This is a genomic window from Pseudoduganella violaceinigra DSM 15887, assembly GCF_000425385.1.
Taxonomy (GTDB): Bacteria; Pseudomonadota; Gammaproteobacteria; order Burkholderiales; family Burkholderiaceae_D; genus Rugamonas; species Rugamonas violaceinigra.
Genome location: NZ_KE384359.1, coordinates 168239 through 223863 on the forward strand (window position 1 = coordinate 168239; position 55625 = coordinate 223863).

The 55625-nt window shown below is 62.8% G+C and carries 55 protein-coding genes and 2 pseudogenes (2 of these 57 running past the window's edge); 38 read left to right on the top strand and 19 right to left on the bottom strand.

The genetic code is table 11. The features are described 5' to 3' along the window. Window positions 1-480 carry the final stretch of a carbonic anhydrase gene (locus H597_RS0125695; protein ID WP_028104634.1) on the top strand. Its footprint begins 612 nt before the window's first position, so only the last 480 of its 1092 coding nucleotides appear in the window; its start codon lies beyond the left edge, outside the window; its stop codon occupies window positions 478-480. On the opposite strand, the gene H597_RS0125700 is transcribed toward H597_RS0125695, so the two are convergent. The 3 genes from H597_RS0125700 to tsaE are packed head-to-tail and all read right to left on the bottom strand — an operon-like array spanning window position 464 to window position 3111. Further along, window positions 464-1204 carry a D-hexose-6-phosphate mutarotase gene (locus H597_RS0125700; protein WP_028104635.1) on the bottom strand — a complete coding sequence of 247 codons (741 nt, stop codon included), beginning with the start codon at window positions 1202-1204 and terminating at the stop codon, window positions 464-466. The genes H597_RS0125695 and H597_RS0125700 overlap by 17 nt on opposite strands. Window positions 1205-1213: 9 nt before the next feature. Further along, entirely contained in the window at window positions 1214-2662 is a 1449-nt protein-coding gene (locus H597_RS0125705; protein ID WP_028104636.1) for an N-acetylmuramoyl-L-alanine amidase, read from the bottom strand. After that, window positions 2626-3111 (bottom strand): tRNA (adenosine(37)-N6)-threonylcarbamoyltransferase complex ATPase subunit type 1 TsaE, encoded by a 486-nt coding sequence (tsaE, locus tag H597_RS0125710; protein ID WP_028104637.1) that lies wholly within the window; start codon window positions 3109-3111, stop codon window positions 2626-2628. The genes H597_RS0125705 and tsaE overlap by 37 nt, the downstream gene beginning before the upstream one ends. 41 nt (window positions 3112-3152) lie before the next feature. On the opposite strand from tsaE, the gene queG reads away from it, so the two are divergent. Both queG and H597_RS0125720 read left to right on the top strand, forming a co-directional pair. Continuing rightward, a complete protein-coding gene (queG, locus tag H597_RS0125715; protein ID WP_028104638.1) occupies window positions 3153-4238 on the top strand; it encodes a tRNA epoxyqueuosine(34) reductase QueG in 1086 nt (361 codons plus the stop codon). Window positions 4239-4279: 41 nt separating this feature from the next. After that, a complete protein-coding gene (locus tag H597_RS0125720) occupies window positions 4280-5704 on the top strand; it encodes a sensor domain-containing diguanylate cyclase (protein WP_035375269.1) in 1425 nt (474 codons plus the stop codon). Here H597_RS0125720 and H597_RS0125725 read toward each other — a convergent pair. The 4 genes from H597_RS0125725 to H597_RS0125740 all read right to left on the bottom strand — a co-directional run bounded on the left by H597_RS0125725 (window position 5691) and on the right by H597_RS0125740 (window position 9649). Then, window positions 5691-6527 carry a CPBP family intramembrane glutamic endopeptidase gene (locus H597_RS0125725; RefSeq protein WP_035375270.1) on the bottom strand — a complete coding sequence of 279 codons (837 nt, stop codon included), beginning with the start codon at window positions 6525-6527 and terminating at the stop codon, window positions 5691-5693. The genes H597_RS0125720 and H597_RS0125725 overlap by 14 nt on opposite strands. Window positions 6528-6531: 4 nt before the next feature. Continuing rightward, on the bottom strand, window positions 6532-6987 hold the full coding sequence (locus tag H597_RS0125730; RefSeq protein WP_028104641.1) for a MarR family winged helix-turn-helix transcriptional regulator: 456 nt from the start codon (window positions 6985-6987) through the stop codon (window positions 6532-6534). An 85-nt stretch (window positions 6988-7072) separates the two neighbouring features. Next, a complete protein-coding gene (locus H597_RS0125735) occupies window positions 7073-7660 on the bottom strand; it encodes a response regulator transcription factor (protein ID WP_028104642.1) in 588 nt (195 codons plus the stop codon). A 24-nt stretch (window positions 7661-7684) separates the two neighbouring features. Further along, entirely contained in the window at window positions 7685-9649 is a 1965-nt protein-coding gene (locus H597_RS0125740) for a sensor histidine kinase (protein WP_028104643.1), read from the bottom strand. Between the two features lie 132 nt (window positions 9650-9781). On the opposite strand from H597_RS0125740, the gene H597_RS0125745 reads away from it, so the two are divergent. The 5 genes from H597_RS0125745 (at window position 9782) to H597_RS0125765 (ending at window position 14061) form a co-directional block, all read left to right on the top strand. After that, window positions 9782-10774 (top strand): TRAP transporter substrate-binding protein, encoded by a 993-nt coding sequence (locus H597_RS0125745; RefSeq protein ID WP_028104644.1) that lies wholly within the window; start codon window positions 9782-9784, stop codon window positions 10772-10774. 323 nt (window positions 10775-11097) lie between these two features. Next, complete coding sequence (locus H597_RS32515; protein ID WP_035375271.1) at window positions 11098-11622, top strand: methylated-DNA--[protein]-cysteine S-methyltransferase; 525 nt, start codon at window positions 11098-11100, stop codon at window positions 11620-11622. Next, on the top strand, window positions 11598-12500 hold the full coding sequence (gene xerD, locus H597_RS0125755; protein WP_028104645.1) for a site-specific tyrosine recombinase XerD: 903 nt from the start codon (window positions 11598-11600) through the stop codon (window positions 12498-12500). The genes H597_RS32515 and xerD overlap by 25 nt, the downstream gene beginning before the upstream one ends. A gap of 56 nt (window positions 12501-12556) precedes the next feature. Beyond that, window positions 12557-12730, top strand: coding sequence for a hypothetical protein (locus H597_RS35550; RefSeq protein ID WP_154668284.1), 174 nt, complete (start codon window positions 12557-12559; stop codon window positions 12728-12730). Continuing rightward, window positions 12730-14061: an SH3 domain-containing protein gene (locus tag H597_RS0125765; RefSeq protein ID WP_154668285.1), complete on the top strand. Its 1332-nt coding sequence runs from the start codon at window positions 12730-12732 to the stop codon at window positions 14059-14061. Before H597_RS35550 ends, H597_RS0125765 begins: the two co-directional genes overlap by 1 nt. A 51-nt stretch (window positions 14062-14112) precedes the next feature. Here H597_RS0125765 and H597_RS0125770 read toward each other — a convergent pair whose 3' ends face one another. Both H597_RS0125770 and H597_RS0125775 read right to left on the bottom strand, forming a co-directional pair. Beyond that, window positions 14113-17235 carry an efflux RND transporter permease subunit gene (locus H597_RS0125770; protein WP_028104647.1) on the bottom strand — a complete coding sequence of 1041 codons (3123 nt, stop codon included), beginning with the start codon at window positions 17233-17235 and terminating at the stop codon, window positions 14113-14115. Between the two features lie 12 nt (window positions 17236-17247). Beyond that, on the bottom strand, window positions 17248-18447 hold the full coding sequence (locus H597_RS0125775; RefSeq protein WP_028104648.1) for an efflux RND transporter periplasmic adaptor subunit: 1200 nt from the start codon (window positions 18445-18447) through the stop codon (window positions 17248-17250). Between the two features lie 190 nt (window positions 18448-18637). Here H597_RS0125775 and H597_RS0125780 point away from each other — a divergent pair, with 190 nt between their 5' ends. Further along, window positions 18638-21085 carry a sensor domain-containing protein gene (locus H597_RS0125780; protein WP_035375273.1) on the top strand — a complete coding sequence of 816 codons (2448 nt, stop codon included), beginning with the start codon at window positions 18638-18640 and terminating at the stop codon, window positions 21083-21085. A 25-nt stretch (window positions 21086-21110) separates the two neighbouring features. Here the strand turns inward: H597_RS0125780 and H597_RS0125785 are convergent, their stop codons facing one another. After that, on the bottom strand, window positions 21111-22070 hold the full coding sequence (locus H597_RS0125785) for an endonuclease/exonuclease/phosphatase family protein (protein ID WP_028104650.1): 960 nt from the start codon (window positions 22068-22070) through the stop codon (window positions 21111-21113). Between the two features lie 37 nt (window positions 22071-22107). On the opposite strand from H597_RS0125785, the gene ybaK reads away from it, so the two are divergent. The 6 genes and pseudogenes from ybaK to H597_RS0125815 all read left to right on the top strand — a co-directional run bounded on the left by ybaK (window position 22108) and on the right by H597_RS0125815 (window position 25873). Beyond that, a complete protein-coding gene (ybaK, locus tag H597_RS0125790) occupies window positions 22108-22599 on the top strand; it encodes a Cys-tRNA(Pro) deacylase (RefSeq protein ID WP_028104651.1) in 492 nt (163 codons plus the stop codon). Window positions 22600-22687: 88 nt separating this feature from the next. Then, window positions 22688-23311, top strand: a complete 624-nt coding sequence (gene plsY, locus H597_RS0125795) for a glycerol-3-phosphate 1-O-acyltransferase PlsY (protein ID WP_028104652.1) — start codon at window positions 22688-22690, stop codon at window positions 23309-23311. 6 nt (window positions 23312-23317) lie between these two features. Further along, window positions 23318-23968, top strand: a complete 651-nt coding sequence (locus tag H597_RS0125800) for a DsbA family oxidoreductase (RefSeq protein ID WP_028104653.1) — start codon at window positions 23318-23320, stop codon at window positions 23966-23968. Window positions 23969-24006: 38 nt separating this feature from the next. Continuing rightward, window positions 24007-24144, top strand: a pseudogene (locus tag H597_RS36035) (diguanylate cyclase); the annotation flags it as partial. 114 nt (window positions 24145-24258) lie between these two features. Next, window positions 24259-24549: a DUF427 domain-containing protein gene (locus H597_RS35560; RefSeq protein ID WP_028104655.1), complete on the top strand. Its 291-nt coding sequence runs from the start codon at window positions 24259-24261 to the stop codon at window positions 24547-24549. A gap of 88 nt (window positions 24550-24637) precedes the next feature. Beyond that, a complete protein-coding gene (locus H597_RS0125815; protein WP_028104656.1) occupies window positions 24638-25873 on the top strand; it encodes a metal-dependent hydrolase in 1236 nt (411 codons plus the stop codon). On the opposite strand, the gene H597_RS0125820 is transcribed toward H597_RS0125815, so the two are convergent. Continuing rightward, window positions 25870-26727 carry an oxidoreductase gene (locus H597_RS0125820; protein WP_211232084.1) on the bottom strand — a complete coding sequence of 286 codons (858 nt, stop codon included), beginning with the start codon at window positions 26725-26727 and terminating at the stop codon, window positions 25870-25872. The genes H597_RS0125815 and H597_RS0125820 overlap by 4 nt on opposite strands. 106 nt (window positions 26728-26833) lie before the next feature. Between H597_RS0125820 and H597_RS0125825 the strand changes: the two genes are divergently transcribed. From H597_RS0125825 to H597_RS35210, 3 genes are all read left to right on the top strand, one after another. After that, window positions 26834-27733: a LysR family transcriptional regulator gene (locus tag H597_RS0125825; RefSeq protein WP_028104658.1), complete on the top strand. Its 900-nt coding sequence runs from the start codon at window positions 26834-26836 to the stop codon at window positions 27731-27733. Then, window positions 27715-28620 (top strand): LysR family transcriptional regulator, encoded by a 906-nt coding sequence (locus H597_RS0125830; protein ID WP_028104659.1) that lies wholly within the window; start codon window positions 27715-27717, stop codon window positions 28618-28620. The genes H597_RS0125825 and H597_RS0125830 overlap by 19 nt, the downstream gene beginning before the upstream one ends. 71 nt (window positions 28621-28691) lie before the next feature. Next, window positions 28692-28865, top strand: coding sequence for a hypothetical protein (locus H597_RS35210; protein WP_154668286.1), 174 nt, complete (start codon window positions 28692-28694; stop codon window positions 28863-28865). Here H597_RS35210 and tsaD read toward each other — a convergent pair. Next, window positions 28862-29896, bottom strand: coding sequence for a tRNA (adenosine(37)-N6)-threonylcarbamoyltransferase complex transferase subunit TsaD (tsaD, locus tag H597_RS0125840; RefSeq protein ID WP_028104660.1), 1035 nt, complete (start codon window positions 29894-29896; stop codon window positions 28862-28864). The genes H597_RS35210 and tsaD overlap by 4 nt on opposite strands. A gap of 90 nt (window positions 29897-29986) precedes the next feature. Here tsaD and H597_RS0125845 point away from each other — a divergent pair, with 90 nt between their 5' ends. Continuing rightward, on the top strand, window positions 29987-30442 hold the full coding sequence (locus H597_RS0125845; RefSeq protein WP_028104661.1) for an OsmC family protein: 456 nt from the start codon (window positions 29987-29989) through the stop codon (window positions 30440-30442). A gap of 50 nt (window positions 30443-30492) precedes the next feature. Here H597_RS0125845 and H597_RS0125850 read toward each other — a convergent pair whose 3' ends face one another. Then, complete coding sequence (locus H597_RS0125850) at window positions 30493-31551, bottom strand: 3-deoxy-7-phosphoheptulonate synthase (RefSeq protein WP_028104662.1); 1059 nt, start codon at window positions 31549-31551, stop codon at window positions 30493-30495. A 73-nt stretch (window positions 31552-31624) separates the two neighbouring features. On the opposite strand from H597_RS0125850, the gene ybiB reads away from it, so the two are divergent. From ybiB to H597_RS32525, 7 genes and pseudogenes are all read left to right on the top strand, one after another. After that, complete coding sequence (gene ybiB / locus H597_RS0125855; protein WP_028104663.1) at window positions 31625-32596, top strand: DNA-binding protein YbiB; 972 nt, start codon at window positions 31625-31627, stop codon at window positions 32594-32596. A gap of 23 nt (window positions 32597-32619) precedes the next feature. Further along, window positions 32620-33828 carry a BaiN/RdsA family NAD(P)/FAD-dependent oxidoreductase gene (locus H597_RS0125860; protein WP_028104664.1) on the top strand — a complete coding sequence of 403 codons (1209 nt, stop codon included), beginning with the start codon at window positions 32620-32622 and terminating at the stop codon, window positions 33826-33828. 198 nt (window positions 33829-34026) lie between these two features. Further along, entirely contained in the window at window positions 34027-34239 is a 213-nt protein-coding gene (gene rpsU / locus H597_RS0125865; RefSeq protein ID WP_005665410.1) for a 30S ribosomal protein S21, read from the top strand. 126 nt (window positions 34240-34365) lie between these two features. Continuing rightward, window positions 34366-34815 carry a GatB/YqeY domain-containing protein gene (locus H597_RS0125870; RefSeq protein WP_028104665.1) on the top strand — a complete coding sequence of 150 codons (450 nt, stop codon included), beginning with the start codon at window positions 34366-34368 and terminating at the stop codon, window positions 34813-34815. Between the two features lie 134 nt (window positions 34816-34949). Beyond that, window positions 34950-36755 carry a DNA primase gene (dnaG, locus tag H597_RS0125875; protein ID WP_028104666.1) on the top strand — a complete coding sequence of 602 codons (1806 nt, stop codon included), beginning with the start codon at window positions 34950-34952 and terminating at the stop codon, window positions 36753-36755. Window positions 36756-36972: 217 nt separating this feature from the next. Further along, window positions 36973-39171, top strand: coding sequence for an RNA polymerase sigma factor RpoD (rpoD, locus tag H597_RS0125880; RefSeq protein WP_371850745.1), 2199 nt, complete (start codon window positions 36973-36975; stop codon window positions 39169-39171). A gap of 240 nt (window positions 39172-39411) precedes the next feature. After that, window positions 39412-39663, top strand: a pseudogene (locus H597_RS32525) (site-specific integrase); the annotation flags it as partial. A gap of 116 nt (window positions 39664-39779) precedes the next feature. Here H597_RS32525 and H597_RS0125890 read toward each other — a convergent pair. Both H597_RS0125890 and H597_RS33580 read right to left on the bottom strand, forming a co-directional pair. Further along, window positions 39780-40451, bottom strand: coding sequence for a YEATS-associated helix-containing protein (locus tag H597_RS0125890; RefSeq protein WP_154668287.1), 672 nt, complete (start codon window positions 40449-40451; stop codon window positions 39780-39782). Window positions 40452-40478: 27 nt separating this feature from the next. After that, window positions 40479-41432, bottom strand: a complete 954-nt coding sequence (locus tag H597_RS33580) for a FitA-like ribbon-helix-helix domain-containing protein (RefSeq protein ID WP_051294112.1) — start codon at window positions 41430-41432, stop codon at window positions 40479-40481. 1812 nt (window positions 41433-43244) lie between these two features. Here H597_RS33580 and H597_RS0125910 point away from each other — a divergent pair. The 3 genes from H597_RS0125910 to H597_RS0125920 all read left to right on the top strand — a co-directional run bounded on the left by H597_RS0125910 (window position 43245) and on the right by H597_RS0125920 (window position 47342). Continuing rightward, entirely contained in the window at window positions 43245-44627 is a 1383-nt protein-coding gene (locus H597_RS0125910; RefSeq protein ID WP_154668288.1) for a hypothetical protein, read from the top strand. Further along, window positions 44624-45745 (top strand): hypothetical protein, encoded by a 1122-nt coding sequence (locus H597_RS0125915; protein WP_028104670.1) that lies wholly within the window; start codon window positions 44624-44626, stop codon window positions 45743-45745. Before H597_RS0125910 ends, H597_RS0125915 begins: the two co-directional genes overlap by 4 nt. A 103-nt stretch (window positions 45746-45848) precedes the next feature. Then, complete coding sequence (locus tag H597_RS0125920) at window positions 45849-47342, top strand: hypothetical protein (RefSeq protein ID WP_154668289.1); 1494 nt, start codon at window positions 45849-45851, stop codon at window positions 47340-47342. Here the strand turns inward: H597_RS0125920 and H597_RS0125925 are convergent. Both H597_RS0125925 and H597_RS0125930 read right to left on the bottom strand, forming a co-directional pair. Beyond that, the gene (locus H597_RS0125925) at window positions 47317-48630 is read right to left on the bottom strand and encodes a M20/M25/M40 family metallo-hydrolase (protein ID WP_154668290.1); all 1314 of its coding nucleotides are present in this window, start codon (window positions 48628-48630) and stop codon (window positions 47317-47319) included. The genes H597_RS0125920 and H597_RS0125925 overlap by 26 nt on opposite strands. Before the next feature lie 5 nt (window positions 48631-48635). Next, the gene (locus tag H597_RS0125930) at window positions 48636-49172 is read right to left on the bottom strand and encodes a hypothetical protein (protein WP_028104673.1); all 537 of its coding nucleotides are present in this window, start codon (window positions 49170-49172) and stop codon (window positions 48636-48638) included. A gap of 304 nt (window positions 49173-49476) precedes the next feature. On the opposite strand from H597_RS0125930, the gene H597_RS0125935 reads away from it, so the two are divergent. Then, window positions 49477-50529, top strand: coding sequence for a DUF5694 domain-containing protein (locus H597_RS0125935; protein WP_211232085.1), 1053 nt, complete (start codon window positions 49477-49479; stop codon window positions 50527-50529). Window positions 50530-50634: 105 nt separating this feature from the next. Next, on the top strand, window positions 50635-51216 hold the full coding sequence (locus H597_RS0125940) for a DJ-1/PfpI family protein (RefSeq protein ID WP_028104675.1): 582 nt from the start codon (window positions 50635-50637) through the stop codon (window positions 51214-51216). A gap of 13 nt (window positions 51217-51229) precedes the next feature. Here H597_RS0125940 and H597_RS0125945 read toward each other — a convergent pair whose 3' ends face one another. Beyond that, window positions 51230-51811 carry a TetR/AcrR family transcriptional regulator gene (locus H597_RS0125945; protein WP_028104676.1) on the bottom strand — a complete coding sequence of 194 codons (582 nt, stop codon included), beginning with the start codon at window positions 51809-51811 and terminating at the stop codon, window positions 51230-51232. A 116-nt stretch (window positions 51812-51927) separates the two neighbouring features. On the opposite strand from H597_RS0125945, the gene H597_RS0125950 reads away from it, so the two are divergent. Then, window positions 51928-52575: a glutathione S-transferase family protein gene (locus tag H597_RS0125950; RefSeq protein WP_028104677.1), complete on the top strand. Its 648-nt coding sequence runs from the start codon at window positions 51928-51930 to the stop codon at window positions 52573-52575. 2 nt (window positions 52576-52577) lie between these two features. On the opposite strand, the gene H597_RS0125955 is transcribed toward H597_RS0125950, so the two are convergent. Then, window positions 52578-53060, bottom strand: a complete 483-nt coding sequence (locus tag H597_RS0125955) for a GNAT family N-acetyltransferase (RefSeq protein ID WP_035375275.1) — start codon at window positions 53058-53060, stop codon at window positions 52578-52580. Window positions 53061-53364: 304 nt separating this feature from the next. Between H597_RS0125955 and H597_RS32540 the strand changes: the two genes are divergently transcribed. From H597_RS32540 to H597_RS0125985, 6 genes are all read left to right on the top strand, one after another. Beyond that, complete coding sequence (locus H597_RS32540; RefSeq protein ID WP_083941288.1) at window positions 53365-53670, top strand: c-type cytochrome; 306 nt, start codon at window positions 53365-53367, stop codon at window positions 53668-53670. Between the two features lie 25 nt (window positions 53671-53695). Continuing rightward, window positions 53696-53848: a hypothetical protein gene (locus H597_RS35215; RefSeq protein WP_154668291.1), complete on the top strand. Its 153-nt coding sequence runs from the start codon at window positions 53696-53698 to the stop codon at window positions 53846-53848. A gap of 109 nt (window positions 53849-53957) precedes the next feature. Further along, window positions 53958-54269: a cupin domain-containing protein gene (locus tag H597_RS0125970; RefSeq protein ID WP_035375276.1), complete on the top strand. Its 312-nt coding sequence runs from the start codon at window positions 53958-53960 to the stop codon at window positions 54267-54269. 67 nt (window positions 54270-54336) lie between these two features. Further along, window positions 54337-54912 (top strand): MEDS domain-containing protein, encoded by a 576-nt coding sequence (locus tag H597_RS0125975; RefSeq protein WP_028104680.1) that lies wholly within the window; start codon window positions 54337-54339, stop codon window positions 54910-54912. A gap of 7 nt (window positions 54913-54919) precedes the next feature. Then, on the top strand, window positions 54920-55288 hold the full coding sequence (locus H597_RS0125980) for a YbaN family protein (RefSeq protein ID WP_028104681.1): 369 nt from the start codon (window positions 54920-54922) through the stop codon (window positions 55286-55288). Next, window positions 55281-55625, top strand: the start of a protein-coding gene (locus tag H597_RS0125985; RefSeq protein ID WP_028104682.1) for an NHL repeat-containing protein. 1551 nt of this gene lie beyond the right edge of the window; only the first 345 of its 1896 coding nucleotides appear in the window; it begins with the start codon at window positions 55281-55283; the stop codon falls past the right edge of the window. The genes H597_RS0125980 and H597_RS0125985 overlap by 8 nt, the downstream gene beginning before the upstream one ends.

Below are 55625 nucleotides of genomic sequence, written 5' to 3' on the forward strand. Positions count from 1 at the left end.
CAGGTGATGGTCGGCCCGGGCAACTACCTGAGCGTGGCGGGCCGCACGTACGAGCTGCAGCAATTCCACTTCCACCGCCCGGCCGAGGAGCGCGTCAACGGCAAGGGTTTCGAAATGGTGGTGCACCTGGTGCACAAGGATCCGGAGGGCAAGCTGGCGGTGCTGGCGCTGCTGCTGGAGCGCGGCAAGCCGCAGCCGACCATCCAGACCGTGTGGAACAACCTGCCGCTGGAGAAGGGCGATACGGCCACGCCGACCATCGTGCTCGATCCGAACGATCTGCTGCCGCAGCGCCGCGACTACTATACGTTCATGGGGTCGCTGACCACGCCGCCCTGCACCGAGGGCGTGCTGTGGCTGGTGATGAAGGAGCCGGTCCAGGCATCGCCCGCGCAACTGGCCTTGTTCAGCCGCCTCTATCCGTTCAACGCCCGCCCGATCCAGGCCAGTTCCGGCCGCATGATCAAGGAATCCAACTGATGGTGTGACGGCCGGTCCATTCGGCGCCCGCCGGCAGCACCTGCTGGTCGACCCGGGCCGGCTCGATGCAGACGAAGCGGCGGTAGTCGCCGTCCGCCATGTCGGCGCTGGCGGCAGCGCCTTGCGCGCCAGGATTCCAGACCACCCATTCGGTAAAGCCCTGCTGTTCCAGCTGCAGCATGCCGGCGCCGGTATCGAGGCGCAGCGGCGCCGTGGCCGGGCGGATATCGTCCAGGGCGCCGCCGAAGGGCATGCCGTCCAGCGTGGCCTGGTCGAATGCCGCGAGCGCGAAGTAGGTGTGCAGGGCGCCGGCCCAGCTGAAATCCTGCTGCCCCGGGTTGCGCACCGTGTAGCGCATGTCCAGGGCGTTGCCGCGCAGCGCGAAGCGCAGGCGCAGCTCGAAGGGGTGCGGCCAGGAGGGAACGCGGTTGCGCTGCAGGTCGGTCTGGGCCAGCGCGAATTCGGCCCAATCCCCGGCCTGACCGGCGATGCGCCAGGTGGCGGTGCGGGCGAAGCCGTGCCGCGGGCCGTCGCCGCGGGTGGCGAACTGGGGGAAGATGACCGGTATGCCGCCGCGGATGGCGGCGCTGCCGTCCAGGGCTGAACGCTGGCTCAGGAACAATCGCTCCTTGCCGTCCGCAGTCTTCCACGACATCAGATGTGCACCGAACAGGGAAATGGTGGCTTCGGCGCCTTCGGCGGTGGCGATGCGAACTTCGTTCATGCCTGGTCCTTATGTGAGCCGGTTCTTGGAGAGCGGCGGGTTCTTGGCGAAGTAGCGGCGGATGCCCTTGACGATGGCGTCCGCGATTTTGTCCTGGTAGGCGTCGTCCAGCAGGCGCGCTTCCTCTTCCGGGTTGGAGATGAAGGCGGTCTCGATCAGGATCGAGGGAATGTCGGGCGCCTTCAGCACGGCGAAGCCGGCCTGCTCCACCGCGCCTTTGTGCAGCTGGTTGATGCCGCCGATTTCGCCCAGCACGGCCTTGCCGACTTTCATGCTGTCATTGATCTGGGCGGTGGTGGACAGGTCGAACAGCACGCTGGCCAACTGCGGGTCGCGGCCGTTGGCGTTGGCGCCGCCGATCAGGTCGGCCTGGTTTTCCTTGTCGGCCAGCCAGCGCGCCGCGCTCGACGAGGCGCCTTTTTCCGACAGCACGAACACGGACGAGCCGCGCGCGCTGGTTTTCACGAAGGCGTCGGCGTGGATCGAGACGAACAGGTCGGCGTCGACCTTGCGCGCCTTTTCCACGCGCTTGCCGAGCGGGACGAAGTAGTCGCCGTCGCGCGTGAGCATGACGCGCATATTCGGGTGGTCCTCGATCTTGTCCTTCAGGCGCTTGGCGATGGCCAGCACAATGTCTTTTTCGCGGCTGCCGCGCGCACCCATGGCGCCGGGATCCTCGCCGCCGTGGCCGGGGTCGAGGGCGATGGTGATCATGCGCACCATCTTTTCCTGCCCCGCCTTCTGTCCCGGCTTATGGTGCGCCGGCGCGGTCTCCTGCTCGCCAGCACCGGTGCCGGTGCCGGGCTTGCCGGCCAGGGCCGGCGTGGCCGCGTCGCCTTCAGGCTGGACCTGGGCAGCCTGGCCGGAAGCGGGGGACGTCGGCGCGGACGCGGATGCGGATGCGGCGGCCTGGCTGGACGCGCCTTGGGCTGGCGCGGCCGGCTGGCCGGCAGGCTTGTCGTCCGGCGTCCAGTCGCCTTTTTCGATCAGGGCGGCGATCGGGTCGGCGGCCTTGACCGGATACAGGTCGAAGATCAGGCGGTGCTTGTAGGCGCCGACCGGATCGAGCGTGAATACCTGGGGTTTGACTTTTTCTTTCAGGTCGAACACCAGGCGCACCACGTTCGGGCGGTTCTGGCCGACCCGCACTTCCTTGATGTACGGGTCGTTCGACTCGATCTTGGCGACCAGGCTTTTCAGCGTGGCATTCAACGCCAGGCCTTCAATGTCGACCACCAGCCGGTCCGGATCGGGCACCAGGAAGTGCTTGACCTTGAGCTCGCTGTCGTTTTCCAGGGTGACGCGGGTGTAGTCATCGGCCGGCCAGACGCGCACGGCCAGGATCTGCGCCGCTTGCGCGGTCATCGGAGCGAGCACGGACAGCAGCAGGGTGCCGCCGGCCTTGAGCACGGTGCGGCGGCTTAAAGGTTTGGAGCGAACTGGAGGCGTTGAAGGCATGACGAACCAAGAGCGGAGGACGGCTGCAATTCTACATCACGGCCAGCGCCGGCCACAGAGAGGAAAACATGCAGGTCGGGCGGCGGCAGCACGCCTTCGGCCTTCTCCGGCCATTCGACGATGCAGACGTTCTCGCGGTTGAATTCCTCGCGGAAGCCGGCGTCCAGGAATTCCTCCGGACTGCCCATGCGGTACAGGTCGAAATGCACCACGTTGGCCGGCTTGCCGTCGACCTGCACGCGGTACGGCTCGGACAAGGTGTAGGTCGGGCTTTTCACCGGCCCCACATGGCCGGCCGCATGCAGCAGCGCGCGCGTGAGCGCAGTCTTGCCGGCGCCCAGGTCGCCGTGCAGATAGATCGCCATGCCGGGCAGCAGGGCGCGCGACAGCGCTGCGCCCAGGGCCGCCGTGCCGGCTTCGTCGTGGAGATGGGATTTAAAGTGCTGCATCGAATAAAATGATGGTTTGAATTTCCCCGCATTGTAAGGCCGTGTCCCTGTCCCCAGCCAATTTAGACGAATTAGCCAGCCGTATCAAGGCATGGGGGCTGGAACTCGGCTTCGCGGAGGTGCGCATCGCCGACATCGACCTGTCCGCCGCCGAAGCGGGCCTGCAAGCCTGGCTGGACGCCGGCATGCACGGCGATATGGACTATATGGCAAGCCACGGCATGAAACGGGCGCGCCCGGCGGAGCTGGTGCCGGGCACGGTGCGGGTGATCACGGCGCGCATGAACTACCTGCCCGGCGCGGCCGACGAGCACTGGCGCGCACGCGAAACGGCGCGCCTGGCCGATCCCACCCAGGCCGTGATTTCGGTGTATGCCCGCGGCCGCGACTACCACAAGGTGCTGCGCGCGCGCCTGCAGCAGCTGGCCGACAAGGTCAGCGCCGCCGTCGGCCAGTTCGGCTACCGCGTGTTCACCGATTCCGCGCCCGTGATGGAGCTGCCGCTGGCGGAAAAATCGGGCCTGGGCTGGCGCGGCAAGCACACCTTGCTGATCAACCGCAGCGCCGGTTCCCTGTTCTTCATGGGCGAAATCCTGGTCGACCTGCCGCTGCCGGTCGATCCGCCGACCGGCGCCCATTGCGGCCAATGCACGGCCTGCATCGACGTCTGCCCGACCCAGGCCATCCTCGGCCCGGGCCGGCTGGATGCGCGGCGCTGCATCTCCTACCTGACCATCGAGCTGAAAAGCGCCATCCCGGAAGACCTGCGCCCGCTGCTGGGCAACCGCGTCTACGGCTGCGACGACTGCCAGACCGCCTGCCCCTGGAACAAATTCGCCCAGCGCGCCACGCTGCCCGATTTCGACGAGCGCCACGCGCTGGGCAGCGCGGGCATGCTCGAGCTGTTCGCCTGGAGCGAAGAGGAATTCAACCGCCGCATGGAGGGCAGCCCGATCCGCCGCATCGGCCATGAGCGCTGGCTGCGCAACCTGGCGGTGGGCCTGGGCAATGCGGCGCGCATGGGGGCCAAGGGCGACCCCGCCATCCTGGCGGCGTTGCAGGCGCGCCGCGACCATCCGTCGGAGCTGGTGCGCGAGCACGTGGAATGGGCCATCGGCCAGCACTAGGGCATAATTGACGGCCCTGGTCAATTTTCGCGAGCGATAAATTGTCCCCCTTTGCGGAAGCCGTACAGAGTTATTGCGAGCTGTCGCCGATTCGCGTCTGGCGGCATGGCAGCACTGCGCAACGGCGCGCCATCTTCGGCGGCTGGCTGCTGTTGCTCCTGCTTTGCGTGGGCCTGGGCGTGGCGACCGTCGAATGGAGCTGGTCCGGGATGCCCGTCGACATGGGCGGCGTCACCGCCTATATCACCCTGTATCCGCCGCTGCCCATCTGCCTGTTGCTGACGCTGACCCTGGGCTGGTGGTGGGGCGCCATCCCGGCCTATTGTTCGACCCTGGTGCTGGCGCTGTACGCCGGCATGCCCCTGCCATGGGCCCTGCTGTTCGCCTGCGCCGATCCGCTGGGCTTGGGCATCATGGCGATCGGCTACCGTGGCATGGTCATGCGGCGCGACCTGCGCCAGCTCTCTGCGCTGCTGTACTTCGTCCAGCTATGTTTCGTGGCCAGCATCTTCAGCTCGGCCGGCGCCTTGATCTGGAGCTATACCAACCACGTGGCGCCGGGCGCGCAGCTGCCGGACTGGCAGGGCTGGTGGCTGGGTTCCTTCCTGCAAAGCGCGCTGATGGGCGGCCCGGCGCTGGCACTGCTCTGGCCGCGCGTTCACCTGTGGCAGCTGCAGCACCAGACGCTGATGCGCAAGCGGCGCGGCGGCTCGCGCCGTTCGGTGCTGCGCATGCTGGCGACCGTGGCGGCGGGTGTGCTGCTGTACGGCTTTGTCACGATCCGGCTGGCGGAAGCCGACGCCAGCGCCGCGCCCGACGTGTTCCGCCAGACGGTGTGGATCTTCTATTGGGTGTTCGCAACGATCATCCTCTTCAGCGCCTTCTTCGGCTACCAGCTGTTTTCGCACTGGCAGGAGTCGACCGACGGCCTGCTGAACGAGATGCAGCGCATGAATATCGACCTGGAGCGCCTGGCCACGACCGACGCCCTGACCGGCTTGCTGAACCGCCGCGCCGCCGACCGCCACCTGGACGCGGAATGGCACCGCGCGCGCCGTACCGGCCATACGTCGGCCCTGGTGCTGCTCGATATCGACCATTTCAAACAGGTCAACGACCGATACGGCCATCCCGGCGGCGACGCGGCCTTGCGCATGCTGGCCAGTTGCATCCGTTCCGTGATGCGTGAAGTGGACTTGTCGGCGCGCTATGGCGGCGAGGAATTCCTGATCGTGCTGCCGGAGACCGCGCGCGAGGGCGCCTACGTATTCGCCGAGCGCCTGCGCGAGCGCGTGGCGGCGACCGATATCTGCCATGAGGGGCATGTTTTCCGCTGCCATATCAGTCTTGGCATCGCCATCAGCGACAAATACGAGGCGAGCTATGAATCGTGGGTACGGCGCGCCGACCAGGCGCTGTACCGCGCCAAGCAGGGCGGCCGCAACCAGGTGGTCATGGGCGTTTAGGGCGCAGGCGCAGCATCAGCGCCGCGGCGATGCCCCACACGACCAGCGTCGCCAGCGAGCCTTCCACGCCGTAGGCTCCGCCGCTCAGCCATTCGGGTCCGGACAGCTGCACATGCAGCCAGCCGCGCGCCGCGTGCCCGGAGACGGGAACGCCCAGCACCCCGTCGAACAGGTAATTCCATGCGAAGTGCACGCCGACCGGCAGCCACAGGCTGCGCGTGAGCATCCAGGCGGCGCACAGCGCCAGCCCGGCCACGCCCGTATTCAGTACCGCCAGCGCGGTAACGTGCTGGTTCGGCAAATGGGCCAGGGCAAACAGCAGCACGTTGACCAGCAGGGAGGCGCGGGTGCCCCAGCGCGCCTCGACGATGCGGAACAGCAGCGCGCGGAACAGCAGTTCCTCCATCACCGCCACCATGGCCTGTTCGGACAGCGGCTTGAGGGCAGCGCTCCAGTGCGCGCCGGCAGCGATCGACAGCGCGCCCGCCGCCGCCAGCAGGCCGACCACCACGACGCTGATCGCGGCGCCGATGCCCAGGCCCTGCAGCAATGGGGACAGGACGCCCCCGAGCGCCGCTTCGCCGGCGGCGCGCTGTTCGAAACGGCGCACGTAAAAGCGGTAGCCGGCCAGGCACAGGATCGCCGCCAGCAGATGGTGCCAGACGAGGCGGAATTCTTTCGGCACCAGGTTCTGGACCAGCATCATGGTCGCGAGGAAGGGAATAGCAATGCAGGCGATGCCGGCCAGGATACGGACCACGGGGTTGCGCGCCAGGCGCGCGCGGAAGGGCAGGGACAGCGGGGCATGGATGGCTTGTTGCATCGTTCTACTCCTTTGCGTTGCGAATACGTTCACTGAAGGGACGCTGCTCCAGCGCCGCAATGGCGCTGGCCAGCGTGTCGGACAGCGGCTGGGGCAGATCGGCGTCGAGCGAGGCGGCGGCGGCGGCGGTGGCGCGCCAGCACGCCTGCAGCTGCGGCAGCAGGCGCTCGCCCTGTGCGCTCAGGCGCAGCAGCTTTTGCCGCGCATCGGTGGGGCTGGCCTGGGCCACCAGCCAGCCTTCCTTCAGCATCAGGGCGATGGTCTGGGTGGCCGCGGGCTGGGTGATGCCGGCGCTTTCGGCGATCTGGCTCACGCTGCACGACTGGCCCCCGGCCAGGGCGCGCATGACGGGGGTATAGCGGGGGCGGTAATCGAGGCCGGCTTCGGCGTACGCGGCCTGCACGGCCCCGTCCAGCAGTTCGATCAAATGGCGCAATTGGGTTCCGAGTCCTTGTTTCATGGCCCCATGCTAACATAACACATAAGCGCTTATGTATTATTTTTGCGGCAATGGACGGGGGGCCGGCCAGCTCCCCCCGTCTAGATCACTTCAGCAGGCCGGCCAGTTCGACCGCGGTCTTGACCTGCATCTTGTCGAAGATATGGGCGCGGTGCACTTCGACGGTGCGCATGGAGATGCCCAGTTCGTCCGCCACCACCTTGTTCATCTTGCCGGCCAGGATCAGGTCCAGCACTTCCCGTTCGCGGGTCGACAGGGTGGCCAGGCGCGCCTGCACGGCGGCCTTGCCGCTGGCCTGGCGCGAGGCGGCCAGGCCTTCCTGCACGCGGTCCATCAGCTGGTTGTCGTTGAAGGGCTTCTCGAAGAAGTCGAAGGCGCCGCGCTTGAGCGTGTCGACCGCCATCGGCACGTCGCCGTGGCCGGTCAGGAAGATGACGGGCAGGCGCGCGGTCAGCCCGCGCGCGGCCAGCTGGTCGAACACCGCCACGCCGTTAATGTCGGGCATGCGCACGTCGAGCAGCACGCAATCGCCGTCCGGGTCGAAGGCCTCGCCTTGGGTGAAGGCGAGGAAGGCCGCCGCGCTGGCGTAGGCGGTAGCGGCGATGCCGCGCGAGGCGGCGAGCCAGGACAGGGCATCGCGCACCACGGCTTCATCGTCGACGATATGTAGCATTTCTGTAATTCTCCGGGTACTTGCTCAACTATGGCCGCCGGCCACCGGCAGCGTAAAGGTGAATATGGTACCTCCTGGCGGGTGCGGATGGTGGGTCAATGTGCCGCCGTGGAATTCGATGGCCGTGCGGCAGATGTTCAGTCCCATGCCCATGCCTTCGGCCTTGGTCGAGAAAAACGGCGAAAACAGGCGCTCGGCGACGTCCTGCGAGATGCCGTGGCCGCAGTCGATCACCTGCACCACCACCATCGCCGCCAGCGGGTCCCGGTGCGCCACCACGCGCAGCACGCGCCGGGCCTGCGGCGTGTCGGCCATGGCTTCGATGCCGTTGCGCGTCAGGTTCAGCAGCACCTGCTCGACCAGCATGCGGTCGGCGCGCACCAGCGGCAGCGCGGCCGGGATCTCGACCTGCAGCGAGACATGGTAGGCGCGCGCCTGCAGCTCGATCAGGGCCAGAATACTGTCCAGCATGGCCTGCAGCGCCACATCCTGGCGCTCCGATTCGCGCTTCTTCACGAATTCGTGCACGCTGCGGATGATCTGGCCGGCGCGCTGGGCCTGGGCGCTGGCCTGTTCCAGCGCCGGCTTCAGCGTCGCCGTGTCACCGCCGCGCGCCAGGATGTTCAGCGCCCCGGTCGTATAGCTGGAGATGGCGGCCAGCGGCTGGTTCAGTTCATGCGCCAGCATGGAGGCGATTTCGCCCATGGTGGCCAGGCGCGCGCTGGCCTGCAGCTTTTCCTGGTGCTGGCGGTTCATCTCCTCCATGCGCTTGCGGTCGGAAATATCGAGGATGGAGCCCATATAGCCGGTATGGCGGCCTTCCTTGTCGACCAGGGGCGCCTCGAACACCAGCACCGGGATGCGGGTGCCGTCAGGGCGCTGGAACGAGGTTTCGTACTCGGGGGTGATGGAGCCGGCCAGCACACTGGCCAGGCGGTGCTGGTATTCCTGCATGGCGTCCGGCGCCCAGTAGGGCATGGGCGGCAGCCGCCCCACCAGTTCCTCCGCCGGATAGCCGACCATCTGGCAGAACGCCGGATTGACGTACGTGATGCGGCCTTCCAGGTCGCGCGCGCGCAAGCCGGTCACCAGCGAGTTTTCCATCGCCGTGCGGAAGGACATCTGCTGGCGCAGCTCGCCCTCGGTGGCCAGGCGGCGCGAAATATGGCCCCACAGTGCGAACAGGCTCCATAACAGGGCCAGCGAGAGCGCAATCACCGAGCCGACCAGCAGGTTGGGCAGCAGCTTCGGTTCGCTCTTCACGCTGTCGGTCATCAGGATGATGCTGGCGCCCGGCAGGTCGAGCGCGCGCTTATGCGTGTAGACGCCGTGGCCCGGGCCGGCGGCGCTGCGGCGCGCCAGCACCTTGTCGTCGCGGTCGAGCAGGCTGACCTGGTTATCCTGGGCAAACCACCAGGGCACCATCTCATCGAGCAGGCTGCCGAGCTGGAACGTCGCCACCAGGCTGCCCAGCCACTGGTTGCCGTGGTAGACGGGCACCAGCAAGTCCATCTTCAGCGCGCCGGCGGCAAAATCGCCGGCCGCCGGTTCGGGCTCGGCATACACCGGCGCGTGGCTGCGGCGCGCGCGGTCCTGCGCGGCCAGGGCGGCCTGGCCGAGTACGGTATGCGCCGCCGCCGGATCGCTGGAGGCCAGCGTGCGGCCTTCCGGGTCGACCTGGATCACGCCTTTCAGTTCGGCGCCGTTCTTCAGCATGCGCGCCATGCGCTGCTGGACGTCGGCCGGCGCCAGGCGGCCGATGGCGATCTCGTTGGCCAGGCCGCGCAGGCTTTCCTCATGGCGGCCAAGCTGGAAGCGGATCGACTGCTCGACCCACAGGGTGTCGGCGATCAGCTGCTCCTGCCGCTCATTGCTTTCCAGCTGGCGCGCCTGCCAGGGCAGCCAGAATACGATGGCAAGAAACAGCAGTACCAGCACCACCGGCAGCAGCCAGCGCATGGAATAGGAGAGGAAAAAGCGTTTTGACATGGGTCGAGGGTAGCGAATCCGCTTGCTGCTTGTATTGTGGGTTTCCACAGTTGTGTGCCAAGATGCCGGCAAACACAATGCAATGTGAATAACAAGGTGGGTAATAATGCATCAGAATCGCCGGGAGACGCCATGCTGTTGAAGTCCCTGCTGACCGCTTTCGGCGCGGCACTCCTCTTCGCGTCCCAGGCCTGGGCGCAGGCGCCCATCGTCATCAAATTCAGCCACGTGGTGGCGCCGGACACGCCCAAGGGCCAGGCCGCGGAGCGCTTCAAGCTGCTGGCGGAGAAGGCCACGAGCGGCCGCGTCAAGGTGCAGATCTACCCGAACAGCCAGCTGTACAAGGACAAGGAAGAACTGGAAGCGCTGCAACTGGGCGCGGTGCAGATGCTGGCGCCATCGCTGGCGAAATTCGGCCCGCTCGGCGTGAAGGAATTCGAAGTCTTCGACCTGCCCTACATCTTCCCCAACAAGACCGCGCTGTACAACGTGACCGAAGGCCCGATCGGCAAGGGCCTGCTGCGCAAGCTCGAGAGCAAGGGCATCACCGGCCTGGCGTACTGGGACAACGGCTTCAAGGTGATGTCGGCCAACCGGCAGCTGCGCCTGCCGTCCGACTTCAAGGGGCTGAAGATGCGCATCCAGGCCTCCAAGGTGCTCGATGCGCAGATGCGCGCCCTGGGCGCGATTCCGCAGTCGCTGGCCTTCTCCGAAGCGAGCATGGCGCTGCAGACGGGCGTGGTGGACGGCACCGAGAATCCGCCGTCGAATATGTACACGCAGAAGATGCACGAAGTGCAGAAGCATATGACGGTGTCCAACCACGGCTACCTGGGCTATGCGGTCATCGTCAACAAGAAGTTCTGGGATGGGCTGCCGGACGACATCCGCAGCAAGCTCGAAGCGGCGATGAAAGAAGCCACCACCTACGAAAAAGCCATCGCCCAGCGCGACAACGATATGGCACTGGAAGCGATCCGCAAATCGGGCAAGACCCAGATCTACAACCTCAGCGCGCAGGAGCAGGCAATGTGGCGCAATGTCCTGCTGCCGGTGCAAAAACAGATGGAAGACCGGATCGGCAAGGACCTGATCCAGGCCATCAACCGCGAAACTGCAAAGTAGCCCCACGGTCAAGTTGCCAAAAATAAATAACGATATCTGGAAAAAGATCGGTTACTATGGCGTCGCCCCCGAACGGTGCAGCTTGCACCATGATGGTTATGGGCCCGGAATTTAGTGGGGAGTGCAGAAGAACAATAGCGGCCTGGCCGCGGATATAGAGGAGACACGGCGCCTGACAGTATGCTGTTGGCCACCGCCACAAGCGGGGTTAAATAGCCGGGGCGGCGAAAAAATGGCTCAAGACGCACCTACGGGTGCGTTTTTTTTTGCCCTATCCTAGCGCAGTGGTGTAGCATCAATGCCACAGTTTTAATGGAGCAAGCGTGACCGAATTACAACATGCTGGCAAAGACTTCGCCGCCATCGTCCACCTCCCGTTCGGCGCCATGGGCGTCGGCACGGCCGGCGGGTGCGTGACGGAAATGTTCTACCTGCCCGGTGACACGCCGGAGCTGGCGCCCAGCAACGCCCTGGCGGAAAAAGCCGTGCAGCAGTTGCTGGCCTATTGCGCCGATGCCGATCACCGCTTCGACCTGCCGCTGGCCATGCGCGGCAGCGCATTCCAGCGCCGCGTCTGGCAAGCCCTGCGCGAAATCCCGCGCGGCCAGGTGCGCACCTATGGCGAGCTGGCCAGGCATCTCGATTCCGTGGCGCGCGCCGTGGGCCAAGCTTGCCGCAGCAACCCCTTCCCGCCCCTGGTGCCCTGCCACCGCGTGATGGGCGCCAACAGCCTGGGCGGCTTTGCCGGCAGCGACGACCAGAACGGCTACACCCTCGGCGTGAAACGCTGGCTGCTGGCCCACGAAGGCCATCAAGAGTATCAATGGCAGCAGGCAACCTTGCTCTGATCGACGAATTCTGCGACAGCCTGTGGCTGGAAGACGGCCTGTCGAAGAATTCCCTGGACGCCTACCGGCGCGACCTGGCTGCCTTCGCCAAATGGCTGGAAACGGCGCGGCCGTCGGTGGCCAGCCTGCACGCGGCCGGCACGGCCGACCTGCAAGCGTATTTCGCGGCGCGCCATACAGACACCAAGGCCAGCTCGGCCAACCGGCGCCTGTCGGCCCTGAAGCGCTTCTATCAGCTGGCGCTGCGCCAGCGCCACATCGCGGAAGACCCCTGCCTGCGCATGGCCTCGGCCAAGCAGCCGCTGCGCTTTGTCCACACCCTGAGCGAAGGGCAGGTGGAGGCGCTGCTGGCGGCGCCCGACCTGCGCACCCCGCTCGGCATCCGCGACCGCACCATGCTGGAGCTGATGTATGCCAGCGGCCTGCGGGTGTCGGAACTGGTGGCGCTGAAAACGCTGGAACTGAGCATGAACGATGGGGTGCTGCGCGTCACCGGCAAGGGCGCCAAGACGCGCCTGGTGCCCTTTGGCGAGCAGGCGCGCCTGTGGCTCGAGCGCTACCTGCGCGAGGCGCGCGGCGTCATCCTCGACGGCCAGCAGGACGACGCCCTGTTCATCACCGGCCGCGGCGGCCCGATGACGCGGCAAATGTTCTGGGTGGTGGTCAAGAAGCATGCCTTGAAAGCCGGCATCACCACGCCCTTGTCGCCGCACACCCTGCGGCATGCATTTGCCACCCACTTGCTGAACCATGGAGCGGACTTGCGGGTGGTGCAGTTGCTTTTAGGCCACTCCGATATTTCGACGACGCAGATCTATACCCACGTCGCCCGGGAGCGTTTGAAGCAAATTCATGCGCTACATCATCCGCGCGGATAATTTCGTTTGCGCGGCAGCGCCAATCGGCTTACCTTGAGCCCAGGAGGATGAACACCATGGCAAAAACCAATTTCCAGTACGAAAAACGGCAGCGCGAGTTGGAGAAGAAGCGCAAGGCGGAAGAAAAGGCCCAGCGCAAGCTGGAAACCAAGACCCGGCCGCCGTCTGAGCAGTCAGCCGATGAGGCTGGCTTTGAATCCACCGAGACGGACTTGACCACACCGGAATAATGAGACGACACGCACTCGCCCCCCTCGTATTGACCACCGCATTCCTCAGTTTCCCGACAGCGTACGCCGCCGAGGGCACGTCGAGCGCAGCGCAATGCTCCGCGCCCGGCGAACAGAGTTCCGTCACACACTACATCATCGCCAGCGCGGCCGCCGTGCGCGCCGCGCCGTCGGCCTCGGCCGAACTGATGGGCTATGCGCCGATTGCCACCCAGCTTGAAGTTGCCTGTCAGCAGGACGGCTGGCTCAAGGTGCGGGCCGACGGCATGGCGTATCTGGCCGGCTGGGTGCGCGCCGACCTGGCGGGGCCGGAGCAGCCAACCCGCGCGGCAACGCTGGACGCCTTGCGCGGCGTGCCTGTAGGAAATGCCGCTGCCTTGCGCACGCAGGCCGAACGCGTGCTGGCCTTCGATCCGCTGGATGAAACAAATGTCGAAACGGTGCTGCAGGTGGTGCGCAGCGTCGGCGATGCCGACTTGACGCAAAAGCTGGAGCGCCGCCTGGCGGGGCTGCATGCGCCCACGGTCGCGCGGGCGCAGAACGAAGACAAGATGCTGTTCGCCGTCAGCGACAATTCGTTGACGCCGATTGCCACCTTCGCCGATGGCAAATGGTCTGGCTACTCCTGGAGCGATGGCGATGAGGAGACGCGCAAGGCAGGCGTCCGTTTTGCCACCCGCTACCTGGCGAGCGGCCATGCCTACCATTTCTATACCCGCGGCGGGCTGGATGGGGCGGTGCTGGCGGCCGGCAGGCAGGAGGTGGGATGCTCGTCGATGTCGGCCAAATACAAGCGGGCCGGCGGCAAGCCGGACACCGCCGGCGTGGCGGCGAACTTCCCGCTGACGGAACGTTTGGCTGATCCCGATACCGCGCTGAGCGATGCCCAGAAACGCACCGCACTGGAGGTGGCCGGGGCGCAACTGAAGTCGTACGGCGTGCCTGCCGCCAGCATGGCGCGCCTGCTGCGCGCGCCGAAAGAAGGGGAGGCGGGCCTTGCCATGTCGGCCATTCCATCTGCCGGGCAGACCGGGCTGGTCATATCGTCGCTGAATTTTTCCGAGGACGCAAAGGGCGGCTATTCTTTCCTGTTCGTGATGGAACCGGACAAGAGCGGAAAATATGCGATTACCCACCGCTTCTTCAAAAAGATGAAGAGCGACGAGGATTACAACGCCTACCGCCTGCTGGCCTACGCCGACGTGGACGGCGACGGGGAGCCGGAGCTGGTGCTGCTATACAACGGCTACGAGTTATGGCGCTACGAGATATTCAAGCGCGACGGCAAGGGCTGGAAGAAACTGGTGGAAGGCGGCGACGGCGGTTGCTGACACGCCGCCGTATCGTCCCCGCCAGCGCGGGGACGGGTAAGGCGATCTTTGCTAGGCGGCTTCGGCAACCCCGGGCTCCGCGGTGGCGGGAGCCTCGTCGTGCTGGCCGCGGCGCAGCCAGCGCTTGGCGCGTTGGCCGAAGTTATCGAGATAGGTGTAGGCGACCGGGACCACGACCAAGGTCAGCAGGGTGGAGGTGATCACCCCGCCGATCACCGCGCGCCCCATCGGCGCCTGCGTCTCGCCGCCTTCGCCCAGGCCGATCGCCATCGGCAGCATGCCGAAGATCATGGCCAGGGTCGTCATCAGGATAGGGCGCAGGCGCACCTGGCCGGCGTCCATGATGGCCTGGTATTGCGGCTTGCCTTCGCGCTGGCCATGGTTGGTGAAGTCGACCAGCAGGATGGCGTTCTTGGTCACAAGGCCCATCAGCATGATCACGCCGATCACCGAGAAGACGTTGAGGGTGGAACCGGTCGCCAGAAGCGCCACCAGCACGCCGATCAGCGACATCGGCAGCGACACCATGATCGCGATCGGCTGCAGGAAGCTGCTGAACTGCGAGGCCAGCACGATATAGATAAACACCACCGCGATGCCGAGCGCGGTCATGGCGCCGTTCATGGTTTCCTGCATTTGCTGCGCGTTGCCGGCGACGTCGAAGCGCACGCCGTCCGGCAGCGTCATGGAATCCATGGCTTTCTTGACGTCGGCGTCGACGTCGCCGGCAGGCCTGCCTTCGGTGCCCGCGTAGATCGCCACGCGGCGCTGCAATGCCTGGCGTTTCAGTACTTGCGGGCTGAAGCCTGGCACGAACTCCACCACCTGGCGCAGCGGCACCATCAGCGGGTTGCCATCCGCGCCCACCTTGCTCGACGTGAGCGACAGGTCGGCCAGGTCGGCAATGCGCTGGCGGCCCGATTTCGGCAGCTGCACATTCACCTCATAGTTCTGGCCATCGGCCGCCAGCCAGTAGCTGGCCGTGTCGCCCGCGACGAATGGGCGCATGGCGCTGCCGATCTGCTGCACGCTGAGACCCAGGTCGCTGGCCAGTTCGTTGTTGATCTTGATCAGGGTCGAAGGGTTGGCGCCTTCCTGGCTGTATTCCAGGTCGGCCACGCCCTTGATCTTGCGCATCTTGGCCATCAGCGTTTGCGCCGTCTGCTCCAGCTTCGCTTCATCGGTGCCCAGGATGGCGATGAAGATCGGCTTCTGGCCCACCGACAGCGTGATGCCGGCAATGCGTTCGATGCGCTTGCGGATGGCGCCTTCCAGTTTTTGCTGCGACTGGCGGTGGGTCTTCTTGATATCGGTCAGCTTGATGCGGATGAACGAGATGTGGCGGCCGGCGGGATCGCCCACGTTGGCCGTGATGGCGTCGACTTCGGGAAATTCCTTGAGCGCCGCTTCCACCTGCTTGACCTTGGCGTCGTTGTATTCCAGGCTGGAGCCGACCGGCACTTTAAGCTGCAGGACGATCTGGCCCTGGTCGGTTTCCGGGAACATCTCGCCACCGATCATCGGCACCAGCAGCAGGCTGCCGGCGAACAGCGCAAAGGCGCATGACAATGTCAGTTTGCGCCACTTCAGCGCGAACGCCAGTATGCCGGCATACAGCTGGTGCACTTTCTCCACGCCGTGCTCGACCTTCTCCATGGTGCTGCCCAGCCACGGCAGGTACTTGAAGCGATCCTTGACCGGATCGTGCCAGACTGACGACAGCATGGGGTCGAGGGTGAACGAGACGAACAGCGACACCAGCACGGCCATGGTCACGGTGACGCCGAACTGCAGGAAGAAGCGGCCGATAATGCCGTTCATGAAGGCTACCGGCACGAACACGGCGACAATGGCGAAGGTGGTCGCCATCACGGCGATGCCGATTTCATTGGTGCCGTCTTCCGCCGCTTTGCGGTGGTGCTTGCCGAAGCCGAGGTGGCGCACGATGTTCTCGCGCACCACGATGGCGTCGTCGATCAGCAGGCCGATGCACAGCGACAGCGCCATCAGCGTCAGGAAGTTCAGCGTAAAGCCGAAGGCTTTCATGGCGATGAAGGAGGCCAGCACGGAGATCGGCAGCGTCAGGCCGGTGATGATGGTCGAGCGCCAGGAATGCAGGAAGAAGAAGACGATCACCATGGTCAGCAGCGCGCCTTCGACGATCGTGCGCTTGACGTTGTCGAGCTGTGCCTGCACGCGCTCGGACTGCGAATTGAGCACCTTGATCTTGATATCTTCCGGCAGCGTCTTGCGCAGGTTCTCCACCACTTTCAGGATGCCGTTGCCGACTTCGACCACATTCGCGTCCTGCACCTTGGTGATGTCCAGCGAAACGGCGCGCTTGCCGTCGACGCGCGAGATCGATTGTTCGTCCGCTTCGCCGTCGACCACGTCCGCCACCTGGTCCAGATAGACCGGGCCGCTGGCGCGGCGCGCCACGATGATCCGGTTGAATTCATGCGCTGCCTTCAGCTTGCCCTCCACGCGCACCAGGGTTTCCGTGACATCGGCGCTCAGGCGGCCCGCCGGCAGGTTGGTGTTGGTGCTCTGGATGGCGCGCATCACTTCGTCCACGCCGACGCCTTGCGCTCGCATGTCGGAGGGGCGCAGGCTGACCAGCATCTGGCGCTTGGTGGTGCCGAATACGCGCACCTGGCCCACGCCGGGAACGCCCTGGAAGCGTTTGGCCAGGATCTGGTCGGTCATGGTGGACAGCTCGCGCAGGCTGCGCTTGTCCGATGCCAGCGACAGGCTGACGATCGCCTGGTCATTTTCCCCTTCCGCGCGGGCGATGAAGGGTTCCTTTGCCTCGCGCGGGAATTTCGGCCGCACCAGCGCAATCTTGTCGCGCATGTCCTGCATCGCCTTGTCCATATTGGTGGACAGTTCGAATTCGACGTACACCCCGGCCTTGCCTTCCCACGAATTGGCGCGGATGGTCTTGACGCCCGAGACGGTGTTGACGATGTCCTCGATCGGGCGCGTGATGTCGTTTTCCACCGCTTCCGGCGAAGCGCCCGGATACGCCACTTCAATGGCGGCGAAGGGGAAGGAAACGTTGGGCATGGATTCCACGCCCAGGCCCTTGTACGAGAAGATGCCAAGCACCATCAGGGCCACCATCACCATGGTGGCGAAGACAGGCTGGCGGATCGAAATTTTGGTGATCCACATGGCCGGTCCTCCTCAGCCCTTGGCCAGCATGGCCGGTTTCGCCGCCGGCAGCGCCGCGCCCGGCGGAAGCTTGACCTTGGCGCCCGGCTTCACGCCGTCCAGCTTGGCGACCAGCACCAGCGCGCCCGCATCCAGGCCTTCGGAAACTTCCACCACGCCTTCATCCTCGTTGCGCAGGCCCAGCTTGACCGGCTGCGCCACCACGACGCCGTTGGCGACCGCGTACACCACTTGCCTGCCCGTTTCCTCGCGCAAGGCCGCCAGCGGCACGACCGGCGCTTCCTTGCCTTTCTCGGTGGTGATGCTGCCCTTGGCGAACATGCCGCCGCGCAGCGCGCCGTCACTGTTGGCCACGCTCACATAGACCAGCATGGCGCGCGCGCCGGCCTCGGTGGTAGGGTTGATGCGCGCCACCTTGCCGCTGAATGCGCGCTTGGCGAAACCGTCGACCTGGAAACTGACTTCCTGGCCGACCTTCACGCGCGGGATGTCGGTGGCGGGCACTTGCGCCTCCAGCGTCAGCTCCTGCAGGCCGACGATGGTGTAGACGGGCATGTCAGGCGCGACTTTATCGCCCGCCTGCACATGACGTTTGGAGATGATCCCGCCGATCGGGGCCCGGATCATGCTGTCGTTCAGCGCGATGCGGGCCAGGTCGACCTGGGCGGAAGCGGATTTGACGTTGGCAAGCGCCAGCTCGACGGCATTGGCCGTGGTATCGAAGCTGGTTTGCGAAATGAATTTCTGCGACAGCAGGGCTTTCGCGTTGTATTCGTTCTTCTGGGCCATGGACAGCCGGGCCTGGGCTTCCTCCAGCATGGCTTGTTGCTGCTGCAGGCGGGCTTTCAGGTCGGCCTGGTCGAGGCGGGCCAGCAACTGGCCTGCCTGTACCGAGACGCCTTCGCGCAGCGCCGCCTCCTGCACCTGGCCCGACACCTTGGACTTGATGGTGGCCTGGCTGACCGGGATCAGGGAGCCCGACAAAGGCAGGCCGACCGCCAGCCGGCGCGCGGCGATCGGCGCCACGTCGGCGCTGGCCAGTTCCAGTACCGGCGCCTTGGCCGGGCCAGCGGCCGCCTTGCCCGCTTCCGTCGGCCTGGCCTGCGATGTCATGACGGCCCAGCCGCCCCCGGCCAGACCCGCCAGCAGCAGGCCGATCAGGGGAAGACGCCAGCGCTTGGGAGATGCCAGGTGCACGGGTTGTGGGCTCATTGTTATCTCTTTGAAAATATTGTCCGCTGGCGCGGGAGGCGATGGTCTCACTCTAGGATGAAGCCCGTCGAGCGGCCACGGAAATGCGATAAAGCGTCCAAACGGCGCGCTGAAATGCAAAAAGCGGGGAAGGAGCCGCACCTTTGATGCAGCGCAACCGGCGCGCCGCGCGGCATGGCAAAAATGCGGTATGCCTACCTCCACGCCAATGGCGCCCAGCGCCCTGACGCCTGCCCTTGCCGCCCTCGACCTGATCGCGCGCATGGTGGCCGCGCTCGAGCTGACGCCGCTCGTTGCGGTGTGCAGTTTCGACCGAGACGGCGTGGTGCAATTCTGCAACCAGGCCTGCGCCGAGATGCTCGGTGTCAAGGTCGGCGAGGTCATCGGCCAGCGCATCGGGACGCTGCGTTCGCACGGCGAGCGGCAGGCGGAACACGATGCGCTGGTGGCCGATATCTGGCGCAATGGCCATGCGAGCCAGGCCGGCGACTGGCGGGTGCGCACCGGCGACGGCCGCGATTTATGGCTGTATTCGACCCACATCCCGGTGTGGCACGGTGGCGAACTGGCGCAGATCTTTTGCATGGAAGTCGATATCACGCAGCGCCAGCGCGAATTCGACGCCCTGCAGGCGGCGGGCGAGAACTTCGACCACCTGTTCGAGCGTTCCAGCGACGCGATTTTCCTGCTGCGCGACGGCGTGGTGGAGGACGCCAACCCGGCCGCGGTCCGCCTGTTCAAATGCGCGGGGCCGGAACGCCTGGTCGGGCGCAGCCTGCACGATTTCTCGCCGATGACCCAGCCGTCAGGCGTGCTCTCGGAAGACGCGCAAGAACGCATGGCCGGGGAGGCGCGCCGCAGCGGCAACGCCCGCGGCGAGTGGCATTATGTCGATTGCGAGGGCGGATTGTTCTGGGCGGAAGTGCTGCTGACGGCGGTCTCCCTCGATGGCAGCAACCTGTATTACGCCGTGGTGCGCGATATTTCGGAACGCAAGAACGCTGAGCGCATGCTGCACCTGGCGGCGCAGGTGTTCGAAAACAGCCGGGACGCGATTGTGCTGACCGACCGCGGGCGGCGCGTCATTGCGCTCAACCGTTCATTTACCGTGATCACCGGCTTTGGCCCGCAGGAGATGCTGGGCAAGCCGGTCAGCCTGTTCCGCTCGGGCGTGCACGAGGCATCGTTCTACCGCGAAGTCTGGTCGCAAGTGGACGCCGGCGATCACTGGGAAGGCGAATCCTGGGGCCGGCGCCGCGACGGCGGCCTGTTTCCCTGCTGGACCAGCATCAGCGCCATCCGCGACACGGCGGGCCGGGTCAGCAACTATATGGGCATCGTTACCGATATCACGGAGCGCAAGAAGACCGAGGAACATACGCGCCACCTGGCCGAGCACGACTTCCTGACCGACTTGCCGAACCGGGTGCTGCTGCTGGACCGGCTGCGCCTGGCGCTGGCGGCGGCGCGGCGCAACCAGGCCATGCTGGCGGTGCTGTTCGTCGACCTGGACCGCTTCAAGCTTGTCAACGACACGCTGGGGCACGCCATGGGCGACCGCCTGCTGAAGGAAGTCGCCAGCCGCCTGGTGCATTGCGTGCGCGAGGCGGACACGGTGAGCCGGCAGGGCGGGGACGAGTTCGTCATCCTGCTGTCGGATGTGGCCGGACCGGCCGGCGCGGCGCACGCGGCGGAAACCGTGCTGCGTGCACTGGAGCAGGAATTTGTGCTGGGCGAGCATCTGGCGCATATTTCGGGATCGGTCGGCATTGTCATGTTTCCCGCCGACGGGGACGACATCGAGGCGCTGCTGAAACACGCCGATATCGCGATGTACCACGCCAAGCAGGAGGGGCGCAACGGCTACCAGTTCTTCAGCGGCGAGATGAACGCGCGCATCGTTGAGCGTTCGGGGCTGGAGCAGGGCTTGCGGCGCGCCCTGTCCGAGCGGCAGTTCGAACTGGCCTTCGAGCCGGAGGTGGACATCGCCAGCGGCGCCGTGGTGGGCATGGAAGCGCTGCTGCGCTGGCGCCATCCCGAGCTGGGGCTGCTGCTGCCGGAGCGCTTTATCGATGTCGCGACCGAGGCGGGCATGATGGTGGCCATCGGCAGCTGGGTGCTGCAGGAAGCGTGCGGCCACGCACGCGGCTGGCAGGACGCGGGGCGGGAGCGGGTGGTGTCGGTCAATCTGGCCCCGGCCCAGTTCGTGCACAAGGACCTGGCCGACTGCGTCGGCGCCGCGTTGCGCACGGCCGGGCTGCCGGCGCGGCTGCTTGAATTGCAATTGACGGAGGCCATGCTGATGCAGGCCAATACCCACGCGCAAGCAATACTGGGCAAGCTGCGCGCGCTGGGGGTTCGGCTGTCGATTGACGACTTCGGCACCGGCTACTCGCGGCTGGCGCAGTTGAAGGATAGCCCGATCGACAAGCTGAAGATTGCGCAATCGTTCTTTGGCAATGGTACGGATGCCACCGCCATTCGCACCATCATTGCCATGGCGCGCAGCCTGGCCATGACCGTCGTCGCGGAAGGGGTGGAAACGGAAGCCCAGCTCCAGCTGCTGCGCGAGCTTGGCTGCGACCAGTACCAGGGACAGCTGGCCGGCAGCAGCCTGGACGGTGACGCCGCGCGGTGACGCCTTGCCGCCCGCTGCGCGGCGGTCAACGCAGGCGCAAACGGACCAGGACCTGGCCGTGGTCGGACACTTCCGGCCGTTCCTGGCGCAGGTGGTCGTTGAAGTAGCTGACATCGAGCACTTCGCCGATGGCGCGCGGCGAGGCCGGGTTGAACTCTTCCGACACCAGCACATGGTCGATGGTGGAATAGTGGCCTTCGTGGATGCTGGTGTAGGCGACGTGGCGCAGGTGGTCCTGCCGCAGCTGGATCTGGTTGGCGTCGTACATGCGGCCGCGCCGTTCGTCGCCGGGCAGCATGCCGCCGCCATTGCCCAGCACAATGGTGGTGGTGACGGCATCGGCCGTGTCGTTGAAATCCCCCAGCACGATGCAGGGACGGCGCGTTTCGCGCATCATCTTGCTTAGCAGAACCCGCAGCGCCACCGCCTCGGTGCCGCGCCAGACCAGCGAGCGCAGGCTGGCCATGGCCAGGTGCAGGGGATCTTCCGACGTGTCGCCGCTGCGGTAATCGGGGCGGCGCGACTTCAGGTGCACCACAATGACGTCGACGATCGCCTCGTTCGGCAGCACGATCTGCGCATGCAGGGGCGCCCGGGCAAAGCGGTCCGATTCGGCCAGGCCGGAATCGGCCGGCACGCCTTCCGGGAAATTGGCATAGACTTCCGGCGCCGCCGCCAGCGGCAGGCGCGACACCAGCGCCACATTGGGCGTCAGGCGCGCCGCATGGGGATCGGGGTCGAAGCCGACATGCACCGCCTCGCGGTATTTGCGGGTACGCGACAGCACGTCGCGCAAGGCTTCCTGGGAGAAGATTTCCTGGAAGCCGATGACGTCGGCATCCAGCTGGTCCAGCTGCTGCGCAGTCCACTCCGCCTTGGCCTCGTACTCCACCGCCGTGAGCGGCGGCAGGTTGTCGTACAGTCTTGCCCCCGGCGGGGCAAGGTTGCAGACATTGAAGGTGGCAAAGCGGATTTCTTGCTGCATAATGAGGAACTCCTCTCTGGCATTAGCGTATCACGGCATGGCAAAAAAAGAGCACATTTCCGAAACACCCGCGACAGCATTGCTGCGCAAGCACAAAGTCGCATTTTCCGAACATCCATATGAGTACGAAGAGCATGGCGGCACCGCGGTCTCGTCGCGCGCGCTGGGCGTCGAAGAACACCATGTGGTGAAGACCCTGGTGATGCAGGACGAAGCGGCCAAGCCGCTGATCGTGCTGATGCACGGCGACTGCAAAGTGTCGACCAAGAACCTGGCCCGCAATATCGGCTGCAAATCCGTCGAACCGTGCAAACCGGAGGTGGCGCAGCGCCATTCCGGCTATATGGTGGGCGGCACCTCGCCGTTCGGCACCAAGAAGGCGATGCCGATTTATGTGGAAGAAAGCATCCTCGGCCTCGAAACGATTTATATCAATGGCGGCCGGCGCGGCTTCCTGATTGGAATCAAGCCGGAAGTCCTGACGCAAGTGCTGTGCGCCAAAGCGGTGCAGTGCGCATTGGCTGATTGACAAGATTGTGGCCGGCCGGCCCGCCATGGCCGGGCGTGATGGTGTATAGTCGCTGCCGCATATAAAAACAACGATTTTCCGGGGAAACATGATTACTTTGCTTCTGATGCTTGCCGCCTACCTGATGGGCTCGATTTCCTTCGCCGTGGTGGTGAGCAAGTTTTACGGCCTGGACGACCCGCGCACCTATGGTTCCGGCAATCCCGGCGCCACCAATGTGCTGCGCAGCGGTAACAAGGGCGCCGCCATCTGGACCCTGATCGGCGACGCCTTCAAGGGCTGGCTGGCGGTGTTCCTGGTGGACCATTTCCAGCAGCAGCTGGGCCTGGGCGAACACGCCGACCAGATCATTGCCCTGGTGGCGGTGGCAGTCTTCGTTGGCCACCTGTGGCCGGTGTTCTTCAAGTTTGTCGGCGGCAAGGGCGTGGCCACGGCGCTGGGCGTGCTGCTGGCGCTGAATGTATGGCTGGGCCTGGCGACGCTGGCAACCTGGCTGATCGTGGCATACGCTTTCCGCTATTCCTCGCTGGCAGCCTTGATCGCTTCCGTCTTCGCGCCGTTCTACTATGGCCTGCTGTTCGGCGCCGAGCCGCAGCTGGCGGCCGTCCTGGCGATGAGCGGCCTGCTGATTTGGCGCCATGCCCCAAATATTGCTAATCTGATTGCTGGCAAGGAAAGCCGCATCGGCAGCAAAGCCAAGAAAAAGGCCTAGACCACCATGACGACCACCCCGCTCCGCATCGACTTCGTTTCCGACGTCTCCTGTCCCTGGTGTGCGATCGGGCTGAGCAGCCTGGAAGTGGCGCTGTCCCGCCTTGGCGAGAGCGTCCAGGCGCAAATTCATTTCCAGCCCTTCGAGCTGAACCCGCACATGGTTCCGGAAGGGCAGGACATCACCGAGCACCTGCGCCAGAAATACGGCGCCAGTCCCGCTCAGCAGGAACAGACCCGGGCCATGATACGCCAGCGCGGCGCCGACGTCGGCTTCGACTTCGCGATGGGGATGCGTAGCCGGATCTACAACACGTTCGACGCCCACCGCCTGCTGCATTGGGCCGGCGAGCAGGGCAAGCAAAAAGAGCTGAAAAAGGCGCTGTTTGACGCCTACTTCACCCGTGGCCAGGATCCCAGCTCGCGAAGTGTGCTGGTGCAAGTGGCGGGCAAAGTCGGGCTGGACGAGGCGGAGGCGGTGCAAGTGCTGTCGTCCGGCCGCTACGCCCAGGAAGTGCGCGATATGGAGCACTTCTATCAGCGCAATGGCATCCAGTCGGTGCCGGCTGTCATCATCAACGAAACCCACCTGATTTCGGGGGGACAACCGCCGGAAGCATTTGAAAAGGCCCTGCGGCAAATAGTGGCCCAGAAATAAGACTGTTAGCTTGCCCATCGCACGAGGTACGGGCCGCGATGGGCCGGCGGGTGCGCGAACATGTACGCGTCATCGATGTGGCTGGACGCTATGGCGGCGAAGAATTGTGTATCCTGTTGCCGGACACGCCGCTCGCTGGAGCGCGCCAGTTCGCAGAGACGTTGCGGTCGCGGATCGAAGCCCAGGTGCATAGCGCCGGGGCGCGCATGGGATCGGTTCCTTCAATCCCATGGAGATCGATGACGCCGGGGCCGCAACCGTGTGGAAGGTTGAACAGGACAGGAGTTTGCATGCCGAAGGCAATGTGGAACGGCGCCGTGATTGCGGAAGCCGATAGCAGCGAAGTCGAGATCGTCGAGCACAACATCTATTTCCCGCCCGGGCGGGTCCGGCAGGACTATCTCCAGCCAAGCCAGCACACCACGCTGTGCCCCTGGAAGGGCGTGGCCAGCTACTACCACGTGGTGGTGGACGGCAAGGTGAACACCAACGCCGCCTGGTACTACGCTACGCCCAAGGAAGCGGCCGCCAATATCCAGGGCCGCATCGCATTCTGGCACGGCGTCGAAGTCGAACATTAATTAGGAGTTGAAAGTCGGGGTCAGCTCAGGCAATCGGACAAAACGCGCAGCGTATTGTCCGATTGCCTGAGCTCGACTTTCATAAAGCATGGATAACATCACGCATTCCGTGGTCGGCTTGGGTGTCGGCGAGCTGATTCAGCGCTCGCTGCCGCCGGAGGCCGAACCGGCGCGGCAGACGACGCGCCACCGCCTGCTGCTGACGGCCTGCGCCCTGGCCAGCAATTTCCCCGACCTGGATCTACTCTTCACCGGACTGGCGCCAGCCCCGCTGGGCTATCTGCTGCACCACCGCGGGCATACGCATACCTTGCTGTTCCTGCTGCCGCAGGCGCTGCTGCTGCTTGCGCTATTGTGGGCGCTGTGGCCGAATGCCCGTGCCCTGCTGCGCGCGAGCCGCCACGCGCGGCGCGGCCTGGGTGTCGCGCTGGCGGCGGGCTTCCTGCTGCACCTGGGCATGGACTTCATGAACAACTACGGCGTCCATCCCTTCCATCCCTTCAGCGGAACCTGGTATTTCGGCGATATGGTCTACATCATCGAGCCGGTGTTTTGGGTGGCGTTCGGGGTGCCGCTGGCGATGGCCGTGCCTTCGCGGCGCGGCAGGATCGTGCTGTTGGCGGTACTGCCGGTGGTGCTGCTGTATGTCACGCTGCATGGCTATCTGGGCTGGACTTCGTTCGAGGCCCTGGTGACGCTGGGGGCGGCTGTCGCGCTGCTGCGCTTCATGCATATGCAAAGCCGCCGTGCCTTGCTGCTGGCCGTGGGCGTGGCGCTGGCGTATGTCGGTGTACAGGCTTCCGCTTCGTTCAAGGCGCGCGAGGCCGTGACGGCGGCGCTGGTGTTGCAGGATCCGCAGGCGCGCGTGCTGGATGTGGCGCTGACGGCCTTTCCTTCGCAGCCTTTGTGCTGGAGCTTCACGTCGATCGAGTCGGATGGCAAGATCTATCAGCTGCGGCGCGGCCATCTGAGCCTGGCGCCGGCGCTGCTGGCGCCGCGCGAATGCCCACCGGCCTTGTCGGAAGACGCGGCCGGGGAGATGCCGGTGGTGGTGCCGGGCGTGCTGCTGTCCGGCTCCTGGCAGGGCAGCGTGGCGGACTTGCGGGAACGGGCGGCGTCCGATTGCCGGCTGGCGGCCTGGCTGCGCTTTGCGCGCATGCCGGCCATGGAGCTGGAGCAGGCCAGCGACTTGCGCTTCGCCACCACGCCGCGCGGGAATTTCACCACGCTGAAGCTGGCGGCGAGGCCGCAATGCCCATTCAGCGTGCCGCAATGGGGCATGCCCCGCGCCGACCTGCTGGGCGAAGGGCCCGGCCGGGACTAGGCGGCCTGCCTGGCCGCCGGCTCAAAGTCGGTCGACAGCGCCAGTTCCTTCCACTGCGCCAGCTCCTGCTCCACCTGCTGGTGCTTGGCGTAGGCGCGCGCCACGGCATCGCTGCCCAGTTGCAGGCGCAGCGGCGGGCGCCCCGCATCGGCCAATACCAGCAGGGCCTGCGCCAGCTTTTCCGGGTCGCCGGGCTGGGCGTGGTTGTTGTCGGCGGCGAATTGGCGCATGGGGCCTACCGTGCCGTCGTAATCCTCGATATGCGCGGCGGCCTTCACCAGCGAGGCGGCGTCGAAGAAGTCGGTCCGGAAGGCGCCCGGTTCCACCACGGTCACGTGTACGCCCAGCGGAGCGAGCTCCTGCGCCATCGCTTCGCTCAGGCCTTCCACCGCGAACTTGGTGGAGCAGTAGATGCCGAAGCCGCAGAAGCCCTGGTAGCCGCCTTGCGAGGAGATATTCATCACATGCCCGCTGCGCTGCCGGCGCATGACGGGCAGCACGGCGCGGCTTACGTTCAGCAGGCCGAACACATTCACTTCGTAGTTCTTGCGCAGCTCCTGCGCCGATGTCTCCTCGACGGCGCCGACGAGGCCATAGCCGGCGTTATTCACCAGCACGTCGACGCGGCCGAAGCGTTCTACCGCAGCCTGCACGGCGACGCTGGCCGCGGCGTCATCCGCGACATCCAGCTGCACCGGCAGCAGCCGCGGATGGTTGCCCAGCGCCTCGGCCACGGCCTGCGGCTTGCGGGCGGCGGCGACCACGTAGTCGCCGCGCGCCAGGGCGTCGCGTGCAATCAGCAGGCCGAAGCCGCGCGATGCGCCGGTGATGAACCAGACTTTGTTTGCCATCATGATGTTCCTTCATTATTCATTGGTCGAGCAGGGCATGTTAGGCTTCGGAACCCCGCTACACTAGCCAGCGTAAAGGTGATTGATCTTCAACTTGTGGTTGTAAATAATGGATAAGGCCCGCGTCATCTCCCTCTTCATCGGCGTCGTGCATGCCGGCAGCTTCAGCCAGGCCGCCGTGGATGCCGGCCTGTCCGCGCAGGCGGTCAGCAAGGCCATCCGCCAGCTGGAGGAACACCTCGGCGTACGCCTGTTCCATCGCACCACGCGCAGCCTGAACCTGACCGACGAAGGCCAGCGCCTGTTCGACTTGGCCAACCCCGGCCTGCGCCTGCTGGACGAGGCGCTGGACCATGTGCGCAACAGCCGCGAAGCCGTGGACGGCATGATCCGGGTGGCCGCGCCGACCGCGTTCGGGACCGTCCTGCTGGCGCCGTTGCTGCGCGAATTCCAGCAGCTGTACCCGAGCGCGCATTTCGACATGCTGTTCGACGACCACTTCACCGACTTGACCGAATCGAAAATCGACGTCGGTTTCCGTTCCGGCAATCCGCCCGAGCGCAACCTGGTGGCGCGCCAGCTGGGCAAGGTTCCGCTCTACATCTGCGCCGCGCCGGCCTATGTCGAACGCCACGGTGCACCGCGCACCGTGGACGAACTGCTGCAGCACCGCTGCACCGGTTTCCGCCAGCCGAACAGCGGCCGCATCGTCCCGTGGGAATTGAAAGGCGAGGGCGGCACCGTCTACCGGGACATCCCCTGCGTGGCCAGTTTCAACACGGCGGAAGGGGAAGTGGCGGCGGTGCGCGCCGGCGTCGGTATCGGCCAGCTGGCGCTGTTTACGGTGGAACGCGACCTGGCCGAAGGACGGCTGCTGCAGCTGCTGCCCACCCACGTCACGGCGAATGCCGCCGTTTACATGTACTATCCGCAGCGTAGCCGCATGCCGATGCGCGTGCGGCACTTTATCGACTTCATGCTGAAACGCAAATGGACCGGCTTTACCTGATGACCGTGTATGTGGCCGTGGCCGAGGAGCAGGGCTTCGCGGCCGGCGCGCGCAGGCTCGGCATGTCGCCGCCGGCCGTGACGCGCGCCGTCGCCGCGCTGGAGGAACGCCTGGGCGTCAAGCTGCTGGACCGCACCACGCGCCATGTGCGCGTGACCGAAGCGGGGCAGCGCTACCTGGACGACGCGCGCCGCATCATCGCGGAAGTCGACGAGGCCGACGACGCGGTGGCCGGCATCAACGCCGCGCCGCGCGGCCACCTCACCGTCACGGCGCCGGTGCTGTTCGGGCGCCTGTATGTCATGCCGGGCATTGTCGACTACCTGCGGCGCTATCCGGCCATGGACGTTTCAACGGTCTTTGTCGACCGCGTCACCAATCTGCTGGAGGAGGGGATCGATGTCGGCATCCGCATCGGCGAGCTGCCCGATTCGAGCATGCGCGCGGTTCCGGTCGGCCGGGTGCGGCGCATGATCGTCGCCGCGCCGTCGTATCTGGCCCAGCATGGCGCGCCGCGCACGCCGCAGGATCTGGAGCGGCACACCATCGTCGCTGCATCCGGTTCCAGCGTGCCGCCGGATTGGCGTTTTCACAATGACGGCGGCACCCAATCGCTGCGGGTCAAACCGCGTCTTGGCGTGAACAACAACGATTCGGCGATCGAGGCCGTGCGCGGCGGATTTGGCATTGCGCGCCTGTTGTCCTACCAGGCGGCAGCCTTGCTGGAATCGGGCGAGCTGGTCGAAGTACTGCGGGAGTACGCCACGCCGTGCGTACCGATCCATATCATCCACCGCGACAGCAGGCAAGGCTCGACCCGCATCCGCAGCTTCGTCGACCTGATGGCGGAGCGTCTACGCAACGATCCGAGATTAAATGCTGCGTAGCAATGTGCAAATGTGTGGCGACAGAACGGTTGTGCTGTTACATTGGTGGTCTATACAGATGGAGGCATTAGATGGACACCGAAGTACAGCAGCACAACGTTGCCAAAGAAGCACGACGGGAAGACAAGCCTAACCGCCACGACCGCGTCCGGCAGCAAATCAGTCTGAATCACAAGGGCGTACGTACCGGCATCGCAGCCGGCTTGCTGGCGCTGGTCGGCCTGAGCGCCTGGCTCCTGGCTTAAATGACCCGCAGTTCGTCCAGCGGCCAACGCGGACGGACATTGAAGGAATAATCCCGCTGCGCCGCCAGCGGATTGATCTGCAGGCGCATGGCGCCGGCGAAGGCGATCATTGCCCCGTTATCGGTGCAGAATTCCAGCTCCGGGTAGTAGACCTTGAAGTGCTTCTTCCCGGCTGCCGCGTTCAGTGACGCGCGCAGCTGCGCGTTCGCGCCCACCCCCCCCGCAATCACCAGGCGTTTCAAGCCGGTCTGCTTGAGCGCGGACAGGCATTTGGCCGTCAGCACATCCACGATCGCATCCACAAAGCCGCGCGCGATATTCGCCTTGTCCTGCTCGCAGACGTTGGCGGCGCCGCCGTTGTTGTTCACCACGGTCAGCACCGCTGTTTTCAGGCCGGAGAAGGAGAACATCAAATCCTTCGAGTGCAGCATGGGACGCGGCAGCTTATAGGCTTCCGGATCGCCGAATTCGGCCATGCGCGAGATGGCGGGGCCGCCGGGGTAGCCCAGGCCGAGCAGCTTGGCCGATTTGTCGAAAGCTTCGCCGGCCGCGTCGTCCAGCGTTTCGCCCAGCAGCGCGTACTGGCCGACGCCGTCCACCCGCATCAGCTGCGTGTGGCCGCCGGACACCAGCAGCGCCACGAAGGGGAATTCCGGCGGATCGCTGGCCAGCAGCGGCGACAGCAGGTGGCCCTCCAGGTGGTGCACGCCCAGCACCGGCTTGTCCAGCGCCATGCCCAGGCTGCAGGCGATGGCCGACCCCACCAGCAGCGCGCCGGCCAGGCCGGGACCTTGGGTGTAGGCGATGGCGTCGATCTCCGCGGCTTGCTTGCCGGCTGTGGACAGCGCCTGCTCCAGCAGCGGGATGGCGCGGCGGATGTGGTCGCGCGACGCCAGCTCCGGCACCACGCCGCCGTACTCCTCGTGCATCGCCACCTGCGAGTGCAGGGCGTGCGACAGCAGGCCGTGCTGCGTGTCATACAGGGCCAGGCCGGTTTCGTCACAGGAGGATTCAACGCCAAGAACGATCATTGTGTGGAACAAAGGTGAGAGGGCAATCCGCCATTGTAATGGAAAGCGGGCAGGGGTATCGTGCTTGTATTCTTGATAAGGAGGCTTCCAATGCCGATGCATAGCGCCGAGGTGGCGTGGTTCCGCCATGATGCCAAATTCACCGATAACCGTTATAGCCGGCTGCACAGGTGGACGTTCGACGGCGGCACGGTGGTGCCGGGATCGTCTTCGCCGCATGTGGTGCGGGTGCCCTGGTCGGATCCTTCCGCCGTCGATCCGGAGGAGGCGTATGTGGCTGCGCTGGCGAGCTGTCATATGCTGTGGTTCCTGAGCCTGGCGGCGCGCGACGGCTATGTGGTCGACAGTTATGTCGATGCGGCGGAAGGGATGATGGAGGATGGCTGGATCAGCGTGGTGACGCTGAAGCCGCTGCTTGTTTTTTCTGGCGCGAAGGCGCCGACGGATGCGGAGGTGGAGCGGCTGCACTATGAGGCGCATGGGGAGTGTTTCCTGGCGCGCTCGGTGAAGTCGGAGATTCGGGTCGAGGGGAGCTGGCGTTTTTAAACCGGTAAAGCGGTGTCTGACCCGCAGGTTCAGACACCGGGGTGCCGGTGTTAAGGGCGGCCGCGCAGCTCGCGGTCTGCTTCCTTCAGGACGCGGAACGTGGTGTCCCAGTCGATGCAGGCATCGGTCACCGAGCAGCCGTATTTGAGTTCGGACAGGTCGGCCGGGATCTTCTGGTTGCCGGCGACGATGTTCGATTCGATCATCACACCCACGATCGATTCGTTGCCGTGCACGATCTGGTTGACCACGTCGGTCATCACCAGCGGCTGCAGCTCCGGTTTCTTGTACGAGTTGGCGTGCGAGCAGTCGATCACGATATTGGCCGGCAGCTTGGCTTTCTGCAGCGATTGCTCCGCGATCGCCACCGAGACGGAATCATAGTTTGGCCGGCCGTCGCCCCCGCGCAGCACCACGTGGCCATGCGGATTGCCCCGCGTGCGCACGACAGACACGTTACCCTGGCTGTTAATGCCCAGGAAGGCGTGCGGATTCGCCGCCGACAGGATGGCGTTGATCGCAATGCTGATATCGCCGTCCGTGCCGTTCTTGAAGCCCACCGGCGTCGACAGGCCCGACGACATCTCGCGGTGGGTCTGGGACTCGGTGGTGCGGGCGCCGATGGCGGTCCAGGCGATCAGGTCGCCCAGGTACTGCGGCGAGATCGGGTCCAGCGCCTCGGTGGCGGTCGGCAGGCCCAGTTCGCAGACGTCCAGCAGGAACTGGCGCGCCTTTTCCATGCCGACGTCGACGCGGAAGGAATCGTCCATATACGGATCGTTGATATAGCCCTTCCAGCCGGTGGTGGTGCGCGGCTTTTCGAAATACACGCGCATCACCAGCAGCATGGTGTCCTTGACTTCTTCCTGCAGCGCTTTCAGGCGGCGCGCATAATCCAGGCCCGCGACCGGGTCATGGATGGAGCAAGGACCAACCACCACGAACAGGCGCTTGTCCTGGCGCTCCAGGATGGCGCGCAGGTCGGCGCGGCCCTTGGTGACGGTGTCGGACGCCTTTTCGCTCAGCGGCAGTTTCGCATGCAGCTCCTCAGGGGTAGGCATGGATGCGAACGAGGTAACGTTAATGTTTTCAAGGTTTTGGGCAATCATGATCAGTCTGCTTTTCACTGTGTTTTTGCTTGGGGGATCTAACAGTGTAGCCGAAATGCCGTAAACTGGCTGGATGACGACTATACAACCATTCCACGCCGCCCCTTTCATCAAAGAGATCGGCCGGGGCGCGAAGGGCGCCCGCAGCATGGACCGCGGCCAGGCGCGCGCATTGTGGGGCGCGATTATTGAAGGGCGCGTGTCGGACCTCGAGCTGGGCGGCATCTTGCTGTCGATGCGCATCAAGGGCGAATCGGTGGACGAACTGGACGGCTTCCTGGAAGCCGCCGAAGCCTCGTTCGACAAGCTGCATGCACCGGACGGAGACTTCGCGCCCGTCGTGATTCCAAGCTATAACGGCGCCCGCAAAATGCCGAACCTGACGGCCTTGCTGGCCATGCTGCTGGCGCGCGAAGGCGTGCCGGTGCTGGTGCATGGCGTTGCGCATGACGTGGGGCGGGTGGCCACGGCGGAAGTATTTGAGGCGCTGGGCGTGCATGCTTCGCCCGACCATGCGGCGGCGGAAGCGGCGCTGGCGGAGGGGCGCGTGGCGTTCATCACGATCGACGCGCTGGCGCCGAGGCTGGCGTGGATGCTGTCGCTCCGGCGCATCCTTGGCGTGCGCAACTCGATGCATACGCTGGTGAAGATCATGCAGCCGTTTGCGGGGGCGGCGCTGCGGCTGGTGTCGTACACGCATCCGGAATACCTGGAATCGCTCGGCGCGTTCTTCACGCAGAACAAAGGCCACGCCTTCCTGATGCGCGGCACGGAAGGCGAGACGGTCGCCAATGCCAACAAGGCGCAGAAAATCGACTGGTTCCACGATGGCGAGCGCACCGTACTGGTCGAGAAGCAGACCGTGGTCGACACGCTGCCGGAGCTGCCGGAAGACAAGAGCGCGGAGTCTACTGCCGCCTGGATCCAGGCGGTGCTGCGCGGTGACGTCCCCGTCCCCGAATCGATTGCCGAGCAAGTCGCCCACTGCAAAGCTGTGGCGCAACAAATGTCCACTTTTCTGCCTGACCCCAGGGTGGGCATTTAGTGCCTCCTGTAAAATGGGCGGTTATGGCTAAAGAATTTGATGTGGCGGTGATCGGCGCGGGCGCCGCTGGAATGATGTGCGCGGCGACCGCTGGCAAGCGTGGGAAGCGGGTGGTGCTGCTCGACCATGCCGGGAAACTGGCGGAGAAGATCCGCATTTCCGGCGGCGGCCGTTGTAATTTCACCAATGTTAACGCGGGGCCCGCCAACTTCCTGTCCGAGAATCCGCATTTCGCCAAGAGTGCCCTGTCGCGCTTTACGCCGCAGGACTTCCTGGCGATGGTGAAGAAGCACCGCATCGGTTTCCACGAAAAGCACAAAGGACAACTGTTCTGCGACGATTCCGCCGAGCAGATCATCGACATGCTGCGCGACGAGTGCGCCGATGGCGGTGTGCATTGGCGCATGCCGACCAAGGTGCAGGCCGTGGCCCGGAATGGCGCCGGCTTTGTTCTGGAAACCGACACGGGTGACATCCATGCCAGCGCCGTGGTGGTGGCCACCGGCGGCCTGTCGATTCCCAAGATCGGCGCCACCGACTTCGGCTACCGCGTGGCCAAGCATTTCGGCCTGAAGCTGGTGGAGCCGCGTCCGGCCCTGGTGCCGTTGACTTTCGACGCCCAGGAATGGGCGCCTTTTGTGCCGCTGGCCGGCGTTTCGCTGGAAGTGGACGTGGAAACCGGTTCCCTGAAAGGCCGCAACCCGAGCGGCGCCCGTTTCCGCGAAGACTTGCTGTTCACGCATCGCGGCCTGAGCGGCCCGGCCATCCTGCAGATTTCGTCCTTCTGGCAGCCGGGCGACCCCATCATCATCAACCTGCTGCCGGAGATGGATCTGGCGCAGACCCTGGTCGACGGGAAGGGCACGCTCAAGAAGCAGCTCGGCAATCTGCTGGCGCAATGGTTGCCGACCCGCCTGGCCGAAGGCCTGTTGCAAGCCCATGGCTTCGATCCGGAAGCGCGTATTGCCGACATGAAAGATGAGCAGCTGCGTAAGCTGGGCCGCGCCGTCAACCAGTGGACCCTCACGCCCAACGGTTCGGAAGGCTATCGCAAGGCCGAGGTAACGCGCGGCGGGGTCGACACCCGCGAGCTGTCCCAGCAATCGATGGAATGCAAGAATGTGCCCGGGCTTTACTTCATTGGTGAAGCAGTGGATGTGACGGGATGGTTGGGGGGCTACAATTTCCAATGGGCCTGGGCATCGGGAGTGGCTGCTGGGCTCGCAATCTGATATCATTCGACTCCCGGCAGGGTAATTTTCGCCGGATTCATGATGTTAGCTGGGCTGAAAGATTGCCCGCGAAAAGACGCCGATATCCACTGGGAACCGCCGTGAATGCGCGGTTTGGCGTCTGTTGTCTCTTCCATTTTTGAGCAAAAGCTGCTAATATCGCTGTCTTTCCTGAACCCTAACGGTTTGAATTTTTACATGACTACTATCCGCCTTAAAGAAAACGAGCCGTTCGAAGTCGCAATGCGTCGCTTCAAGCGCACCATCGAAAAGACTGGTCTGCTGACCGAACTGCGCGCACGCGAGTTCTACGAAAAGCCAACCGCAGAGCGTAAGCGCAAGCTGGCAGCTGCCGTGAAGCGTCACTACAAGCGCATCCGCAGCCAGCAACTGCCTAAGAAGCTGTACTAATTCAGCTCTCGTTGGTCATCCTTGCAGGCGCATTGATCGCCACGGATGCCCACGCCAGAGTTTCAACCCGCTCCGGTCTGATCCGCAGCGGGTTTTCCTTTTTCCCCGCACACTTTTGAGGTAGCTATGAGCCTGAAAGCAAAGATCACTGATGACATGAAAGCCGCCATGCGTGCCAAGGAAGCCGGCAAGCTGGCCACCATCCGCCTGCTGCTGGCCGAGATCAAGCGCAAGGAAGTGGACGAACAGATTGAAGTCAACGATGTCCAGACCGTGGCCATTGTGGAAAAAATGATCAAGCAGCGCAAGGATTCGATCACCCAGTTCGAAGCCGGCGGCCGTTCCGACCTGGCTGACATTGAGAAAGCCGAGCTGGCCTTCCTGGTCGATTACATGCCAGCCGGTCTGTCCGACGAAGAAATCGCCGCCGAGGTGAAGGCCGCTGTTGCCGAATCCGGCGCCGCCGGTCCGCAGGACATGGGCAAAGTGATGGCCATCGTCAAGCCAAAGCTGGCAGGCCGCGCCGACATGACCGTGGTATCCGCACTGGTCAAGAAAGCCCTGGCCCCGGCATAATCTACTGCCCAGTTCGTGGCAACCAAGGTTGCCACGATCTCTGCCGTGTTCTGGGGCCGCGTGTGTTGATCTGGATCAAATGCTCATCGCGCGCGGCGGTATAGTCTGATTTATAACAAATACCGTTCAGCCTCGTGATTCCACCGTCATTCATTTCCGACTTGCTGAACCGCGTCGATATCGTCGACGTGGTGGGGCGCTACGTCCAGCTGAAAAAAGGCGGCGCCAACTTCCAGGGCTTGTGCCCGTTTCATAGCGAAAAATCGCCCAGCTTTACTGTCAGCCCCGCCAAGCAGTTCTATCATTGCTTTGGTTGCGGCGCCCATGGGACTGCGATCGGCTTCCTGATCGAATACTCGGGCATGGGCTTTGTCGATGCGGTGAAGGACCTGGCCCAGAACGTCGGCATGGTGGTGCCTGAGCAGGACGACAAGATTCCGCCCGCCCAGCGCGCTGCCTTGCAACAGCAATCCATGGCCCTGTCGGATGCCATGACCAAGGCCAGTGACTTTTACCGTGCCCAGTTGCGCCAGGCGCCGCAGGCCATCGGCTATCTGAAGGGGCGCGGCTTGACCGGCGAAATCGCGGCCCGGTTTGCCCTCGGCTATTCGCCAAACGGCTGGGATAGCTTGAAGGCGGTATTCCCCGACTATGAAAACCCGGTCCTGGTGGAAGCGGGCCTGATCATCCAGAACGTGGATGAGGATGGCAAGCGCACCAAGCGCTATGACCGCTTCCGCGAGCGCGTGATGTTCCCTATCCGCAATGTCAAGGGCCAGGTGATCGCCTTTGGCGGCCGCATCATGGACCAGGGGGAACCGAAGTACTTGAATTCCCCGGAAACGCCTTTATTTTCAAAGGGCACGGAGCTGTATGGCTTGTTCGAAGCGCGTCAGGCGATCCGCGATGCGGGTTATGTGCTGGTGACGGAAGGCTATATGGACGTGGTGGCGCTGGCCCAGATGGGATTTCCCCAGGCGGTTGCGACGCTGGGAACCGCCTGCACCACCACCCATGTCCAGAAACTGTTGCGCCAAACCGACAACGTGATCTTCAGTTTCGATGGCGACAAGGCGGGTCGCCGCGCCGCGCGGCGGGCGCTGGAAGCCTGTCTGCCGCAGGTGTCGGATGACAAGACGATCAAGTTCCTGTTCTTGCCGGCCGAGCACGACCCGGACAGCTATATCCGCGAATACGGCGCCCAGGCCTTCGAGCAGCAAGTGCAGGAAGCCATGCCGCTGTCGCAGTTCCTGCTGCGCGAAGCAGCGGGGGAGCATGATTTGACCTCGCCGGAGGGCCGCGCCCGCGTCCAGTTCGACGCCAAGCCGATGCTGCAGGCGATGCCGCCGACCGCGCTGCGCTTGCAAATCGTGCGCGGCCTGGCGACGATGACGCAAAGCGCGCCGGGCGAGGTGGAGCAACTGTTCGAGCTGGCAAAGCCGGTGGCGGCCAATAAGGTGGCGCCGCCAAGAAGCCGCCGCGAGCAGCCCGTGGGGCTGGAATTGAAACTGATCCGTGTCGTGCTCACGCATCCGCCCCTGGCGCTGTTGCTGGACGATGAAGCGCTGCTGGCCTTCAGCCACTTTGGCCAGGAAGCGGCCGAGCGGCTGGTCTGGCTGATCGTGCAGGCGCAGTCGCTGGGAGAGCAGGGCAGTTTTGCCGCATTTTGTCAGTTGGTAAAGGAGACGGGCAGCGATTACGATCGGCTGATCAGTGAAATCGCCGCCGCGCCGGAACCGGATATTGAAGGCGAGCGCCAATGGCTGTTGGCTACCGTGCGCCACCTTCGGATCGAAGCTGTGAATCTTGAAATTTCCCAGCTTATGCAGCAATTTAGTGCCGGCATGCCGTCCGAGGAATTTGGGGTGCGTTACCGCGAGCTTACCGCCAAGCAAGATCAACTGAGGAGGGAAGCTGAAGCTGATTTAAGTCCGCGGTAATTGCCAAGGCGCACGCAATCCTGCCCGTCTGGTAATTGTAAAGGGGCGTGCTATAATAAAATGCTAAATATTGCAATATTTAGCGGGGCAGTATTTTCGTTTGTTTTCAGTAAGTTACAGTAGTAGTTGTTGCGGTTTGTAGTGGACTTAACTATTCCCGAAAGCGCCTGTGCCAGCAAAGAAACCTGAAACCAAAGCGGCTGAAAAGCCTCGCAAAGTGACCGCCAAGCCCGCGACGAAGTCGGCTGAAAAACCGGCTACTCGCGTTACCAAGGCTCCGCCGGCGGTTAGTCAGACTACGGACGCGGCCACACTTGCCGCCATCGATACTTCCGGATACGTGCTGCCAACCGTCAAGGTGCCGGGCCGCCGTGGCCGCAAGCCGAAGGAATTTACGCCCGAAAATGACGAGGTTGCAGCGCTGAACGCGGTTGAGCGTGCCGAGTTGAAGGCTGCGGACAAGGCGAAAGCCAAGGACCGCAAGGCCAAGGAAAAGGCACTGCTGAAAGACGCGTTCTCGTCCGATACCGAGGCCACCGAAGAGGAACTCGAACGCCGCCGCCAGAAGCTCAAGACGCTGATCAAGTTCGGCAAGGAGCGCGGCTTCCTCACGTACGCTGAAATCAACGACCACCTGCCAGAAAATATCGTCGATCCGGAAGCGATCGAGGGCATTATCGGCACCTTCAACGACATGGGCATCGCCGTGTATGAGCACGCGCCCGATGCCGAGACCCTGCTGCTGTCGGATAACGTCGCCACTGTCACCAGCGACGACGAAGCCGAAGCCGCCGCGGAAGCCGCGCTGTCCACCGTCGATTCCGATTTCGGCCGCACCACCGACCCGGTGCGCATGTATATGCGCGAAATGGGTTCGGTCGAGCTGTTGACCCGCGAAGGCGAGATCGAAATCGCCAAACGTATCGAAGACGGCCTGCGCGACATGATTCAGGCGATTTCCGCCTGCCCGGTGACGATCGCCGAGATCCTCGCCACCTCGGAACGCATCCGCATCGACGAGATCAAGATCGACGAAATCGTCGACGGGCTGGTCGATGAGGACGGTGAAAACGTCGCCAGCGCGTCCGCCGCTTCCGAAGAGGAAGACGAGGAAGACGACGAGGGGGAAGAGGACGAGGAAGAAGAGGAAGAAGCCGCCAGTCCGGGCGGCGCGGCAGCCGGCTACACCGCCGAGCAGCTGGAAGCGATGAAAGTCGCTGCCCTGGAAAAATTCGACAATATCGGCAACCAGTTCGAACGCATGCGCAAGGCGTTCGAAAAGGATGGCTACAACTCGAAGGCCTACCTGAAGGCGCAGGAATCCATTTCCGGCGAGCTGCTGGGCATCCGTTTCACCGCCAAAGTGGTGGAGAAACTGTGCGACACGCTGCGCGGCCAGGTCGATGAGGTGCGCCATATCGAGAAGCAGATCCTGGACGTGGCCGTGAACAAGTGCGGCATGCCGCGCGCTCACTTCATCAAGGTCTTCCCGGGGAATGAAACCAACCTGGAATGGGTGGATGGCGAAGTCGCCGCTGGTCACGCGTACAGCGCGATCCTGGGCCGTAATATCCCGACCATCAAGGAACTGCAGCAGCGCCTGATCGACCTGCAAGCGCGCGTCGTGCTGCCGCTGCCGGACCTGCGCAACATCAACCGCCAGATGGCGGCCGGTGAAATGAAAGCGCGCAAAGCCAAGCGTGAAATGACCGAGGCCAACCTGCGCCTGGTGATTTCGATCGCCAAGAAGTACACCAATCGCGGCCTGCAATTCCTCGACCTGATCCAGGAAGGCAATATCGGCCTGATGAAGGCGGTCGACAAGTTCGAATACCGCCGCGGCTATAAGTTCTCGACCTATGCAACGTGGTGGATCCGCCAGGCGATCACCCGCTCCATCGCCGACCAGGCGCGTACCATCCGTATTCCGGTGCACATGATCGAAACGATCAACAAGATGAACCGGATCTCGCGCCAGATCCTGCAGGAGACCGGCGCCGAGCCGGATCCGGCAACCCTGGCGATCAAGATGGAAATGCCAGAGGATAAGATCCGCAAGATCATGAAGATCGCGAAGGAGCCGATCTCGATGGAAACGCCGATCGGTGACGACGACGATTCCCATCTGGGCGACTTCATCGAGGACAACAACACGCTGGCGCCTTCGGACGCGGCGCTGCATGCCTCGATGCGCGGCGTGGTCAAGGATGTGCTGGACTCGCTGACGCCGCGCGAAGCCAAGGTGCTGCGCATGCGTTTCGGGATCGAAATGTCGACCGACCATACGCTGGAAGAGGTTGGCAAACAGTTCGATGTGACGCGCGAACGTATCCGCCAGATCGAAGCCAAGGCATTGCGCAAACTGCGCCACCCATCGCGTTCCGACAAGCTGAAGAGCTTCCTGGAAGGTAACTAAAACTTGACGGATAGGGCCAGCGGCCCTATCCTGCCGGGTTCCCAGGGCCTCTAGCTCACGCTTGGTTAGAGCAGCGGACTCATAATCCGTTAGTGCCGAGCTTAGTGCTGCTGCGGATTGGGAAGTAAAATCAGTGAAAACAAGGACTTAGGTGAAAACCCAAGTCCTTTTTTTATTGCCGTTGGGTATTTCGGTACAATTTCGGTACAGTAAGCAAAATTTGAAAGTACTGGAGCGCTAGTGGCGACGATCGTTAAGACCCCATCGGGAACCTGGAAGGCAGTTATACGGAAGACGGGATGGCCCACCACCGTCAAGACATTCCGCCTGAAGAAAGACGCTGAGGATTGGGCGCGTGGTACTGAAGATGAGATGGTGCGCGGCATGTTCATCAAACGCGCTCCATCTGAACGTATGACTTTCGAGGCGGCCATGAAGCGATACCTGGCCGAAGTCATCACTATTTGTGGTGGCTCAAACTTGACCGGACAGGCGACGTCGCAGGGACTGTCAGACGGCGGGACGGCTCATGCGTCAGTCCGGAAATTGCGGGGATAAGCCCACATTCAACATAATATTTAAGGGCGTGCGTATCGAGGAGCGGCCGATTAGTTCCTTAGGGACGAGATTTCAGCGAAGGCGCTTCGCCCCTTGTCAGTTAGGCTCCAATAGTGGCGAGGTCCGCCCGTAGTGGTGGCAAGACCATTTTGTTGGAGCCAACGCAATGTCTCGATAACTGTGCCCTCTGCGATATTTGCATCCTTTGAGATTCCCTGCACCGTGCGCCTCGAGTATTTGCTGTCGCCAAGCGCCTTAATTACCTTGGACGCGTCGTCCCCCGTAAGACCATACGCCTCGACTCTGAATGCACTTTCGTTGCTTTTATGTTGGTCAGGCTCGGTCTCTTTGTCGATGATTGGCTTGACTTCATCCTTTAGGTTCTTAACATCACGCTTTGTTTCCTCCGCAAGTCTAAGTACCTTTTGCGAAAGTGACTGAATCATTGATTTCGAACTAATGGCGCCGAGCAAGCAGAAACCGAAAAAGACGAACGGATCTGCGCTGCCTGCCGTGCCATTCAACAGCCCAGCCAAAAGCGAGCTGGAAATTGTGTTTAGGAACAGCGGTATGAGAAACGCAGCTCCAAGACCAATAACCACAGACCAGCAGCCATCACGCCACGTCGATTCTTTGGTTCTCGCCTGCGCAAAATTTACGAGGCCACCAAATGTACCTGCGCAAACTATTAGACTAATTACATTGCAATTTGTCAGTGTCATGTTCGGCGCCTCACAGCGAATATCGTTTTAGGCTGCATCCATTGACGTTACGCCCTCGCGGATCTTTGTGCGAAGTTCGTTTAGATGATTTCTGGCCGAGATTACCCGTTCAATGCGCTCGTACAGAGACTTCCAGCCCGTCCAATACGTATGTTTGGGGGCCATCTTATGATCCCAAATGTCTTCCCACCACATGGAGCGGCTGCGATCGTTCAGTAGCGAGCCAGGATGTGTGTTTCCGCCGGTTAGTTGAGTCACGTCATCCGCAGGAAGAAGATAACCAAGCACCATTAGACCTCCAAGTGATGTATAGCGTTTATACAGTAACTCGAGAGTAACGAAGAGAGCGGCGAGAGCCGCTTCGCCACCAGCGCCGATTTCTTCGGATACGTGAATTGTCGTGTAGTAAGTGCGGAAGTGCCCCTTGTCAGACTCTTTTACGATATACAAGCTACCAGTTGAATTATCGGCACGAATGAGGTGGAGGACGGAAAGTTTTTCCTCGGGGTTAGCGACAGTCGTTGGCCAAGCCAGCAGCCACTCCACGGCTTCGAACGGATTTTCAGACAAGCGCATAAATTCAGGTGGGAACAGCGCTTTATCACCATGCTTTAGCCAATCGGCGTCAACACCTAACAGATTTGCGATCGCGGATAGTTGGGAGAAGCTAGGTTCTTTGTTACCCAGGAACCAGTCCTCTACGTCTTCGGCCCGCTCCTCCTTTATCGCTTCGGCGATATGTGAAGCGGCTAATTTAGATCCCCTGCGACCAGAATTCACTTGCGTCAACATTCGATTGAGGCGCTCTGCAACCTCTTTGCGACGTGTGTTCCTGCTTTCCTGCACCAATGCAGGCTCAACCCACGCCTTCAGTGCTTGGCGAGCTTCTGCTTCTGTAGATCGATCATGAAGTTCGGCGAATGATTCCAAGGCGCGAAAGATCGAACTGGGAATGTTTCTGATGGCGATTTTATTGAACATGATCTCTTTCCGTTCCGATGATTCAAAATGATATCAAATTGTCTTTGTTGTGCGTAATGAGTATATTCCGATCATTTTGTTGGAATGTCAAGGCCAAATTGACGGGGAATCTTGCTGAACGGTGATTGAGTTGTTGAGCCGGACCTCGACTTCCAGAGAGAGTTAGTAACGCGTCTCGAGGAAGCCCGAAGCTGTAGTCCGCATTATTGTTGAATGGTAATATAATTGCCATTTGCGCAATCGCTAGGAACCCCAAGTGTTAAAAGCTCCAGTCACTCCTGCTTTCCTGAGTCGTTCCATCGAAACGTTGTGTGAAGAACTTTCGCCAGGCCAAACTCCGCAATATGTTGAAGTCGTAGCCGACCCATGTGCTCGGGTGCATGAGTGTTTCCCGAACGTGTTGACAAAAGTGGACTGCGACGGAGGGGCGGTGGTAATCGGCTGGTCGATATGGGAGTCACCCGGACTCTTTGTTGAGGCAGAGTTTCACGCAGTATGGCGGTCGCCAGAGGGCATCTTGATCGACATTACGCCAAAGGCAACGCACGACAGAAGCATTCTGTTTTTGCTTCAGCCTGAAGCGATATATGCCGGCCGGCAGGTAAATAACGTTCGTCGCTCGATTAGTGCCGATCCGGATGTTGAGACCTACCTACGAGCGCATGACGCAATGTTTGAGTTCATGAATCGTGGTGACCGAGCTGGGCAGCATGGGGAAGTGTCCATAGCTGGCCAGGATGTGCTTGAATACGAGGCTATAGCTGGCAACATCCTTATGCTTAGCGCTCGGATTGCGAACCGTTCAAAGCGCTACGATCCATACGTCCCCTGTTGGTGTGGGAGTGGGAAGAAGTCGAAGTGGTGTCATAAGGGCCCCATCCCAGCGTAATGGAGTGGCGCTAGGCGATGTGCTGCCATTGGCATGGGGGAGCTCGCTAAAGTATGGTGGCAAACAAAAAGGGTTGCGAAGTTTTTCGCAACCCTTTGATCTTACTGCTGAATTTGGTAGGCCTCCCGTGAGTCGAACACGGCACCAACGGATTCCGGTTTGCGTGACTTTCGCCACTCCCTGGACTATGCCTTCACCATAGCTCGCGCCTTAGGTGGGTGCCGTCTAGTCTCTACACCTTCAACAGCGCTTTCGCACTGAGGCTTGGCTCGGCATTGCCATACGCATCGCTGCGCTTAGGTTTCACCGAATTTGACACCATCCCTTACGTGGTTTCCCCTCGTAAGGCACATTTGCATATGAGTCCGCTGCTCTAACCAAGCATGAGCTAGAGGCCCAAAACCGATACTTTACCTCAGCGACGGCAAGTCGCCAAGTGAGCCACTTTACAGATGCGATGCAAATAGGTGCTGATCAGCTAAGTTCCGTTGGTATTGCCATGTGGACGGTAGGCGCCAAGGACGCAGTTCGGTACATCAGCGGTACACTCGTTATGATCCGCAAATTTATCTGGATTTCGCTAACCCATTGATTTGTTGTATACTATTGCCTTCATTAACCTGTGCTTACTTTACCTCGATTTCCCTACGGACACGGTTTCGCTGGCAAACTCATAATCCGTTGGTACCCGGTTCGACTCCGGGGAGGCCTACCACTTTTCAATAGCTGCTATCTGGCTGCTATTGTTTTCAGCACATCGCTTGCTGGAACTGCAGAATCCTCAGTCATCTTCAAGACCGTGCCGGCGACCGCTGCATGCGCCATGCGCGCGCGTGCGCATGGGAAGGCGGCGGGAAATCCGGCATCTGCGCGGCACTGAATCGTGCACGGAAGCTAGTTGCTCATATGGTAATATTTCCTTCATGTATGCAATTCGATCTCCCAAGGTATTCTTTGTCGCCGCTTGTCTGTTACTTGGCGCTTGCAGTTCGGGCCGTCCGCCAAGCGGACCATACGCCGCCTGGTTGAATCAGGACGAGTCCGTAAAATCGGTCAAGCAAAATGGGCCGTTCACTATTCTGCATGTCGAGTGGCGCAATTATCGCTGGGGCTCGTTCAGCCCCCTGCCACAGGATTACGACAGGGTGCTCCACGGTGACAAGGTCGTCATTGAAAGGGCTGAGCCGGCTGAGCCCTGGCAGGGCGCGGGGCAGGCAGCGATTCTTGCGTACCGTTATGCAGGCGATCAATCCCCGCTTCAGCTCGTGTATGAGCGCAAGGGAAAAGCCGTTGTTGAGCGCTTGGACGTGGGCAGCGCGGCGACCACCGTTGGCGAGGATATCGGCCCCGGCTTGCGCTATTTTTCCAGCGGCGGAAAATATAACGCCGGCTTTTTGTTGAAGGGCTTTCCCGTCGAGATAAAGCCGTTGCCGTTGGGCCTTTCGAATCCGTCGATCACTTATCTTGCCGGTATCGCTCCTGACTTGAGCGCATTCGCCTACGCGGATTCGCCGAATGCTCCTACGGTAGTGGCGCTGGTCGACTTGCAAGGCCAAACCGGCGATCCTCTTCCTATTCCGGCGACGACGGGAGTTTCTGACAAAGTGCGGGTGGATGGACCACCGGGCCAAATTCACCCTTGGTTCGACGCGCGTTTCAAGTGGCAACAGAACGCCGCCGGCCGATGGGATATAGCCAAGGCCGCTGGCGAAAGTACCAGCCACAGGACGACCAACGCGGTCGAGGAGATCTTCCTCGATGCCAGCACGGGATATGACAATTGCTTTGCCAGCAGCAGCCCTGCATGCCTGCCAGGCTGGCGCCGGCAGATGGACGGCGGCGCAGCAGCTTACGCGACATGTTCCTGCGAAGCGCCGTATGTTTATCAGCCAGAGCAGGCAACCCTGGCGTTTGGCGCCCATGTGCGCAGCATGCACTATGCGCGAGCGAAAAGTGGCTCTGCATACCACCTGGTCCTTGACGCACCGCCGGAGAAAGTGGCCAGCGAATTTCGCAAGCGCTTGGCGGGCCGGGGGATCAAGCACTTGGCTCCAGAGGGAATTTCGACGGAGAGCGTAGAAACTTTTCTTGGTGAGGAAAGCTGGCGCGACGCCTGGATCCGATTGGTTGCCGACAAACCGCAGTCCCTCCAGTTTGTCATGCCCACGGTAGCAGTGCGTATCGAAGCATTTGGCCAAGGAACGATTATCAGCACCATTGCACGCTATCCAGACAAGCAACACCGACCTGACGCATCTGGACGACGTAATCCGTCAGAGCCGGCCGCTTTGAATTATCAACCATGAATATTTACCGATCTTTTGCCGCCGTCGTCATGGCGCTGTTGTTCCCATGTGCACAAGCGCTGGAACTGCAGCTGAAGGATAGCGATTTTGGCCCGAACCATATGGGGTTTGCCGCAGACGGTGCGCGCGCATGCCTCGCCAGCGACCATTTTGATCCGGATGCGGCACAAAACGGCGCCGAGCTGACGGTGGTCGATTACCAGCGTAACGCCGTGCTTTGGACAAAGCGCATCGCCGCACCGAACGGTTTCGCTTCCTTGAGAGCGAAGCAATGTGTCTTCGATGGCGATAACGTGTACCTTCTTGCGAATGCCAACACGCGGAGCCAGAGTACATTGAACCAGACCTTGGTGTATGTTTATCGGTTCGACGTCCAGGGAAAGGAGCTTGGCCACAAAGAGCTTTCGCTTCCGGGACGGAATCGCTACGGCTACGCCATTGGGGCATCGCCTTTTGGCGTAGTCGTTGCAGGCTATTCCAAAGACGAAGACGGGGATGCCGAATACAATTCGACGTTTACAGTATCGCTCGACAAGAAGCTGGGCGTGGGAACAGTCAGTCTGCGGAAAACGGGAGCATTTGCCAGCTCCGCCGCTGCGCGTTTCGTTGGCGATCAACTGTATATCGCAGGAGAATTCGTTCCTGCGAAATTGAACAAGCAGGACTATGCAATTGATTACGCTCAGTCGCGCATCCTGTCGAACGGCGGCTATGCCTGGAGTGTTCGTCCATTCAAACAGGAGTACAGGTCGGTTGAAGCGGTAGTGTCTCCGCGCGGACTCATTTACTCCTTGTCCAGCAAGGGTAGTACTTCGACCTTGGCCGTAACGAGCGCAGAGGGCAAACAACTCTCATTGACTAGCTTTGATGGGAAATTCTGTAGGACGCAATCGATCTCCGAGTATGGCAATGGCGTGATCGCGGTGCGTGAGCCGTGCAGTGGGCAAGGCAAAACTGCGGCATTGCTTTCCATAGCGCCGGCTGACGGCAAAGAAGTAGTCCAGCATCTGGTCTCGGGTGAACCCGTTTTTGTGGCGACCCATAACGAGCAATGGTTCATCGTTGCGAAGGATGGCACGAATCGCTTTTTCCTTCACTCCGGCGCAATCAAGGAATAAGGAAAGCACAAAAGGTCGACGTTAAAGACGGCTACTTATGGGGTTCGACGTCAAAAGGCGTAGACCTAGCGGTCATCGCGCGCTATCCGTTTAAACAATAATTTTGATTATGCACATCTCTAAAATTTCAGGAACAATTTTGGCTTGTCTGGCAGTCTCCAATGCCACGGCGGCTTCCATTCCGCTGCCGGACAAGCATTTCTCAGCGCGCTATATGGGCTTTGCCGCCGACAACGCGCGTGCCTGCCTTCTCGGCAGCCGCTTCGATCCTGACACGGGCCAGGGCAGCGGCGAGTTGGTTCTGCTCGATTTGAAACGCGATGCGGTGCGTTGGCATGTGCGCATTTCGCCGCCGGAAGATTTCGTCTCGCTGCAGCCGGAGCAGTGCGCGATTGATGGCGAAAACGTTTACCTGCTGGCAAACGTGAATACGCAAAGCCAGCAATCGATGAACCAGACGCTGGTCTACCTCTATCAATTCAGTGCGGACGGCAAGCAGCTGGGCTTCAAAAACCTGATCGAACAAGGCAGGGACCAGTACGGATATGCGCTGGGGCTTTCGGCGAACGGCGTGCAGGTTGCCGGCTATATCAAGGACGTGGAGAAGGATGTCGATCAGTACTCGCTGTTTACTGTCGCAGTCGACCGGCAACTGAAGGCAGGCAAGCCAAACGTTCGCAAGACCGGGGCATTTGCCAGCGGCGCCAAAGCGCGTCTTGTGGGCGACAACCTGTATATCGCGGGCCAGTTCCTTCCCGCAAAGCTGGCCCAGAACGACTGGGTCGACGACTTCGCCAATTCGCGCTTGCTGGTGAATGGCGGCTATGCATGGAGCATGCGCCCATTCAAAAAAGCGCCGCGCGATGTGGCGATGGGAGTCTCCCAGCAGGGCGCATTGTATTCGCTTGCATACGGCGACGCCGGCTCGACGCTGGCCGTGACCAGCGCCGAAGGCAAGCAGCTTTCCCTGGCCAGCTACCCGAGCAAATACTGCGAATCGAGTTCGATTTCCGAATACGGGAATGCTGTATTAGCGCTGCGCAAGCCTTGCAGCGGCAAGAGCAAGGCTGCCGAGCTGCTGGCGATCTCGCCAGCGTCAGGCAAGGAGACTCCGTTGCAACTGGCACCCGGCGAGCCGGTGTTTGCGGCGACCAATATGGGACAGTGGTTTGTCGTATCCAAGGACAGCGGCAAGCTTGCCCTGAGCAAGGGCAGTATTGAAGGCGACACCGTCTTCAGCTTGGCTTTGGCGGGTGTTGAACATTCCTTGAACGTTGGCCCGATCAAGGTTAACCAGAAAGGCGAACACTCCTTCGACTACGTGTACGAACAGCGAGCAGGTGACTGCCGCTTCAGCCTGAATGGACGTGCGACCGAATTGGATGTCTTTAATCCTGAGGGGCCGGATGGCAAGGAAGCGCCACAGATCGTCGTGTACGACAGCGCTGCCGGAGGATTTATCATCCCGCTCAAAGGGCCGCTACGTACCGTCACTTTTGAGGGCAGCCTGTCGCCCGAGCAGCTCAAGAACAGTTGCGGAAGCAAGAAGGCCGCTAAGTTCTCTTTGGAGTTTAACGCGGCAGGCGCTCGCCGTTGAGCAGGCCCCAGGCCAATATCGCAGTGACTTGTGCCGCCTGCTGCAAGCCGGCATGGTCGATATGGTCGAGTGTGTCGATTTCGCTGTGCTGCGTGTGCGTGCGGTAGTTGCGGGAGTCTTGCAGCGGGGAGAAGGCGGGGATGCCCTGCTTGAAAAAGGACTCCTGGTCGGAGCCCAGACCTTTCGCGTAATGCACGTCGATATCGCCCAGCACCTTGGCCGGCGCCAGCGCGCTGTTCAAGGGGCCATACCAGCCTTCGACTTCCATATCGGGAAAAGCGAGGATGCGGCCGCTGCCCGCATCCTGCACAAGCACCGCCTGGATGCGGGAAAGTTCACCGGCATGCGCGGCTACATAGGCTTTACTTCCCAGCAGGCCCTGTTCTTCGCCGGAGAACAGGACGATGCGCAAGCTCCGTCTTGGCTTTAACCCGGCGGCGCGCATGGCGCGCAGCACTTCGAGCATGGTGACCACGCCGGCGCCGTTGTCGTTGGCGCCGCTCGATAAATCCCACGAATCGAGGTGAGCGCCGAGGATTACCATGTCGCCATCGGCCTCGCTGCCGGGGAAGTCGGCGATGACGTTATGCGCCTTGACTGGCCGCACCGCGAAGCCGCCGCGAAGCGTCAATTCCATCCGGGGTGTAATGCCCCGCGCCAGCAGGCGCCTGAGCAAGGCGGCATGTTCTCCGGTGATGATTCCGGCATTGCTGTCGTAGCGCTGGCCCGGGCCGCCCCACATATCTTGCAGGCCGTCGGACTTTCCGCTTACCTGCAGCACCGCGGCGACACCGGCTTCGCGCAGCGCCTGCCTAGGCGCCTCGCGCGGGGTTTGTTCGGCCAGCACGATTTTTTCCTTGAGGCGGGGCAGGGCGGCGTTGAAGTCGTCCATGGTTCGTGCGCTGAGCAGCGCGACATCCGCACGGATCGTACCGCGTGTTCCCTCCGTCCAGGCTTTCTGCAGTACGTTCAAATGCATGCCGTTGGCATTCAGCAGCCGCGCGTGCGCGGCGCCCCGTTGCCACGGGCGGCCAAGGTCATAGGCTTCCAGGTGGACGTTGCTCGCGCCATAAGCGGCCAGTTTGCGCATGGCCCACTCCTGCGCGTTCTGCAATCCTCGCGTACCGGTCATGCGCGGGCCGATGTCGTCGCATAGTTCTTCCAGGTTGCGTTGCATTTCCGAGCGGGCGGCAATTTCGTCGATCAGCGCCTGGGCGGGCGGCGGCGCGTCGGCGGCGTATGCCCCGCTGGCGAGCAAGGCCAGAAGGATGGTCAGGAAGCGGGCCATGCCGGTCACCGTTTAGGCGCAGGTGGCAGGGATTGGACGAAGGCCGCCAGTTTGCCCTGGTCGCGCATGGCGATTGCCTGGTCCAATGCTTCGGAACGGTTTTCCGCACGTTTGTCTTTCAGGCTTTCATAGGCGTGTAGCAAGCCGTCCACGCCGGCGATGGTCTTGGCTTCCAGCGTGGCTGCATCCTTTTCCGGATCGAGGATCTGGTGCTGGACCTGGTAGGCGGCGGTACTGAGCATGTGATGGAAGCGCAGCACGCGGCGCAGGTCACCCTTGGCGGCGCCGCCATCCATCCAGAACGCGCCTTTGTCGGGACCGAACATATAGTCGGGGACTTCGTCCGACCATTTCATGAACCAGCGGCCATCGGCGGAAGTCATGACCCCGACCGGGTCCTGGTTGGCGGCTGCGGCCAGCTGCACGACGCGAGCGCGCTCTTCGGGGGTGGCGGGACCTCGCTCGGCGGCGGCAGATCCGGCCAAGCCGATGGCAAGGGCGATGATGGCGCAGGTGCGCTGGACAAACTGTGAGCAGTGCATGGTAGTGCTCCTTTCGCTGTGGGGAAGTTGTCGGAGCAACGTGTTGCAAATCGCGTGCCACAGAAGAAAAGCCCGCCGCGATAGGCTAGCAGGGGCTTTTGTTACTGTCATCAGTGTTCACGTCGGGACACCATTGTGCGAAGGCGGACAGTGGGCAGCCGTGTCGCCAGGCCTTTGTCGAGTACTTGAGGCGGCGGTTTTTTGCAGCCCATGGCCGAGATACTGCAGCCTGTCGTAAGGCGGCGCGTTGCCTGCGCCGCCGTGCTTAGAATCGGCATTCCGATTCACTGGCACAGGAGGGGGTATGGGAATGTGGAGCAAGGCAGCGTGGACCATGGTGGCAGCGGCGCCGTTGATGGCGCAGGCGCAAGTGGATTTGACCAAGCTTGACCGCGATATGGTCGGGCCCCGGTCTCAGGTCATGGTCCTCGGTACCGTGCACCTGAGCGGAATGCCGGCGAGCTTCAACGCGTCGTCGCTGGGCGGCGTGATCGACAAGCTGGCTGCCTTCAAGCCGGACATCATCACAATCGAACGCGAACCCGGGGAAGATTGCGATCTCGCGCAGCGCCATCCGGCAAAGTATGGACCTGACTGGTGTCCCAAGACCGATGCCGCCAAGGCGGCGACCGGCCTCGATATACCTGCCGCGTTGGCGGAAGTGGACAAAACGTTGAAAGCCTGGCCGGCAAAGCCCGCGCATGCACAGCGGCGCCGCCTGGCTGCGGCCTTCCTGGCGGCGAACGAGCCGGCGTCGGCTTTAGTCCAATGGTTGCAGTTGCCGGCGGCCGAGCGCCGCAGCGGTGACAGCCTGGATGCCGCGCTGGTAGCAATGCTGGAAAAACTGGAGAAACGCAAGAACGAAGATAACCTGATCGCGGCGCCGCTGGCTGCGCGGCTCGGCCTCCAGCGCGTCTATGCTGTCGACAACCATACCGGTGACCGGATCGACGTACCGGACATAAAGGCCTTCGTGAAAACCATCGAAGCGGCTTGGGCTTCGGGCAGCCAAGAGGCAAAGGAGCATCAAAAGAGGGAGGATGACTTGTCCCTTGCCGAAGACATGTTGCCGCTTTACCGCTATGTCAATTCTCCTGAGAGCGCCCGCATCCACGCTGAAAGCAATGTACTTCCCATGATGCGCACCAAGTCGCCGGAAGGCTATCCGCAAATCTGGGTTGGGGGCTGGGAAATCCGCAACCTGCGCATGGTGGCCAATATCCGCGAGACGTTCCGCGAACGTCCAGGCGCGCGCGTACTAACCATTGTGGGGGCATCGCACAAGCCGTGGTTTGACCAGTGGCTTGGCCAGTTGCAGGGCGTGGAGATCGTCGATGCGGTCCAGGTGCTGAAGTGATGCCATGGCTTTCGCGCCGGCGCCGCCGGCATGGTGCTATTCTGATGGGCTGCGCCACACGCCGTGCGCGCATTTCGTCATGCAAGTTTAAACAAGGAGATTGGAATGGCAATCAAGAAGATCCTGTTTTTGACGGGCGATTTTGCGGAAGATTATGAAACCATGGTGCCGTTCCAGGCGCTGCAAATGGTTGGGCATACGGTGCACGCGGTGTGCCCCGGCAAAAAGGCGGGCGAGAAGATCAAGACCGCGATCCATGATTTTGAAGGCGACCAGACATATACCGAAAAGCCGGGCCACCAGTTCACCCTGAACGCGAGTTTCGACGAGGCGCGTGCGGCTGCCTACGATGCGCTGGTGATTGCGGGCGGGCGTGCGCCGGAATACCTGCGCCTTAATCCACGCGTGCTGGAAACCGTGCAGGAGTTCGCGAAAGCCGGCAAGCCGATTGCCGCGATCTGCCACGGCGCGCAAATCCTGACTGCGGCGGATGTCATCAGGGGCAAGCGCATTTCCGCCTATCCCGCATGCGCGCCGGAAGTGCGTTCGGCCGGCGGCGAATATGTGTCGGTGGAAATGGACCAGGCGGTCACGGACGGCAACTTCGTGACGGCGCCGGCATGGCCTGCGCATCCGCAATGGATGGCGCAATTCCTCAAAGTGCTTGGGACCGAAATCAAGCCCTGATGTCGCGCCGAGCTTAATTGGTGCCCAGCAGCGCCAATGCCTGTTCGCGTGCGGCATCGCGCAGGCTTGCGCGTAAAGCGTCATCGTCCGTCGTTCTGGCCAGCAGCATGCCGCCCACGCATAGCGCCACGATAGCCTGGGCGCGCTTGCGGCCGTCGCTGACGTCTTTCAGCGCATTCTCGTACACGCAGGTCAGGTTGCGGATCAGATCCGTATAGGCGCGTTGCGGCGAAAGGCCGGCGCGCGCCACGTCGCCCGGCAGAGCGTAGAGCGGGCAGTGGTTGTCCACATCTTCCAGCACGCGGTCGCTCAGGTAAATGTTGAGCAGGCGGTACGCCAGCTCGCGCGAGTCGGCCGGCGGCGCGTCCGAAAGATCCTTACGGAAGGGATTGCAATGGGTGAAGCTGGCCACCGCGGCGGCATATAGCTCGCTCTTGCTATCAAAGTGGTTATAGAAGCCGCCGCGCGTCAGGCCCGCTTCCGACATGATGGCTTCAATCGACACCTGCTCGAAGCCGTGCCGGTTGAAAAGCTTGCGTGCCGATTCGACGATTTTTGCGCGGGTGCGCTCCTTATGCTCTGCGGTATAGGGCATTACTGGTCCTCCTCGGTTCGCATTATGCGTCCGATTCAAAATATGTTCTTGAACATAATATGTAAGCCCGTAATCTGGCCGCATGTTTAACCCCACCACCCCTTAGGAGAGCAAACATGTACACCCTGATTACCCTGAGCGCCGTTCCCGATTTCGCTGTCGGCTATGTGCGCGACCTGCGCGTGCGTTGGACGCTGGAGGAAGCCGGCCAAGCGTATTCGGTGCGCACGGTCGGACCCGATGAGCAGAAGTCCGCCGCCTACCGCCGGCAGCAGCCCTTCGGCCAAGTGCCGGTACTGCTGGATGACGGGCTGTCCATCTTTGAATCGGGGGCGATCCTGCGCCACCTGGGCGACAAGCTGGGATTGATGCCGAAAGACGCGCAGCAGCGCCAGTTGGCTGAAATGTGGCTGTACGCCGCCCTGAATTCAGTCGAACCGCATTTCGCCGCGCTCGCGGAGCTGGGCGTGTTCCATGCCGGCGAAGCGTGGGTCGAGGGGCGCAAGCCGGGACTGGAGGCGATGGCCCGGCGCCGCCTGGGCGACCTGGAAGCGTGGTTATCCGGCGCCGACTACCTGGCGGGCAGCTTCAGCGTAGCCGACATCATGATGACGAGCGTGCTGCGCCTGCTCGACTCCAGCGGCCTGAAAGACGAATTCCCCGCTGTCAGCGCTTACCAGGCGCGCTGCACCGCCCGGCCGGCTTATCAAAGGGGGATGGCGGCCCAGGTGGCCCAGTATGCGAAAGAACCGGCTGCGGCCTGACGCTATCCGCGCGCCAGCAGCGCGATGTCGTCGTCCTGCAGGCGGTGGACGATGAGTTCATTTAGCTGCCGGGCGCCGATGCTTTCGTAAAAACGCAGCGCGGCGGCATTGCCGCGCTGCGCCCACCATTCGAAACGGGCGCATCCCCTCTCAACGGCAATGCCGGCGATATGCACCATCAGGGCCTTGCCGTGGCCGGCGCCCTGGAATTGCGGCCGCACGAACAGATCGTCCAGGTGCAGGCCGCGCCGCCCGGTCGTGGTGGCGAACGATTCATAGAATACCGCGAAGGCGGCTGGGTGGCCGTCCACCTCGCCGACCAGCGCTTCGGCGGCGGGATGCGGGTCGAACAGGCTGGCGCGCAGCGCCTCCCAGCTGACGGTGACACCATAAGGAAAGTCTTCGGCCTCGGCCAGTTCATGGATCAGGCTTAGCAGCAGGGGCACGTCAGCAATATTTGCAGGGCGAATAGATAAAGTGTTCATGCACTTGACCTGAGTCAATTCTTTTTTGATCGTTAGTCCGTAGAGTCCTGCTCTGGAATAGCACAGAGTAGAAGTATTGAAACATGGGTAGCGGTCATGATGTAAAAGACGCGGCAAACAGCCGGCGTCGATTCATGGGTAAGAGCGCGGCGCCGGGCTCGGGCGCACCACGCCTGAAATATACCACCGGCGACACGCACCACGTCCACGGCAGCTGCAAGGACGGCACCCCAGGCCTGCGCACCATGCGCATAACGATTCCATGCGCTGAACCATTTACCCACCAACCAAGAGGAAGACAACCATGAAAGCATCTCTGATGATTGCCATCGCCGCCGCCATCCTGGCGCCGGCAGCCATGGCGGGCGCGCCCGCCGCCAACGGCGAAAAGATCTACACGGCCAACTGCGCATCCTGCCACAGTGCTGGCGTGCTGGGCGCGCCGAAGTTCGGCGACAAGGTGGCGTGGGCCCCGCGCGTCAAGCAAGGCAAGGAAGTGCTCTACACCCACGGCTTGAACGGCTTCAAGATGATGCCTCCGAAAGGCGGCAATCCGGGCCTGAAGGACGATGAGGTGAAGGCCGCCATCGACTACATGGCCAAGAGCTGAGCATGAGCCGCCGGCAGTTGTTGGCGTGCGCCGTGCCGCCGCCGCTGCTGGCGGCATGCACGGGCAGACGCTGGACCTGGTGGCATCGGTCAGCATCATCACCTCCGGCGGTGCCGACGCGGGCTTGCGCTCGGACGGCAATGCCAAGCCGCTCGTTGTGGTCGGCCCGCAGGGCTGATGCGAGATGGCACGGCGCCTGGACCTGAAACAGGCTATGCTGATCGACGCGCAGTGCGTCGTGTATGCGATGCCGGCCATGATGGCGCGCACTGACCAGGGACGTAATTATGGGGAATCTGTACGAGGATGCACTGCCGCCCACAACGGGTGAGCGTTTCGATACGCTGCTGTCGCACCAGGGGCTGGTGATCGAGCGCATCGTCAGCACGTCGAAGATCGCGTCGCAGGAGTACGTCCAGGAGCAGGACGAATGGGTCGTTCTGCTGACCGGCGAGGCGCAGCTGGATGTGGCCGGGCGACGGGTGGCGCTGCGGGCCGGCGATTACCTGTTCCTGCCGGCGCGCACGCCGCATACCGTGCTCAAGGTTTCCGACAAGGCGATGTGGCTGGCGGTCCACTTGCACGGCCGCGCGGCGTGACAAAGTGTGCATCTTTTGCCGCTGATGTCCTGCTACCCTTGCGTATCTTTTTTTCGGAGCCGGGGCAATGCAGCCAGCACAGCGGGAAGCGATCGAGGAATTTTGGCAGAACACGGCGCATTGCGACCATTGCGTGCAGGTGTACGAGAACGACAGCGCCTTTCTTGATGCGCTGGAAGGCTTTGTCATGGCGGGCTTTCGCCAGGGCGATGCGGTAATCGTCATCGCCACGCCGGAGCACCGGGAAGCGCTGGACCGGCGCATCGAACGTAACGGCATCGACTCGGCGGCAGCCGCGGAGCGCGGCCAGTATATCGTGCGCGATGCCCGCGCCAGCCTGGCCAGGTTCATGTTCGACGGCTGGCCGGCCGAGGCGCGTTTCCATGCGATGGTGGAGGAACTGCTCGCCAAGGCACGCGAGCGGCATCCGACGGTGCGCGCGTTCGGCGAGATGGTGGCCCTGCTGTGGGAGGAAAAGCTGTACCGCGCGACCATGCGCCTGGAACATATGTGGACCGGGCTGTGCCAGCGCGAATCCTTCCCCCTGTTCTGCGCCTATCCCAAAGCCGGTTTCGAAACCGGCGACGCGCCCCCCTTCCGCGAGGTTTGCGACGCCCATACGAGGATCCTGCCCCCGCTATAATGGGACGATGAAAATCGTCCTGGTCACTCTCGGCTTCCTGTTCCTGGTCCTCGCGGTCCTGGGCGTGTTTCTGCCGCTGCTGCCCACCACACCCTTCCTGCTGCTGGCGTCGGCCTGCTTCGCCCGCAGTTCGGACAAAATGCATAACTGGTTGCGCAATCACGGCCGCTTTGGCCGCTACCTGCGCGACTATGAAGATGGCCGCGGCATCCCCTTGCGTGGCAAGGTGCTGGCCATGGCCATGATGTGGCCTTCGATGATCTATTCGATGTACCGCGTGCCCTTCCTTGCGTTGAAGGCCATGCTGTTCCTGATTGCCTGCGGCGTGACGGTCTACCTGCTGCGCCTGCCCACTTCCCGCCCGCTGGATGAATAAGAAACCCCTGCTTGCCGTTGCCGCCGCCGCGCTGCTGCTGTCCACTACCGCCTATGCGGCCACCTGGGAGGTGCTGGCCGGCGCGCCGCTCGCCCTGCATCCCGGGCGTCTGGAGACGCCGCGCGGTATCGCCGTGGGCAGCGACGACGCGGTCTATTTCACGGACGGCGCCAAGGTAAGGGTGCTGCGGCCGGACGGCGCGCTGGCAACGCTGCCGGGACGCTTCATTGCCCCTGCCGGTCTGGCCGTGGGCGGCGACGGTACCGTGTATGTCGCCGATGCCGGCAACCACGCGGTGAAATCGATTTCCCCGGCGGGCGAGGTGCGCACTGTGGCC

What these genes read in the sequence shown, in the direction of transcription:
- H597_RS0125740 (WP_028104643.1), bottom strand. Translation starts at nt 9,649, where the DNA reads ATGTCAAAACGCTTTTTCCTCTCCTATTCCATGCGCTGGCTGCTGCCG.
- H597_RS0125775 (WP_028104648.1), bottom strand. Translation starts at nt 18,447, where the DNA reads ATGAGCCCACAACCCGTGCACCTGGCATCTCCCAAGCGCTGGCGTCTT.
- H597_RS0125850 (WP_028104662.1), bottom strand. Translation starts at nt 31,551, where the DNA reads ATGATTGCCCAAAACCTTGAAAACATTAACGTTACCTCGTTCGCATCC.
- tsaD (WP_028104660.1), bottom strand. Translation starts at nt 29,896, where the DNA reads ATGATCGTTCTTGGCGTTGAATCCTCCTGTGACGAAACCGGCCTGGCC.
- ybiB (WP_028104663.1), top strand. Translation starts at nt 31,625, where the DNA reads ATGACGACTATACAACCATTCCACGCCGCCCCTTTCATCAAAGAGATC.
- H597_RS0125830 (WP_028104659.1), top strand. Translation starts at nt 27,715, where the DNA reads ATGGACCGGCTTTACCTGATGACCGTGTATGTGGCCGTGGCCGAGGAG.
- H597_RS0125785 (WP_028104650.1), bottom strand. Translation starts at nt 22,070, where the DNA reads ATGCAGCAAGAAATCCGCTTTGCCACCTTCAATGTCTGCAACCTTGCC.
- H597_RS33580 (WP_051294112.1), bottom strand. Translation starts at nt 41,432, where the DNA reads ATGTTCAATAAAATCGCCATCAGAAACATTCCCAGTTCGATCTTTCGC.
- H597_RS35560 (WP_028104655.1), top strand. Translation starts at nt 24,259, where the DNA reads ATGCCGAAGGCAATGTGGAACGGCGCCGTGATTGCGGAAGCCGATAGC.
- H597_RS0125935 (WP_211232085.1), top strand. Translation starts at nt 49,477, where the DNA reads ATGGGAATGTGGAGCAAGGCAGCGTGGACCATGGTGGCAGCGGCGCCG.
- H597_RS0125845 (WP_028104661.1), top strand. Translation starts at nt 29,987, where the DNA reads ATGCCGATGCATAGCGCCGAGGTGGCGTGGTTCCGCCATGATGCCAAA.
- H597_RS0125975 (WP_028104680.1), top strand. Translation starts at nt 54,337, where the DNA reads ATGCAGCCAGCACAGCGGGAAGCGATCGAGGAATTTTGGCAGAACACG.
- H597_RS35210 (WP_154668286.1), top strand. Translation starts at nt 28,692, where the DNA reads ATGGACACCGAAGTACAGCAGCACAACGTTGCCAAAGAAGCACGACGG.
- H597_RS0125780 (WP_035375273.1), top strand. Translation starts at nt 18,638, where the DNA reads ATGCCTACCTCCACGCCAATGGCGCCCAGCGCCCTGACGCCTGCCCTT.
- H597_RS0125945 (WP_028104676.1), bottom strand. Translation starts at nt 51,811, where the DNA reads ATGCCCTATACCGCAGAGCATAAGGAGCGCACCCGCGCAAAAATCGTC.
- H597_RS32540 (WP_083941288.1), top strand. Translation starts at nt 53,365, where the DNA reads ATGAAAGCATCTCTGATGATTGCCATCGCCGCCGCCATCCTGGCGCCG.
- H597_RS0125770 (WP_028104647.1), bottom strand. Translation starts at nt 17,235, where the DNA reads ATGTGGATCACCAAAATTTCGATCCGCCAGCCTGTCTTCGCCACCATG.
- H597_RS0125870 (WP_028104665.1), top strand. Translation starts at nt 34,366, where the DNA reads ATGAGCCTGAAAGCAAAGATCACTGATGACATGAAAGCCGCCATGCGT.
- H597_RS0125725 (WP_035375270.1), bottom strand. Translation starts at nt 6,527, where the DNA reads ATGCAACAAGCCATCCATGCCCCGCTGTCCCTGCCCTTCCGCGCGCGC.
- tsaE (WP_028104637.1), bottom strand. Translation starts at nt 3,111, where the DNA reads ATGCAGCACTTTAAATCCCATCTCCACGACGAAGCCGGCACGGCGGCC.
- H597_RS0125950 (WP_028104677.1), top strand. Translation starts at nt 51,928, where the DNA reads ATGTACACCCTGATTACCCTGAGCGCCGTTCCCGATTTCGCTGTCGGC.
- ybaK (WP_028104651.1), top strand. Translation starts at nt 22,108, where the DNA reads ATGGCAAAAAAAGAGCACATTTCCGAAACACCCGCGACAGCATTGCTG.
- H597_RS0125700 (WP_028104635.1), bottom strand. Translation starts at nt 1,204, where the DNA reads ATGAACGAAGTTCGCATCGCCACCGCCGAAGGCGCCGAAGCCACCATT.
- H597_RS0125820 (WP_211232084.1), bottom strand. Translation starts at nt 26,727, where the DNA reads ATGATGGCAAACAAAGTCTGGTTCATCACCGGCGCATCGCGCGGCTTC.
- xerD (WP_028104645.1), top strand. Translation starts at nt 11,598, where the DNA reads ATGGCAGCAGGCAACCTTGCTCTGATCGACGAATTCTGCGACAGCCTG.
- H597_RS0125735 (WP_028104642.1), bottom strand. Translation starts at nt 7,660, where the DNA reads ATGCTACATATCGTCGACGATGAAGCCGTGGTGCGCGATGCCCTGTCC.
- H597_RS0125970 (WP_035375276.1), top strand. Translation starts at nt 53,958, where the DNA reads ATGGGGAATCTGTACGAGGATGCACTGCCGCCCACAACGGGTGAGCGT.
- H597_RS0125925 (WP_154668290.1), bottom strand. Translation starts at nt 48,630, where the DNA reads ATGGCCCGCTTCCTGACCATCCTTCTGGCCTTGCTCGCCAGCGGGGCA.
- H597_RS0125815 (WP_028104656.1), top strand. Translation starts at nt 24,638, where the DNA reads ATGGATAACATCACGCATTCCGTGGTCGGCTTGGGTGTCGGCGAGCTG.
- H597_RS0125940 (WP_028104675.1), top strand. Translation starts at nt 50,635, where the DNA reads ATGGCAATCAAGAAGATCCTGTTTTTGACGGGCGATTTTGCGGAAGAT.
- H597_RS0125980 (WP_028104681.1), top strand. Translation starts at nt 54,920, where the DNA reads ATGAAAATCGTCCTGGTCACTCTCGGCTTCCTGTTCCTGGTCCTCGCG.
- H597_RS0125730 (WP_028104641.1), bottom strand. Translation starts at nt 6,987, where the DNA reads ATGAAACAAGGACTCGGAACCCAATTGCGCCATTTGATCGAACTGCTG.
- H597_RS0125800 (WP_028104653.1), top strand. Translation starts at nt 23,318, where the DNA reads ATGACGACCACCCCGCTCCGCATCGACTTCGTTTCCGACGTCTCCTGT.
- H597_RS35550 (WP_154668284.1), top strand. Translation starts at nt 12,557, where the DNA reads ATGGCAAAAACCAATTTCCAGTACGAAAAACGGCAGCGCGAGTTGGAG.
- plsY (WP_028104652.1), top strand. Translation starts at nt 22,688, where the DNA reads ATGATTACTTTGCTTCTGATGCTTGCCGCCTACCTGATGGGCTCGATT.
- H597_RS0125765 (WP_154668285.1), top strand. Translation starts at nt 12,730, where the DNA reads ATGAGACGACACGCACTCGCCCCCCTCGTATTGACCACCGCATTCCTC.
- H597_RS0125930 (WP_028104673.1), bottom strand. Translation starts at nt 49,172, where the DNA reads ATGCACTGCTCACAGTTTGTCCAGCGCACCTGCGCCATCATCGCCCTT.
- H597_RS0125825 (WP_028104658.1), top strand. Translation starts at nt 26,834, where the DNA reads ATGGATAAGGCCCGCGTCATCTCCCTCTTCATCGGCGTCGTGCATGCC.
- H597_RS0125705 (WP_028104636.1), bottom strand. Translation starts at nt 2,662, where the DNA reads ATGCCTTCAACGCCTCCAGTTCGCTCCAAACCTTTAAGCCGCCGCACC.
- H597_RS0125910 (WP_154668288.1), top strand. Translation starts at nt 43,245, where the DNA reads ATGTATGCAATTCGATCTCCCAAGGTATTCTTTGTCGCCGCTTGTCTG.
- H597_RS0125745 (WP_028104644.1), top strand. Translation starts at nt 9,782, where the DNA reads ATGCTGTTGAAGTCCCTGCTGACCGCTTTCGGCGCGGCACTCCTCTTC.
- H597_RS0125915 (WP_028104670.1), top strand. Translation starts at nt 44,624, where the DNA reads ATGAATATTTACCGATCTTTTGCCGCCGTCGTCATGGCGCTGTTGTTC.
- H597_RS0125860 (WP_028104664.1), top strand. Translation starts at nt 32,620, where the DNA reads ATGGCTAAAGAATTTGATGTGGCGGTGATCGGCGCGGGCGCCGCTGGA.
- H597_RS0125955 (WP_035375275.1), bottom strand. Translation starts at nt 53,060, where the DNA reads ATGAACACTTTATCTATTCGCCCTGCAAATATTGCTGACGTGCCCCTG.
- H597_RS0125890 (WP_154668287.1), bottom strand. Translation starts at nt 40,451, where the DNA reads ATGACACTGACAAATTGCAATGTAATTAGTCTAATAGTTTGCGCAGGT.
- rpsU (WP_005665410.1), top strand. Translation starts at nt 34,027, where the DNA reads ATGACTACTATCCGCCTTAAAGAAAACGAGCCGTTCGAAGTCGCAATG.